The sequence below is a fragment of the Allobosea sp. 10L422 genome (genome assembly GCF_056395345.1).
In genome coordinates, this window is record NZ_JBFTJI010000003.1 from 223202 (window position 1) to 278858 (window position 55657).

The following is a 55657-nucleotide window of genomic DNA, read 5'->3' on the forward strand; positions in this document are numbered from 1 at the left end:
CCTTCCTCGGCAGCGACTTCTTCATCGCCTCGGTGATGATCCCCTTCCTCGTCCTCTCCCTTGCGGCGATCGGGCTCAACATCCTCACCGGCTATACCGGGCTGATCTCGCTCGGCACCGCCGCCTTCATGGGTGTCGGCGCCTATGCCTGCTACAAGCTGACCACCTTCTTCCCGAACGTGAACATCATCGTCCTGATCCTGCTGTCAGGGCTGTTCTCGGCCGGCATCGGCGTGCTCTTCGGCCTGCCCTCGCTGCGCATCAAGGGCTTCTATTTGGCCGTGGCCACGCTCGCCGCGCAGTTCTTCCTGCAATGGGCTTTCGTCCGTGTTCCCTGGCTGTTCAACTACAATGCCTCGGGTGCGATCGAGGTGCCGCAGCGCACCCTCTTCGGCCTGCCGCTCACCGGCGCGGCCGCCACACCCGAGACGCGCTATTTCGTCTGCCTCGGCCTCGTCGTCGTGCTGACCTGGTTCGCCTCGAACATCGTTCATGGCAAGCTGGGACGCTCCTGGATGGCCGTGCGCGACATGGACATCGCCGCCGAGCTCATGGGCATCAAGCTGCTCAACGCCAAGCTGATGGCCTTTGCCGTCTCCTCATATTTCTGCGGCGTCGCCGGGGCGATGATGATCTTCCTCTGGTACGGCGGCGGCGAGGCGGCGGACGTCTTCTCGATCCGCCTCTCGTTCAACATCCTGTTCATGGTCATCATCGGCGGCCTCGGCTCGCTGATCGGCTCCTTCTTCGGTGCGGCCTTCCTTTCCATCCTGCCGACCGCGCTGAAATTCGGCCTGCCGGCGCTCGGCGTCCCGATCGGCGGTGCGGCGGCCGAGCACGTCACCTTCATGCTCGTCGGCGCGCTGATCATCATCTTCCTGATCGTCGAGCCGCATGGCCTCGCCCGGCTCTGGCAGATCGGGAAACAGAAATTGCGGACGTGGCCTTTCCCCTACTGAGGCTCGGGGACGGACCCAAGAAACGACCGGCGACGCTGAAGCGCCGGCGCTTAAAGACCGATCCGGCATCAGTCTGGTCGGGAGGAAACGAACGGAGGAAGTCCATGAAGACCAGCATTCTGATGAAGGGGGCGGCTCTGGGCGCCCTACTCTCCGCTGCCGGGGCAATCGTTCCGGCCGCGGCGCAGGACAGCGTCTAYTTCGCCAACAAYGCCTATCGCACCGGCCCGTTCTCCGGATCGGGCATCCCGATCGGCGACGGCATGCGCGACTACATCACGATGATCAACGAGCGTGACGGCGGCGTGAACGGCGTCAAGGTCATCTACGAGGAGTGCGAGACCGGCTACGACACCAAGAAGTCGATCGAGTGCTACGAGCAGGCGAAAGCGAAGAACACCATCGTCTATTCGCCCTGGTCGACCGGCGCGACGCTGGCCGCGATCCCGCGCGCCCATGTCGACAAGATCCCGATCCTGTCGATGGCCTATGGCCTGTCCGCCTCGGCCGATGGCACGAACTTCCCCTGGGTCTTCATTCCGCCCTTCACCTATTGGGACGGCGCCTCCGTCATGGTGAAGCACATGGCGGCCGAGCTCGGCGGCCTCGACAAGCTCAAGGGCAAGAAGCTCGGCCTCATCCATCTCGATGCGCCCTTCGGCAAGGAGCCGATCCCGGTCCTCGAAAACCTCGCCAAGAAATACGGCTTCGAGGTCAAGCTCTATCCGGTGGCGGCGGCCGACATGCAGAACCAGGGCTCGCTCTGGCTCTCGATCCGCCGTGACCGGCCGGACTTCCTCTACAACCAGGGTTGGGGCGCGATGAACCCCACCGCGGTCAAGGAAGCGGCCAAGAACAACTTCCCGATGAACAAGATGGTCGGCGTCTGGTGGGCCGGCGGCGACGACGACGCGCGTGCCGGCGGCGAGCAGGCCAAGGGCTACAAGTCGCTGAGCTGGACGCTGAGCGGCACCGAAGCACCCGCGATGCAGGACATCCTTAAACTCGTGGTCGACAAGGGCAAGAGCACGACGCCGAAGGAGAAGGTCGGCGAGGCCCTCTACAACCGCGGCGTCTACAACGCGATGCTCGTGGTCGAGGGCATCCGCAACGCGCAGAAGCTCACCGGCAAGAAGGTGATCGACGCGCAGGACATGCGCCGCGGTCTCGAATCCCTCAACCTCACCGACGCCCGCCTGAAGGAGATCGGTCTCGGCGGCTTCGTCACGCCGACCACCATCTCCTGCACCGACCACTCCGGCCACAGCAAGATGTTCGTCTCGCAGTGGGACGGCACCAAGTGGGTCAAGGGCGGCGACTGGGTCGAGCCGATGAAGGACGAGGTCCGACCGCTGATCGAGACCAACGCCAAGGACTATGTCGAGAAGGCCGGCAACTGGCCGAAGCGTTCCGAGTCCTGCGAGAAGTCGTCCTGATCTGACGACGGCCGGCGGCGGGCTCCCGCCGCCGGCACCCCTTTTTGCCGATTGCCGGGAGAGGCCGATGTCGACCGCCACCCTCGAGAAACCAGCCGCAGCGACCGCGAGCGACACGATCCTGTCGCTCAACAATATCGAGGTCGTCTACGACCATGTCGTGCTGGTGCTGAAGGGCGTCTCGCTCACCGTTCCGCGCGCCGGCATCGTCGCGATCCTCGGCGCGAACGGCGCCGGCAAGACCACGACGCTGAAGGCGATCTCGAACCTGCTGAAGGCCGAGCGCGGCGAGGTCACCAAGGGCTCGATCGTCTTCGACGGCGAGCGCGTCGACAAGCTCTCCCCCAATGAGCTCGTCAAACGGGGCTGTATCCAGGTGATGGAAGGCCGGCACTGCTTCGGCCATCTCTCGATCGAGGAGAACCTGCTGACCGGCGCCTTCACCCGCCGCGACGGCAACGCCGCGATCAAGCGCGACCTCGAGAAGATCTACACGCTGTTCCCACGCCTCAAGCAGCGCCGGACCTCGCAGGCCGGCTACACCTCCGGCGGTGAGCAGCAGATGTGCGCCATCGGCCGGGCGATGATGTCGAACCCCAAGATGATCCTGCTCGATGAGCCCTCGATGGGCCTCGCCCCGCAGATCGTCGAGGAGATCTTCGAGATTGTTCGCCGGCTCAATGCCGATGAAGGAGTTTCCTTCCTCGTCGCCGAGCAGAACACCAACATGGCGCTGCGCTACGCCACCTATGGCTACATCATGGAGACCGGCCGCGTCGTCATGGACGGCGAAGCCCGGATGTTGCGCGAGAATGAGGATGTGAAGGAGTTCTACCTGGGCGTCGCCGAGGGCAACAAGAAGTCCTTCCGCGAGGTGAAGAGCTACAAGCGTCGCAAGCGCTGGCTGTCGTGAAAGCTTATCCCGCAAGCCCTCATCCTGAAGAGCCGCGAAGCGGCGTCTCGAAGGATGCTCCAGGAAGCTCCGGAACCATCTGGAGCGTCCTTCAAGACGCAAGCTTCGCTTGCTCCTCAGGATGAGGGCTGTTCCCCTTATGAACGAGACATCGCCATGACCGAGCATTACGACGCGCTCGAAACCCGCTCGCCCGGGGAGCGCGAGGCCGATCTCTTCGCGCGGCTGCCGAAGCTGATCGCCGCCGCCATCGAAGCCCCCGCCTATGCCGAGCGGCTGCACGGCATCGACCCCGCCTCCGTAACGAGCCGCTCGGCACTGGTGCGCCTGCCGGTTTTGCGCAAGGCCGACCTGCCGGCGCTCCAGAAGCAGGCGCTGCCCTTCGGAGGCTTCGTCCCGGCCCCGACAGGCTCCTTCGGCCGTCTCTTCACCTCGCCCGGCCCCATCTTCGAGCCGGAGGGGACCGACCGCGACGCCTGGAACGCCGCGCGCGGCCTCCATGCCGCCGGCTTCCGGCCGGGCGAGATCGTCCTGAACACGCTGAGCTATCACCTGACGCCCGGCGGCTTCATCATGGACTCGGCCGCCCGCGCCATCGGCTGCGCCGTGATCCCGGCGGGGCCCGGCAATACCGAGCAGCAGATGGAGGTGATCTCCGCCTATCGGCCAAGCGCCTATCTGGGTACGCCGGACTTCCTCAAGATCCTGATCGAGGCGGCGGATACGCGCGGCGTCGACATCTCCTCGATCAAGCGCGCCGTCGTCTCCGGTGCAGCCTTCCCGCCCTCGCTGCAGGCATGGGTGAAAGCGCGCGGCATCGACGCCTATCAGCTCTATGCCACCGCCGATGTCGGTGTCATCGCTTATGAGACATCGGCCCGCGAGGGCATGGTGCTGAACGAGAACCTGATCGTCGAGATCGTCCGCCCCGGCACAGGCGATCCCGTCCCCGAGGGGGAGGTCGGAGAGGTCGTCATCACCAATCTCGACCCGCATCACCCGCAGATCAGGCTCGCCGTCGGCGATCTCACCGCCGTCCTGCCGGGCCGGAGCGCCTGCGGGCGCAGCAACACCCGCATCAGGGGCTGGATGGGCCGCGCCGACCAAACCGCCAAGATCAAGGGCATGTTCGTGCGCCCCGAGCAGGTCGCCGAAATCGCCAAGCGCCATGCCGAGATCGCCAAGCTCAGGCTCGTCGTCGGCCGCGCCAACGAAACCGATACCATGACCCTCAAGGCCGAGATCTACGCCGAGCCGGCCGGTTTCGTCGACGCGGTCTCTTCAACCTTGCAGCAGGTGACGAAGCTGAAGGGTGCGGTCGAAATCCTGCCGCTCGGCGCGCTGCCCAATGACGGCAAAGTCATCGCTGACGAACGGCCGGTGGGGTGAACTCCCCGTCATTCTCGGGCGAAGCAAAGCTTCGACCCGAGAATCTCTTACAGGATAAGGCGCCCCTCCGTCCTGAGATGCTCGGGTCAAGCTCGAGCATGACGCTGGAGTCCCTTACCAATCGATCGGCCTCTCTCCCTGCCCCTCCAGCCAGGCATTGGACCGGCTGAATGGCTTGGAGCCGAAGAAGCCGCGCCGCGCCGACAGCGGCGAAGGGTGAGCGCTGGCGATGACGAGATGCCGGCTCTCGTCGATCAACGGCCGCTTCAACTGCGCCGGCGCGCCCCAGAGCAGGAAGACGGCATGGGGCCGCTCCCGCGAGACGGCCGCAATCACCGCATCCGTGATCTTCGCCCAGCCGAGCGAAAGGTGCGAACCAGCCTTGCTGGCCCCTTCCCGCACCGTCAGCGCCGTGTTGAGCAGCAGCACGCCCTGCTTGGCCCAGCGCGTCAGATCGCCATCCGCAGGCGGGGGCTCGCCCAGATCCTCGGCCCGCTCCTTGTAGATATTGACCAGCGAGCGCGGCAGCGGCGGCGGGCCGACATAGGAGAAGGCGAGCCCGTTGGCATGGCCCGGCGTCGGATAGGGGTCCTGCCCGAGAATGACGGCGCGGACCGCGTCGAGCGGCGTCAGCGCCAGCGCGGCGAAGACCCGCTCCGGCGCCGGCGCGACGACATGCCCGGCCGCCCGTTCGGCATCGACGGCCGCGCAGGCGCGCGTCGCATCGCCGCCAGCAGCGAAGACCGCCAGGTCACGCCAGCCCCTCGACGCTCCGCTCGCCAGGAAGGTCGCGAGCGCCTCGGTGCAGCTCACTTCAGGACGGCCCGGCCCTCGACCTTGGCATCGACAGTGCCGAGCCGGCGCACATAGACCATCACCTCATTGGCCATCAGCTTGCCGTCGGTAAGACCGAGCAGCGTCCGGCCGCGACCGAGCGCCGTGTAGCCGTCGCCGCCCTCCAGCATGAAGTTGTTCGAAGCGACCGTATATTTGGCGGCGGGATCAATCGGCTTGCCGTCGACCATGACCGTGGTGACGCGCGCGCCCTGCGGCTGCTTCAGGTCGGCCTCGAATGTGAGGCCGGACACCACCGGGAAGCGTCCGGCGCCCTGCGGGGCGTCGCGCAAGCCGTTCTCGATCGCGTCCTTTACGTCCTTGCCGGTGATCTCGACCATCACCGTGGCATTGCCGAAGGGCAGTTCGCTCAGCACGTCGCGGCGGGTCAGCTTCTGCCCGGCGGCATATTGCTTGTTGGCCCGGATGCCACCGGCGTTGGTGATGGCGAGCTGGGCGCCGGTCGCGGCGCGGATGGCGTCGGCGATCAGGTTGCCGATCGCGGTCTCCTGCGTGCGGATGACGCCGGTGCGGGAATCCAGCGGGACGGCCAGCGTGGCGATGTCGACGTCGAGCTCCTTCGAGAGCTCGCCCTCATAGCCCTTCACGATGGCGGCGACGTCAGGATCAGGCGTCGCCGAGCGGGAATCGTTAACGCGGAAGGTCGGCGTCCACGACACCTGCCGCGCCGCGCCTTCGCCCTTGACGCTGACGGCGATGTCGATGGCGGTGACGTAATTGCCCTCCTCATTCGACTCAACCATCACCACCTTGCCGTCATAGGCGATCGCGAGGTCGTGGTCGTGGCCGGTCAGCACGATGTCGACGACGCGCGAGCGAACGATCTCGTAATCCATCGCCCGGTCGGCATGGACGACGGCGACGAGGATATCGGCGCCTTGCCCCTTCAGCGCTTTGGCCTCGCGGCGCAGCGCCTCCATCGTCGAGGAAAATTTCAGGTCGCCGGGGTTGGAGAGCTGCGGCGTCGGATCGAAGGTCGTGCCGATCACGCCGACCTTGATGCCGCCGAGCTCGAAGATCTGCGAATCCTTGTGGTGGGGCAGCACGTTGCCGCCGGCATCGCGCAGATTGGCGGCGAAGGTCGGATAGGTCTGGGCTGCCGTCAGCTTGAGATAGTTCTCCTTGCCGAAGTCGAATTCATGATTGCCGGGCACGAAGACGTCGATGCCCATCTTGTTCTGCATCGCGACGATATGCGCGCCCTGGTCGAAGCCCGACATCAGCGAGGGCGAGTAGCAATCGCCGGCATGGCAGAAAAGCACCGGCACGCCTTTGGCCCGCTCGGCCTTGGCGATACCGGAGGCGCGCGCGAAGCCGCCGCGCCCCTTGTCGTCGCTCATCTTGTAGATGTCGTTGACGAGCAGCAGCGTGAAGCTCGGCGCCGGTTGCTGCGCCATCGCCACAGGGGCGGTCGCGGCGAGCGTCGCTGGCGCCGCCAGGACGCCGAGAGCCTTGCGGCGGGTGAGCTTTGTCATGGCGGGCGCCCCTCAGGTCTTAAGAACGGCTCCAGACTAGCAAGAGTTCAGCCGCAGTGACCAGAGGGCAGACCGGCCCGAACAGCGGTTGTCGGTAGTGTCGCACCTTGCTCTTCGACAGGCTTCCAGGCTGGACGAAAGCGCGAACTCGTCTAAATCACGAGGCTAAGGAGAGCATGCGCTCATGACTGCTGACATCGCCGCGGCGCCCGGCCGCGAGGCCGCTTCCCTGCCGCCCGACCATCCCAAGGTGCGCTACGGCCGCATCGGCGTGCTGCTGATGAATCTCGGCACGCCCGAAGGCACCGGCTACTGGCCGATGCGCGCCTATCTCAAGGAGTTTCTGTCTGACCGGCGTGTCATCGAGGAGCCGCGCTGGAAATGGTGGCCGATCCTCAACCTGATCATCCTGTCGACGCGCCCGGGCCGCAAGGGCAAGGATTACGCCTCGATCTGGAACAACGAGCGCAACGAAGGCCCGCTCAAGACCATCACCCGCTCGCAGACCGAGCAGCTCGCGGAGCGCCTGAAGCCGCTGGCCGGCGACCGCGTCGTCTTCGACTGGGCGATGCGCTACGGCTTTCCCGACGTGAAGAGCCGGCTGAAGGCTCTGCTCGACCAGGGCTGCGACCGCATCCTGCTGGTGCCGCTCTATCCGCAATACGCCGCGCCGACCTCGGCCACGGCCTGCGACCAGGCTTTTCGCGCGCTGATGCAGATGCGCTGGCAGCCCTCGGTGCGCGTCTCGCCGCCCTACCATGACGACCCCGTCTATATCGGCGCGCTCGCCCGCTCGATGCGCGCCTCGCTCGCCAAGCTCGATTTCGAGCCGGAGGTCATCCTCTGCTCCTTCCACGGCATGCCGAAGGAATACCTGCTGAAGGGCGACCCCTACTACTGCCAGTGCGTCAAGACCTGGCGTCTGCTGCGCGCCGAGCTAGGTCTCTCCGAGGAACAATTCCCGCTGACCTTCCAATCGCGCTTCGGCCCCGACGAATGGCTGCAGCCCTATACCGACGAGACGGTGAAGGCGCTGGCCCAGGCCGGGAAGAAATCGATGGCGATCGTCGCGCCCGGCTTCTCGGCCGACTGCCTGGAGACGCTCGAAGAACTCGACGGCGAGAACCGCGAGATCTTCCTGCACAATGGTGGCGAGAAATTCGCCTATCTCCCCTGCCTCAACGACTCCCGCGAGGGTGTCGACGTCATCGCCGAGGTCGTCCAGCGCGAACTGATGGGCTGGCTCTGAGCGAGAGCGTTTTCAAGCGAAGTGGGCACCGGTTCGCGTGAAGAAAATGCGATAGAACAAGGATCTAGCGCATTTCTGCCATTCGCAGGAATGCGCTAGCCCCCTGCTCCGACGAAGCGCGCAACGCTTTCAACCACCGGCCGCGCCTTCAGGATGCGGCGATGACCGAGCCCATCCGTCGCTTCCAGCGTGACGAAAGCTCCGGCTCCCGCCAGCGCCTGCGCATGATGGAAGCCGAGTTCGCGATCCTGCCGGTCGTGGATCACCAGGGTCGGCAGCCCGATCGCCTCCAGTTGCAGCGCCCCCTCGAAAACCTCGACCGGATTGCCGGCGACGACATGGATGCGCCGCTCCAGCGCCGCCTGCCCGCGCTTGCCGAGACCGATCGCGGCGCCGAATTGCCGGGTGATCTCGGTGATCGATGACGGCGCGGCGATCAGCACGAGCCGCCCGGTGCTGACCGCGGGCTGCCCCCTCACGGAGCCTGCCAATGCCGCAAGCGCGATCGCCCCGCCGAAGGAATGCGTCACGATTGCGTGCAGCGGCCCGAACACCCGTGCCACGGCCGCAAGGCTCGCGACACCGAGCGGAATGTTGAGCTCGCGCCCGGTCGAGGCGCCATGGCCGGGCAGGTCGAAGGCGACGACGCGGAAGCCCGCCGCCAGCAGCGGTTCGACAAAAGCGGTCATCGAGGCCGCCTCTCCCGTCCAGCCATGGACCAGCAGCACGGTGCCCGCCGGCACGACCGCCTCGGGCTCGAAGACATAGGCCTGAACGCTCCCGCAGGGGAACGGAATGGCGCGTCGGCTCGCTTGCCCGAGCCTCGTCGCGGTGGCCTGTACGCCCGATTTTCTGTTTCGCTTCGACGGCTTCGCCGGGGTACAGAACAAGCGGAAAGCCAGCCGGCCGGTCGCAGAAGGAGCCACGAAGCTCGCGGCCCGGACCAGCGGGCGCATGTAACGGAGGGCGGAAGCGGTCATGGCACGGACCCTATCTTGTTCAGCGCTGAACGAATATGTTCAGCCATGAACAAAAAGCAAGTGCTTTCTGATTTGCCGGAGTCGCAGATCCTGCCCTGGGATCTCCCGCGCTTCCGCAACTGGGTCTCCGTCGCCCGTGCGCACAGCTTGTGGGAGAAGGTTTTCACCGAGGCGCTTGCGCCGCTCGACATCCAGCTCGCGCATTACGACGTGCTCGCCAACATCTTCCACGCGCCCGGCCTCTCGCAGCAGGCGCTGGCCGAGAAGCTGCTGGTCGGGCGCAGTGCGATGAGCATGTTGCTGCCCGTGCTGGAGCGTCGCGGACTGATCGAACGCCGCAACGATGACGCCGACAAGCGCCTGCGCCGGCTCTGGCTGACGGCCGCCGGCGAGGCGCTGACCCGCAAGGCGATGGCGATTCATGTCGCCGAAATCGAGGCTATGATGACCGTACTCAGCGACGAGGAATGCAATGCTGCCGGCGAGGCGATGCGCCGCGTCGCCAAGGCGCTCGAAGCCCGCAGCGGCGCCGCAGCGGGCCGGCCCGACAGGCCGTGAACGGACGGCGTTCAGACTGCCAGGATCACCCGCGCGACAGCGTCTAGCGCCGCCGCCGCATCGGCACAGGCGAGCGCCCCGTCGACGGTCGGCGCGCCTTCCAGCAGGAAGACCGGCCGCTTGAATTGCAGGGCGAAGGCGATCTCCGATAGCGTTCCGTAACCGCCCCCGATCGCAACCAGACAACACGCCGCCCGGGCGATCAGCGCATTGCGCGCCACGCCGATGCCGGTGGCAAGCGGGACCGTGACGTAAGGATTGGCCGCCTCCGGCTCGTCATCGGGCAAAAGGCCAATCGAGAGGCCGCCGGCCTGCGCGACGCCACGGCAGACCTCCTCCATCACACCTGAGCGGCCTCCGCACAGCACGGTGACGCCGTGCTCGCCGAGAAGCCGACCCAAGGTTTCGGCGGCAACCGCCTGCGAAGTGGTGGGCGTGCGCGTCCCGATCACGGCGACGGGCGTGCGCAGAGCCATCCCGCTCTCACGCTGAAGCCAGCGCAAGGCATTGGCGGCCGACACCGGCTCGCCCAGTGCAGCCAGCGGGGCTTCGCACCAGCGCCGCGCCGCCGGATCGAACACCCGGCCGCCCCCGTCCTGCAGCTGTCCGTTCTCGACATCCAGACGCAGCTGCGGGTCCTGAAGCATCGGCTCAGGCCGGCTTCTTTTCTTCGCCGAAGGCGGAGATCCCGCCATGCTTGGACGACCAGCTCGCCGGATCGTTGAGGAAGCTCTCGACCTCGGCAAGGATCTTCGGCTCGAAATGGCCGCTGTCCTTCGCGACGGCCAGCACATCCCACCAGGTGGTGAGGTAGTGCAGGTTCACGCCGATCTCCGCCATCAGCTCGCGGCTCTTCGGGAAGATGTCGTAGTAGAACAGCACGAAGCAATGCTGCACATCGGCGCCCGCATTGCGCAGCGCTTCGGCGAAATTGACCTTGCTGCGCCCGTCCGTAGCGAGATCCTCGACCAGCAGCGTGCGCGCACCCTCGACGACCGAGCCCTCGATCTGGGCATTGCGGCCGAAGCCCTTCGGCTTCTTGCGGACATACTGCATCGGCAGCGCCAGGCGGTCGGAGATCCAGGCAGCGAAGGGGATGCCCGCGGTTTCGCCCCCGGCGATGGTGTCGAGCGACTCGTAGCCGATGTCGCGCACGATCGTGGTGGCGGCGAAATCGATCAGCGTCGAGCGCAGACGGGGGTAGGAGATGATCTTGCGGCAGTCGATATAGACCGGGCTCGCCCAGCCGGAAGTGAAGAAGAAGGGCTTGTCGCTGTAGAAGTGCACAGCCTTGATCTCGAGCAGCATCTTGGCCGCTTCGCGCGCGATCACGGCCCGGTCGGTGGGGGTGAACAGATTGGGCATGGCGCGGTTTCCTTGGGCTGAGCGACGCCGCTCGCCGGGGACGGCAAGGGCGCAGGGGCTGGTCGAATTGGCAAACGGCCCCTTCTGATCGCCCCCGCCCGGCAGGTCAATCCCCGCCCCGCGATTTCCACCATGGCGCCAGGGCCAGCGCCGCGCTGTCGATAAAGCCACACACGCAAATGTTTCCCGGCACATCCACAGGCTGATTCGGGGCGAATTATTGCGCCGGCTCCGGCAGCGTGACATGTCGAGCCGACATCACGCATGTGAGCGCGCCTCGATCTGGCTTGCAGCTCAGCATCCTTTCGGCCGGGCGAAAACGAGGGGCCTTGAACCATGAGCGATCGGACAGCATCGGCCGCCGCGCTGTCGGCACCGACGACGGTGGACGACAAGGCGCGCAAGGCGTTGTGGGGCGCCGCCATCGGCTATGCGATGGATGGCTTCGACCTCCTGATCCTCGGCTTCATGCTTAGGGCGATCTCGGCCGATCTGCAATTGAGCCAAGCCCAGGCCGCCTCTCTGGTGACGGCGACGCTCGTCGGCGCCGTCCTTGGCGGCATCGGTTTCGGCATGCTCTCGGACCGGATCGGCCGCGTCCGTGTCCTGACCTGGACCATCGTCCTCTTCGCCGTCTTCACCGGCCTGTGCGCCTTCGCCCAGGGCTACTGGGACCTGCTGGTCTACCGCACCATCGCCGGCCTCGGGCTCGGCGGCGAATTCGGCATCGGCATGGCGCTCGTCGCCGAAGCCTGGCCGGCCTCGAAGCGGGCGCGCGCCTCCTCCTATGTCGGCCTCGGCTGGCAGGTCGGCGTCCTCGCGGCCGCCCTCGTCACCCCGCTGCTGCTGCCCACGATCGGCTGGCGCGGCATGTTCGCCATCGGCGTCCTGCCGGCGATCGCGGCCTATTTCATCCGGCATTCGCTGCACGAGCCCGACGTCTTCGTCGCCCGCTCCAAGGACCGTCCGAAGGAATCCGCGCTGCGCCTGCTGGTCAAGGACTGGGAGACCACCAAGCTCAGCATCGGCATGGTGATCCTCTGCTCGGTCCAAAACTTCGGCTATTACGGCGTGATGATCTGGCTGCCGAACTATCTCGCGACGCGGTTCGGCTTCGCCCTCACCCAATCGGCGCTGTGGACGGCGGTGACCATCGCCGGCATGGCGCTCGGCATCTTCGCCTTCGGCCATATCGCCGACCGGGTCGGCCGGCGCCCGGCCTTCTTCGGCTACATGCTGGGCGCTGCGGTGATGGTCATCGTCTATTCCCGGCTGACCGACCCGATGCAGCTCCTCGTCGCGGGCGCAGTGATGGGCTTCTTCGTTAACGGCATGCTCGGCGGCTACGGCGCGCTGATGAGCGAGCTGTTCCCGACGGCGGCCCGCGCCACCGCCCAGAACGTGCTGTTCAACATCGGTCGCGGCGTCGGCGGCTTCGGCCCCGTCATCGTGGGCGCGATCGCGGCTGCCTATGGCTTCCAGACCGCCATCGCGCTGCTCGCGACCCTCTATGTCCTCGATATCCTCGCGATGTGGCTCCTCATCCCCGAGAGACGCGGCGAAGAGCTGCTGTAGGCCTGACCGCCGCAACACGACACAGTCTGCGAACTGCCGGCGCGGCCTCCGCGCCAGCGGCTTCACGACATATGGGCACCCAGGGCGGGCGAGCCGGCATCGCGCCAAGATACCGAGCTCCGCCTTCTCGCGCTGCTGGAGCGCGGCGCGGAGCATAACGCGCGATTATGGCTGATCGCGAACAAAGCATATGAAGAATGGAAGCCAACGATCTAAGGCTTTGACACGGCCCAGCAACCCCGAAGGGGCAGGCTCGTGGAAAGCATGCTCGGACGCAGCACGCTGATTTCGAAAGAGATCGTGATCGGGCGGCCCCGAAGCACCATCTGATCAGGAAGAACCGTGTCACGCATCGTCACAGTCGCCGCCGCCCAGCTGGGCCCGATCCAGCGGGCCGAGAGCCGCAAGCAGGTCGTCGACCGCATGATCGCTCTCATGGAGACGGCCAGGGCCCAGGGCGCGAACTTCATCGTCTACCCCGAGCTGGCGCTGACCACCTTCTTTCCGCGCTGGTATCATGAGGATCGCGCCGAGGCCGACCACTGGTTCGAGCGCAGCATGCCCGGCCCGGAGACGCAGCCGCTCTTCGACAAGGCGAAAGCGCTCGGCATGGCCATGAGCTTCGGTTATGCCGAGCTCACCCCCGACGGGCGCCATTTCAACAGCTCGATCCTCGTCGACCGCGCTGGCCGGATCGTGGGCAAATACCGGAAGATCCATCTTCCCGGCCATGTCGAGTTCGACACGGAGCGGGCACACCAGCATCTCGAGAAGCGCTATTTCGAGCCCGGCGATCTGGGCTTCCCGGTCTGGGAGTTCGAGGGCGGGCTCGTCGGAATGGCGATCTGCAACGACCGGCGCTGGCCCGAGACCTATCGCGTCATGGGTCTGCAAGGCGTCGAGATGGTCGTTCTCGGCTACAACACCCCCTCCGCCAACTCGCAATCGCCCCATGAGACGACGGCCGACCGCCTGTTCCATCACCGCCTCTCGGTGCAGGCCGGCGCCTACCAGAACTCCACCTGGGTGGTGGCCGTCGCCAAGGCCGGCAACGAGGATGGGCACCGTCTTTTCGGCGGCACGCTGATCGCGGCGCCGGACGGCAAGATCGTCGGCGAGATCCAGCATGAGGAGGACGGCGTGCTCGTCCACCCTTGCGACCTCGACGACACCCGTTTCGGCAAGGCGACGATCTTCGACTTCGCCCGCCATCGCCGCGTCGAGCATTACGGCCTGCTCACCGAGCGCACCGGCGTCGGCGCTCCGCTCGGAAAGCCGGAGAGCGCCTGAGCGCTCTCCTTGCTTCCCTCACCGGAACGGATCGAACGGAGTCGGAAAGTGGCCGGTCGGCGCGATCTCGGCATAAGGGCCGCGCGCCAGCAACTGCCCCTGCCCCAGCTGCGCCAGCACCCGCTCGCCATCGAACACCAGCCGGCCGCGTTGATAGGTGGCGGTCGGATAGCCCTGCACCTCCATGCCTTCGTAAGGCGTGTAGTCGCTGCCATGGTGCTGCATGGGGTTGGTCAGGGTGACGCGCCGGTTGGGATCGAACAGAACGATATCGGCGTCGGCACCAATGACGAGTGCGCCCTTGCGCGGCGCCAGGCCGAAGCGGCGGGCCGGGTTGGTCGCGACGAGATCGACGAAACGACGCAGGTCGATGCGGCCTTTGGCGACGCCTTCCGAGTAGAGAATGGGCAGCCGTGCCGCGAGGCCGGGCACCCCGTTCGGGATCTTGTTGAAGGGCGCGTTCTCGCCATGCTGCTTCTTGCCGCGCGGATCGTCATAGCGCAGCGGCGAATGGTCGGACGAGACGATGTCGATCACCCCGTCGCGCAGGAACTGCCAGAGCGCCTCGCGATCGGCGCCCGAGCGCAGCGCCGGCGAGATCATGAACTTCGCGCCCTCGAAGCCCGGCCGGTCCATGTCGGCCTCGTCGAGCACGAGATATTGCGTGCAGGTTTCGGCCCAGGCTTTCTGGCCGCGCGCCTGCGCCCGCTGAACCTCCTCGCCGGATTGCGCGCCGGAGACGTGGAAGATCTGGATCGGCGTATCCAGCGCCTCGGCCAGGGCCAGGATGCGGTGCGTCGCCTCGCGCTCGACCACCATCGGCTTGGCCCAGGCGAGATGGCGCGGCGCGGTCTGCCCGGCCGCCAGCAGCGCCTGCGTCAGCCAGCCGATCAGCTCGTGATGCTCGGCATGCACACAGACAAGCGCGCCGGCGCGCCGGGCCGCTGCGAGCGTCTGCAGGATCTGCGCATCGCCGAGACGGTTGCTGTCATAGGTCATGAAAATCTTGACGGAGCGATGCCCGGCCTCGACCAGCGCCGGCAGCTCGCGCTCCAGCACCTCCGGGGTCGGATCGTTGACCAGGAGATGGAAGGCGTGGTCGATCCGAGCCTGCTTCGCTTTCTCGGCATAGGCTGCGACCGCACCTGCCAACGAACCGCCGCGGATCTGCGGGGCATGGCAGACGACTGTCGTCGTTCCGCCGGCGGCGGCAGAGGCCGTGCCGCTGTCGAAACCATCCGCGATCTCTGCTCCCGAGGAAAAAGGCTGGTCGAGATGAACGTGGGCATCGACGCCGCCGGGCAGGACGAGCAGTCCCCGCGCATCGACCTCCTCCTTGCCGCGCGGCAGCCCTTCTCCGATCGCGGCGATGACGCCGCCGGCGATGCCGATATCGAAGGAGCCGATGTCGGAGCCGGTCACGGCGGTGCCGCCGCGAATGACGAGATCGAAATCGCTCATGGTCTTTCTCCCCATGCGGCCGGGGCCCTGAAACGATGGCCACCCACAGCGCGCGAAACGGCGACGAGGTCAGGATGAAAACGGAATTGCGCGTTGCGCTCGGCGAAAGGCTCTACGGCGTCGAGCGTCCCTGGGGCACCCTGCCCGCGACGCCGGGTCGGATCACCGATCTGGCGGTCGACAAGGATGGGTTCGTCCATGTCCTGCTGCGCCGCGACAGCGCCGTCGATCCTGACGGACCTTGCGTGGTCACGCTCGCAGCCGACGGCAGGTTCCTGCGGAGCTGGGGCGAGGCGCTCTGCCTCGATGCCCACAAGATCGCGGCGATGCCCGATGGCGGCCTCGCCATCGTGGACCGCGACGCTCACCGCATCTTCTTCTGCGATGCCGAGGGCCAGGTGCGGCAGCAGATCGGCGAGAGCCATCGGCCCGGCCATCCCTTCAATCATCCCAGCGACATCGCCTTCGCGCCCGGTGGGGGCTTCTACGTCGCGGATGGCTATGGCAACGGCCGCATTCACCGCTTCGACGCTGGCGGCAGCCTGATCGCGAGCTGGGGTTCGGTCGGAACTGCACCCGGCGCCTTCCTGACGCCGCACGGCATCTGCGTGCTCAGCGACGGGCGCGTCATTGTCGCCGATCGCGAGAACAGCCGCGTGCAGAGCTTCACCGCCGATGGCGAGCTTCTGGCGGTGTGGGACGCGTTCCTGCGCCCCCAGGATGTCGTCGCCGATGCGGAGGACCGGATTCATGTCTGCGATTCCATCCCGACGCTGAGCCTGCTCTCGCCGGACGGCGCTCTGCTCGGCCGCTGCCGGCCGGTCCTCAATGGCGCCCATGGGCTCTGGCTCGGGCCGTCCGGCGACATTTTTCTCGCCGAGACCAACCCAAACCGCATCACCCGCCTCTACCCCGCCGCGATCTGACGCGACGGGTCACAATCGCCTCACGCAGCCGACATGGCCGTGCGGTTCTGCAGGCGCGAGACCAACCGCACGAAGGGCCAGAACATCAGGAAGTAGACGATCGCCACCGCGATCAGCGGCGTCGGGTTGTAGAGCAGGCCCTGGGCGAGCTGGGCCGAGCGCAGCAGCTCCTGCAAAGCGACGGCCGAGGCGATCGAGGTCTGCTTCACCAGCTCGACCGTATTGCTGATCAGGTCCGGCAGCACGTTGCGCGTGCCCTGCGGCACCACGACATGGATCATGCTCTTGTACCAGCTGAGGCCCGTCGAGCGGGCCGCCTCGCGCTGCCCCTTCGGCACGGATTCCATGCCCGCGCGGAAGATCTCGGCGAAATAGCTCGAACCGTTCAGCGTGAGCGCCAGCACGGCCGCCGTGAACTCGTTGAGCTTCAAGCCCAGGAAGGGCAGGCCGAAGAAGATGAAGATCAGCAGCACCAGCGGCGGGATGGCGCGCATCACATCGACATAGGCGACCAGCACGAAGCGCAGCAGTTTGTTCGGCACGTCCTGTGCCATGGCGATGGCGATGCCGGTGAGCACCGAAAGCGGCACGGCGACCGCGGCCAGCGCCAGCGTCATCCAGAAGCCCTGCAGCAGCAGCGGCCAGACCTGCTTGAGGACGTCGAAATTGAAGAAGGTCGTGACGAGCTCGTCCATCATGACCTCGGATGCGCGTAGACATGTTCCAGCCAGCGCGTGAAGCGCACGAAGGGCAGGAAGAGGAGCAGGAAGAGCAGCGCACCGACGGTCAGCGCGGTCGGATTGGCGACGTTGGACTGGATGCTCGAGGTCACGTTGAGCAGCTCGGGCACGGCCACCACGGAGCCCAGCGTCGTGCCCTTGCTGATGCCGATGGCGCGGTTGGTCAGCGGCGGGATCGACATGCGCACAACCTGCGGCAGGATGATGTAGGCCAGCGTCTGGGTGAAGCCTAGGCCCGTCGAGCGCCCCGCCTCCCACTGCCCCTTCGCCACGGCGTTGATGCCGGCCCAGAAGATCTCCTCGGCGAAGGCCGAGAGCACGATCGCGAGTGCCAGCACGGTCGCGGTGATGGGCTCCAGCACCAGCCCGAAATAGGGCAGCGCGAAATAGGCCAGCACGATCAGCACCAGCTGCGGGATCGAGCGGAAGAAGTCGATGTAGAAGATGATCAGCCAGTTCAGCGGCCGGATGCCGTAGAGGCGCAACACCGCGAGGACGAGGCCGAGCGGGATGCCGATCACGACCGTCAGAATCGACATCTCGACGGTGATGAGGAAGCCGCGCAGGATGTCGGGCCAATAGGCCGACAACAGCCCGAAATCGAAGAAATAGCGGACGATCTGGTCCATGGGTGCCCGTCAGCCGTGCGAGCGCATCACGAAGTCGCGGATGCGCTGGTGCTGCGGGTTGACGAGGATCTCCTGCGGCGTGCCCTCGGCCAGGATCGCGCCATGGTCCATGAAGACGACGCGGTCGGCGACATCGCGCGCGAACTTCATCTCATGCGTCACTACGATCATGGTCATGCCCATCTCCTTGGTGCGGACCATGACGTTGAGCACTTCGCCGACAAGCTCGGGATCGAGCGCCGAGGTCGGCTCGTCGAAGAGCATGACCTGCGGCTCCAGCGCCATGGCGCGGGCGATGCCGACGCGCTGCTGCTGCCCGCCGGACAATTCGGCCGGATAGGAATCGGCCTTGTGGGCGAGGCCGACGACCTCGAGATGGTGCCGCGCCTTGCGCTCGGCCTCCTCCTTGCCAAGGCCGACGACCTTGCGCAGCGCCAGCATCACGTTCCCCAGCGCCGTCTTGTGCGGATAGAGATGGATGCCCTGGAAGACCATGCCGATCCGGCGGCGCAGGAGATTGAGGTCCACCTTCGGACCGGTGATCTCCTGCCCACCGACGCGGATTGCGCCCGCCGTCGGTTCCTCCAGCCGGTTGATGCAGCGCAGGCAAGTGCTCTTGCCCGAACCGGAGGAGCCAACGATCACGACGGCCTCGCCCTTGCCGACCCTGAGATCGACACCGCGCAGGACCTCGACATTGCCGAAGCTCTTGCGCAGCCCCTCGATCGAAACGATCGTCTCAGGGAGCGTGGCCGTCATGGCGGGCTGCGACGTCACTTGCACGCGGCCTTGTGCTCGGTCGCGTCATAGCCCTCGAAGCCCGGCGCGCCAGTACCCGGATAGACCGTCGCGGTAGATGAGGCGGCCTCCGGCTTCACGCCGAACCACTTCTCGTGGATCTTGGCCAGCGTGCCGTCGGTCTTCATGCACTCCAGCGCGACTTCGACCTGGGCGCGGAAGGCGGCGTCCTCCTTGCGGAAGGCGATGCCGAAATTGCGGCCGCCGTCGAGAACGAAGGGCACTTCGGCCATCGGCGTCTGGGTCGCGACATAGCGCGAGACCGGCGCATCGGCGACATTGGCGAAGGCACGGCCGATCATGACGGCCTGCACGGCGTCGGCGTTCTTGTTGTAGCGCTGGATGGTGTAGCCGTATTTGGCCTCGTTATCGGTCAGCCACTTGTCCGAGATCGAGCCGTTATTGACGGAAAGGGCCTTGCCCTTCAGGTCCTCGAGACCGGCGATCTTGCCGCCCTTCTTGACGAGGAAGCCAAGGCCGGTCGGCATATAGGGCTCGCTGAACAGCATCTGCGCCGCGCGCTCGGTCGTGATGTTGGTCGGCGCCGGGATCATCTCGTAGCGCTTGGAGAACAGACCGGCGAAGATCGCCGAGAAGTTCGAATCCGTCACATCGACGCCCGGGCGGCCGAGCTTCTGGGCGATCGCGGCGGACATGTCATAGGTGAAGCCCGTGGTCTCGCCGGCGGGCGTCTTGAAGCAGAAGGGCGCGAAGCCGAGATCGCAGGCCACCTTCAGTTTTTCGTTCTGCGGATGGTCGGCATCCTCGGCCATGGCCGGCATGGCGATGAGCGCGGCCAACGCCACGCCCCTGACGGCGGCGCGCGCCATCCCGATCGAATTCAGTTTCATGCTTCCCGCTCCCGTTATGCGACGGCCATGCCGTGATCGTTGCGCCCCTGTTCCTGCAACAATCCGGCCACGTCTGGAGCGAGAAACCTAACAGGGCGAAATCATGCCCTGCCAATTATTTGTTGTCGGGTTTCCATAACATGATGTTAAGCGCCCTCGGCCGGCTCGGCGTCCTTGCCTTTGGGCATAGGCGGCACCAGACCGCGCAAAATGTCGACGAAAGCGTTCGCCGTGCGCGAAAGCGGCTCGAAACGCGGCGTCAGCAGATGCGCGCGCACCCGCGTCTTGGGCGCCAGCGGGCGCGACACCAGCTCCGGCCATGTCCGCCCGCGCAGCACGAACTCGTCGACGACGGCGATGCCGGCGCCCGCCCGCACCATCGCACAGGCGACCGGCGTGAAGCGGACGACGGTGCTGATCCTGAGAGGCGCCGCTTTCAGCGCGAGCGCGCGCCCGACGACGTCGCCATAAGGCGTCTGCGGCCCGAAGCCGATCAGTGGATAGGGCACGAGATCGGCCGGGCGGATGACGCGCAGCCGCGCCAGCGCATGATCGCGCGGCATGATCACCATCAGGCGACCTTCGGTCAGAATTTCCATATCGAGCGTCGGCTCGTCGATCGGCAGGATCGAGACGCCGAGATCGGCGCGGCCGCTGACGATCTTGGCGACGATTTCCAGCAACGTCAGCACCTCGAACTCGACGCGCAGATCCGGGAAACGCTCGCGCAGGCGGGCGATGGCATCGGGCACCAGCGCTTGGCCGACGCTCGGGCTCGCGACGATCCGCACCGAGCCGGTGCCGCGCTCGCGCAGTTCGTCGGCCAACTCGTTGACCCGAACCACGCCCTGATGGACCTGGTCGACCTCCTGGAACAGCCGGCGCGCCTCCGGCGTCGGCTGCACGCGCCCTCGCACGCGCTCGAACAGGCGCAGCGCCAGCCGGTCCTCGGTATAGGCCAGCAGGCGGCTGATCGCCGGCTGGGAGACCGAGAGCAGCCGGGCGGCGCCGCTGATCGAGCCGGTGATCATGATGGCCCGGAAGACTTCGATCTGCCGGAGATTAAGACGCATGGCGATAACATCCGTTTATGGTCGGCCGCATAATAAGCATGATTCATTTCGCGCATAGCGCTCTAAGCTCGATCTCGTGCCGGCAACGACCGGTTCGCGACAGAGCATCGCGCGAAAAAGTGGGAACCGGTTTTTCGCTTAAGCAATGCTCTCGACTTGTGCGGGACGGGGCCGGCCGATGAAGCGCTTTCTGACGATGAGGGATGTCGAGGCCGCGGTTGCCGGCGGGTCGGTCTTCGCGGCAGGCGGAGGCGGCTGGGCCGATCACGGCCGCATGCTCGGCACCGCAGCGGTCAATACCGGCAAGCCCGAACTCGTCACCATGGACGAGATTCCCGACGACGCGATCATCGCCACCGCCGCCGCCATCGGCGCCCCCGCCGGAACGACCGAGTGGGAGATGTGGGGCATCGACTACGTCAAGGCGGTGCAGCTCCTGCAGGAGGCGTTGGGCAAGCCGATCTACGGCCTCATCATCGGCCAGAACGGCATGTCGAGCACGCTGAATGCCTGGCTCCCCAGCGCGATCCTCGGCGTGAAGGTGGTCGATGCGGTCGGGGACATCCGCGCCCATCCCACCGGCGACATGGGCTCGATCGGCCTCGCCAACAGCCCGGAGGCGACGATCCAGGTCGCGGTCGGCGGCAATCGCGCGAAGAACCAGTACATCGAGCTGGTGACGCGCGGCGCCACCGCCAAGGTCTCGCCGATCCTGCGCACGGCGTCCGACATGTCCGGCGGCTTCATCGCCTCCTGCCGCAATCCTGTCTCGGCTGCCTATGTGCGCAAGAACGCCGCGCTCGGCGGCATCTCGATGGCGCTGGCGCTGGGCGAACGCATCCTCGACGCGAAGCCGAAGGGCGGCAGCGCCGTGATCGACGCGATCTGCGACCAGACCGGCGGCTCGATCATCGCGCGCGGCCCGGTTGCCAAGAAAGATGTGCGCTACACCAACGAGGCCTTCGACATCGGCACGATCCAGGTCGGCACCGGCGCGGCCGCACGCGTCATCCATGTCATGAACGAGTACATGGCCGTCACCGATCTCGACGGCGCCCGCCATGCCTGCTTCCCGGACGTGATCACCACGCTCGACAACGACGGCCAACCGGTCAGCGCTGGCCATGTCCGCGAGGGCATGGAGCTTTCGGTGCTGCGCGTGTCCAAAAGCAAGATCCCGCTGAGCTCCAGCGTGACCGACCCAAGCGTCTATCCGATCGTAGAGAAGGCGCTGGGCATGAATTTCACCGACTACGCGCTCGGCCGCGCAGACTAGTCGGCGCTCGCCCTTCCGCACACCCCGCAGGATCAACCGGATACCCCGACCATGAGCGATTTCGATCTCGTCCTCCGCGGCAACATCGTGCTGTCCGACCGGATCATCGAGGACGGCTATGTTGCCGTCACCGGCGGTAAGATTGGCAAGGTCGGGTCCGGCGCGCCGCCCTCTGCACGCGAGACCCAGGATTTCCGGGGCCAGTGGATCATGCCGGGCGTCATCGACGGGCAGGTCCATTCCGGCAGCCAGGCCAATCACGAGGGCATCGGCATGTGCTCGCGCGCTGCCGCTGCCGGCGGCGTCACCGTCATGATCGACATGCCCTATGACGAGCCCGAACCCGTCACCAGCGCCAAGCTCTTCAACGAGAAGGTCGCGGTCGTCGAGCGCGACGCCCATGTCGATGTCGCGCTCTATGCCACGATCACCATCGAAAACGGGCTCCATGCCATTCCCGGGCTGGTCGAGGCCGGCGCCTGCGCCTTCAAGTTCTCGACCTTCGAGGCCAATCCGACGCGCTTTCCGCGTATCGGCGACGACACGCTCTACGAAGCCTTCAAGTTGATCGAGCCGACCGGCCTGCTCTGCGGCGTCCACAACCAGGACCAGGAGATGACCCGGCGCAATATCGCGAGGCTGATCGAAGCCGGCGATACCGGCCCCGACGCTTTCCTACGCGCCCATACCCCGCTGATCGAGAACCTCGCCACCGCCCGCATCTACGAGATCGGTGCCGAGACGGGCGCGCGCGCCCACGCCGTCCACGTATCGACCTCGCGCGGTTTCGAGATCTGCAACATGTACAAGCGCGCCGGCACCAAGGCGACGGTCGAGAGCTGCGTGCAGTACTTCATGCTCAATGCCGAGGAGCACGGCCCGCGCTTCGGCGCCAAGATCAAGCACTATCCGCCGATCCGCCCGAAGGCCGAGAGCGACCTGCTCTGGAGCCACCTCGCCGCCGGCCATTGCGACTTCATCTCGTCCGACCACGTCTCCTGGGGGCTGGAGAAGAAGGGCGATCCGATGATCTTCAAGAACACCTCGGGCGGTCCGGGCATCGAGACGCTGCTGCCGGCGCTTTGGACCGGCTGCGAGGAACACGGGCTTTCGCCGACCATCGTGGTGAAGCAGCTCTGCGAGGGGCCGGCCAAGGCCTTCCTGCTCGCCGACAAGGGCCGGCTCGAAGCCGGCGCCGATGCCGACATCACCGTGCTGGAGCCCGGCCGCTTCATCCACGACCCGAGCAAGAGCCTCGCAGCGGTGAAGTGGAGCTCCATGGAGGGCCGCGAGTTCCGCGTCCGCGTCGCCGCAACTTACGTGCGCGGTCAGCTCGCCTGGGACGGCAAGGAAATCCGCAACAAGGCCGGCGACGGCCGCTTCCTGCGACCGGCGGCGTGACCGCCATGGCGATCGATCAGGACCGGCTCTGGCGGCGCATCGAGGCGCTCTCTGGGATTACCGACCCGGAGCGTCCGTGGACGCGCCGCTCCTTCACCTCGCGCTTCCTCGAAGGACGGGAATGGCTGGCAGCGGAGTTTCGCGATGCCGGGCTGGAAACGGAGCTCGACGCCGCCGGCAACCTGATCGGCCGGCTCGCGGGCGCCGATCCCACACTGAAGCCGATCCTGATCGGGTCGCATTCCGACACTGTGCCCTCCGGCGGCCGTTATGACGGCATCCTCGGCGTGCTCGCCGCGCTGGAAGTCGCCCAGAGCTTCAGCGAGCGCGGCGACAGGCTGCGCCACACGCTGGAGGTCGTCGATTTCCTCGCGGAGGAGCCGAGCGAATTCGGCCTCTCCTGTATCGGCAGCCGCGCGCTCGCAGGCGCCCTGAACGAGCAGCATCTCGCCCTCGCCCGCCCGGACGGCATGACATTGCGCGAAGGCATCGCCTTCGTCGGCGGGCGGCCCGAGGAGTTGGCCTCCGTCAAGCGCACTGCCGGCGACGTCGCGGCCTATGTCGAAGTCCATATCGAGCAGGGCCGCGTGCTCGAAAATGAGCGCATCCCGATCGGCATCGTCACCGACATCGTCGGCATCCGCCGCGAGCGCATCACTGTGACCGGCCGGGCCGACCATGCCGGCGCGACGCCGATGCCGCTGCGCGCCGACGCTCTGGTCGGGGCGGCGAAGCTGGTCGAGGCTGCCTATAAGCGGGCGCTGGCGACGGCGCGCGACAACCAGCCACTCGTCGCCACCTTCGGGCGCATCGAAGTCAGCCCCAATGCAGCCAATGCCGTGCCCGGCGAGGCCGTGCTGACGCTGGAAGTCCGCTCCGGCAACGAAGCGGCGGTGAAGACCTTTGGCGAGGCGCTGGTGCGCGACCTCCGCCCTGCCCTTGAGGAGCTGCGCCTCACCATCGCGGTCGAGCCGATCAGCCATGTCGCGCCAACGGCCTGTGCGCCTGAAATCCGTTCGGCCATCGCCAATGCCGCGACCTCGCTCGGGCTCGCCACGCGCGACCTGCCGAGCGGCGCCGGGCATGACGGCGTTCAAATCGCCCATATCGGTCCGGTCGGCATGATCTTCGTGCCCTGCCTCGACGGGCGCAGCCATGCGCCCGAGGAATCGATCACGCCCGAGCAGGCCGGCGACGGCGCCCGCGTGCTGGCCGAGACCGTCCGCTTGCTCGATGTGAGCCTGGGCTGAGCCGATGGACTGGGCTGCGGGCGACCTCAAGGAACGCGATCTCTACAAGCTGCTCGTCAACACGGTGCTGCCGCGCCCGATCGCGCTCGTCACCACCGTCGATGCGCAAGGGCGCGCCAACGCCGCGCCCTTCAGCTTCTTCAACGTCTTCAGCCACGCGCCACCGCTGGTCGTGCTCGGCATCGAGGGGCGTGATGGCGCGGTTTCGCCGCTGAAGGATACGATGCGGAACATCCGCGACACCGGCAGCTTCGTCGTCAATCTCGTCGATCGTGCCATGGTCGAGGCGATGCAGGTCTGCGCGATCGACTTTCCCGGCGAGGTCGACGAGATCGAGGCCGCTGGGCTCACGACCGCGCCGAGCGCCGCGATTGCGGCGCCGCGGCTCGCCGCTTCCCCCGTCCAGCTCGAATGCCGCGAGACGGTCTCGCTCTCGCTCGGCACGCGGCATCGCAATCTCGTCGTCGGCGAGATCGTCCATCTCCACATCCGCGACGGCATCGTCGACGAGCGCCTGCATGTCGATGTCGACAAGCTCGACCTCGTCGGCCGCCTGCATGGCGCCGACTGGTATGTCGGGCTGCGCGATCGTTTCCAGGCTCCGCGCCAAACGCTCGCAGGCTGGCGCGAACGGACGCGGTCCACCCCGCAAGGAGAGGCGTCGTGAGCGGCACGATCTACGTCATCAATCCCAATTCGACCGAACGCGTGACGCGGGAGATCGACGTCGCCGTCGCGCCGCTGCGCATGGCCGGCGGACCCGCCATCGAATGCCTGACTCTGGCCGAGGGACCGCCCGGCATCCAGTCCCAGCGCGATATCGACGGGCTGATCCCGGCCCTGCTGAAGCGCGCCGCCGGGCTGGAGAACGAGGCGGCGGCTTTCGTCGTCGCCTGCTTCTCCGATCCCGGCATGCATGCGCTGCGCGAGCAAAGCGAGAAGCCAGTGCTCGGCATCGCCGAATCCGGCGTGCTGACGGCGCTGACGCTGGGCCAGCGCTTCGGCATCGTCGCCATGCTCCAGAACTCGATCCCGCGCCATCTGCGCTATCTCGGCGCGATGGGGATGATGGACCGCTTCGCCGGCGACCTGCCGGTAAACCTCACCATCGCCGAGATGGCCGACGACGAACTCACGCTTGGCCGCATGATCGGGGTCGGCCGCAGCCTGCGCGATACGCATCATGCGGATGTGCTGGTCATGGGCTGCGCGGGCATGGCGCGCTTCCGCGAGCCGCTGGAGCAGGAACTGGGCATTCCCGTCGTCGAGCCGACGCAAGCCGCGGTGACGATGGCGATCGGGCGCGCGCGTCTGGGCTGGGGCGGGCGCCCCCTCCGCAAAGGCTGAATCATGGACGATCTGATTGCCGAACTCGCCGGGGTTCTCGGCGAGGCGAATGTCTTCGTCACCCCAGAGGACCAAGCTCCCTTCCTCACCGACTGGCTCGGCAAATATCATGGCGCCGCGCGAGCCGTCATTCGGCCGGGCTCGACCGCGGAGGTCGCCACCGCAATGCGCATCTGCGCCCGCTACGCCGCGCCCGTCGTTCCGCAGGGCGGCAACACCAGCATGTCGGGCGGTGCGACGCCGGATGAAACCGGCAAGGCCGTCGTCCTGTCGCTCGCACGGCTGAACAGCATTCGCGACATCGACGCTGTCGGCAACACGATCACCGTCGATGCCGGCGTGATTCTGGCGAAGGTGCAGCAGGCGGCCGACGCAGCCGGGCGCTTCTTCCCGCTCAGCCTCGGCGCCGAGGGCAGCTGCACCATCGGCGGCAACCTCGCCAGCAATGCCGGCGGCGTCGCCGTGCTGCGCTACGGCACCATGCGCGAACTCACGCTGGGCCTGGAGGTCGTCCTCGCCGATGGCCGCGTCTGGGACGGGCTGACGGCGCTGCGCAAGGACAATACCGGTTACGCCCTGCGCGATCTCTTCATCGGCTCGGAAGGCACGCTCGGCGTCATCACCGGAGCGGTACTCAAGCTCTTCGCCCGACCGCATGCCCGCGCCAGCGCCTTCGTTGCCGTCGCGGACGCTGCCGCCGCTCTCTCGCTCCTTGGCGCGGTGCGAGACCGCTGCGGCGACCGGCTGACGGCCTTCGAGTTCATGACCGGCGATTGCCTGTCGCTGATCCTGCGCCATATCGGCGACGCGCGCCTGCCGCTCGGAGCGATGCCGCAGGCCGCGGTGCTGATCGAACTTTCCGACCAGGACGATGAAGCCGGACTGCGCGACCGTCTCGAAGCGGCGCTCGCCGACGGCATTGAGGCGGGTCTCGTGCTCGACGCCGCCATCGCGCAGGACGGCGCGCAGGCCAGGGCCTTCTGGCGCATCCGCGAGGGCGTGTCGGAAGCGCTGGTGCGCGAAGGCAAGGCCGCCAAGCACGACGTCTCGATGCCGGTCTCCGCCATGGCCGATTTCGTCGCCGCGGCCGACGCAGCCGTCCGCGCGGCGGCGCCCGGCGTGCGTCCCATCGTCTTCGGCCATCTCGGCGACGGCAACCTGCACTACAACCTCTTGCCGGCCGAAGGACAGGATTCAGCAACCTTCGCGGCACTTGCGCCCGAACTCACCCGCATCGTCCACGACGAGATCGGCCGGCGTCGCGGCTCGATCAGCGCCGAGCACGGCATCGGCCAATTGCGCGTCTCCGAGATGAAGCTGCGCAAGGCGCCGCTCGAACTTGAGCTGATGCACCAGCTCAAGCACCTGCTCGATCCGGCAGGCCTGCTCAATCCCGGCAAACTCCTGCCCGGCAAACTCCCGCCCGCTTCCACCAGTAACTGAGGACGACCATGGCTCTGCTCGATGAAACCGCTGGGGGTGTCCACGTCATCGCGGTGACGCCCTTCACCGAAACCGGTGCGCTCGATCTCGACAGTACCGACCGCATGGTCGATTTCTATCTGGAGAAGGGCGCGACCGGCCTCACCGTGCTCGGCATGATGGGCGAAGCACCCAAGCTGACCGCCGACGAATCCCGCATCTTCGTGCGCCGCGTGCTGGCGCGGGTGCAGGGCCGCGTCCCGGTCGTCGCCGGCGTCTCCGCGCCCGGCTTCGCAGCGATGCGCGAGCTCAGCGACAGGGTGATGGATGACGGCGCCGCCGGCGTCATGGTCGCACCGCCCTCCAACCTGCGCACCGACGACCAGATCGCCTCCTACTACGCCATGGTAGCCGAGACGCTGGGGCCGAAGACGCCCTTCGTCCTGCAGGATTTCCCGCTGGTCACCCAGGTTCAGATCACCCCGGCGGTGATCCTCAAGATCGTCGCTGCCCATCCCAGCTGCGTCATGCTCAAGCATGAGGACTGGCCGGGCCTGGCCAAGATTTCTGCCCTGCGCGCGGCCAGCGACCAGGGCGGCCGGCGCATCTCGATCCTCGTCGGCAATGGCGGGATGTTCCTGCCGGAAGAGCTCTCGCGCGGCGCCGACGGCGCCATGACCGGCTTCGCCTATCCCGAGATGATGGTCGATGTCTGGAAGGCGCATGCCGCCGGCAACGTCGAGCGGGCGCATGACCTCTTCGACGCCTATCTGCCCCTCGCCCGCTACGAGCAGCAGCCCGGCCTCGGCCTCGCCATCCGCAAGCACATCCTGGCGAAGCGCGGCGCGATCGCCTCCGGCGCGCTCCGCAAGCCCGGCGGAGCATTGTCGAAGGCCGATATCGCCGATATCGAGCGGCTCATCGCGCGGCAGGAGCGGCGCCTCAAGGAGATCGGCTGATGGATCTGGGACTTTTCGGAAAGCGCGCGCTCGTACTGGGCGCCAGCCGCGGCCTCGGCGCGGCGATCGCACGGACGCTCGCCGCGGAAGGCGCGACCGTGATCGCCGCAGCCCGCAGCGCCGATGTGACGGAAAGCTGGATCGCCGGCCTGCCGCCGGACCAGCGCGGCCGCGTCAGCGCCGTCAAGCTCGATCTCGCCGATCTTGCTTCGGTCGACGCACTCTCCGACCGCCTCGTCGCGGAAGGCGGGGTCGACATCCTGATCGGCAATTCCGGCGGCCCGCCGCCCGGCGAGGCGCGGGACGCCAAACGCGACGACTGGCTGAAGCATTTCGAGGGCATGGCCGCGAATCTCTTCCATCTGACGCAGCGCCTTTTGCCCGGCATGGCAGAGCGCGGCTGGGGTCGCATCGTCACCATCGCTTCCTCCGGCGTCGAACAGCCGATCCCGCGCCTCGCTCTCTCCAACGGCATCCGCGCCGCCGTGATCGGCTGGTCGAAGACCCTCGCCTCGGAGGTCGCCGGTAGCGGCGTCACGGTCAACGTCGTCCTGCCCGGCCGCATCCACACCGAGCGCGTCGACCAGCTCGACGATGCCGCGGCCACACGCAGCGGCGGGACACGCGATTCCGTCGCGCAGGCGTCGATGGCGACGATCCCGGCCGGGCGCTACGGCAAGCCGCAGGAATTCGCCGATGTCGTCACCTTCCTCGCCAGCGAGCGGGCAAGCTACGTGACCGGCGCGAAGATCCGCATCGATGGCGGCCTGATCAGAGGCATCTGAGCGCGCGCCCGTCTGCGTCAGCGACAAGAGCGCTGGCGCAGATTCAGGGACATGACGCCCCCATATCGGTCTGTGGGATGGAATATCGGTGGCTCGTCGCCGGCACAGGCGCGAATGGCCTCACCCGCCCCGATACGGCGCCCAAAAAGCAAAAAGCGCCGGGAAACCCGACGCTTGCATGCTTCTCAAGTCTTGAGATTGTCTGGAGCGGGCGAAGGGATTCGAACCCTCGACCCCAACCTTGGCAAGGTTGTGCTCTACCCCTGAGCTACACCCGCATCCGAGACAGTCGCGCCGTGGCGGCGCGGTCGGGTTATTGCCCCAAAGCGCGGCGGAGCGCAAGCACCTGGCGAAAGTTTTTTGCCGGCCGTTGATAACTGCCCCGCCGACAGGGCAGCTTGCCGTCGGCCAGAGGCGAGGCTAGGCATCCCAAATAGCGCCGCCTCCCGCTCCAGCGGCGGATAAGCGCCATGCCCGACCTGTTTCCGACGCTTGCGACCACCGGCTTGCCATGATGAACACGCCCATCACGCCCGCTCAGCTCTGCCAACATCTGTCCGAGCGCGGCATCGCCTTCCACCGCACCGATCATCCAGCCGTGTTCACCGTGGCCGAAACGGCGCCGCACCGCGACGAGATGATCGGCCACCACACCAAGAACCTGTTCCTCAAGGACAAGAAGGGGCGGCTGTTCCTGGTCTCGGCCGAGGCTCACGCGCGCATCGATCTCAAGCGGCTGCACGAGACGATCGGCGCCAGCGGCCGGCTCTCCTTCGGCTCCGCCGAGCTCTTGATGGAGAAGCTCGGCGTCACGCCGGGCTCGGTCACCGCCTTCGCCGTGGTCAACGACCGTGCCTGCGACGTCACGATGGTGCTGGACGCCAATCTGATGACCGGCGAGGACGTCAACTTCCACCCGCTGATCAATACGGCGACGCTCAGGGTCGGCCGCGACGATTTCCTCGCTTTCCTCAGGCAGACCGGCCATGACCCGCTGATCGTCGATTTGCCCGTCCCGCCCGATGGACAGAACGGCTGAAGCATCCCATCTATGGGGCAACTGCGCAGGCGCCCGTTCCGGCGCGCCGGCGCCTCTACGAAGCATCACGAAGGGCGACCCATGCTGGTCAATGGCGAGGCGGCCGAGCAACCCGGCCTGATCAAGGACACCACGACGCAGGGCTTCCGCGAGGACGTCATCGCCGAATCGATGAAGCAGCCGGTGCTGATCGATTTCTGGGCGCCCTGGTGCGGCCCCTGCAAGCAGCTCACCCCCGTCATCGAGAAGGTGGTCAAGGCTGCCGGCGGCAAGGTCAAGCTCGTCAAGATGAATATCGACGATCACCCGCAGATTCCCGGCCAGCTCGGCATCCAGTCGATTCCGGCCGTCATCGCCTTCAAGCAGGGCCAGCCTATCGACGGCTTCATGGGCGCCCAGCCGGAAAGCCAGGTGAAGGCCTTCATCGAGCGCCTCGTCGGCCCGATGGGCCCCGGCGCGACGGAGGAACTGATCACGGCTGCGCAGGCCGCCATCGAGGCCGGCGACCCGGCCGGCGCCAGCGAGCTCTATGCCGGCGTGCTGCAGGTGGAGCCTGATAATCTCGCCGCCATCGCCGGGCTGTCGCGGCTGCATCTCGACAACGGAGATATCGAAGGCGCCAAGGGCATCCTCGCCATGGCACCGCAGGACAAGGCTGCGGACTCGGCCATCACGGCCTTGCGCGCCGCGATCGAACTCGCCGAGCAGGCTGCCTCGCTCGGCGACACCGCCGAGCTCGAGGCGAAGGTCGCGGCCAATACGAAGGATCATCAGGCCCGCTTTGATCTGGCGCTGGCGTTGAATGCCCGCGACAGGCGCGACGAGGCGGTCGACCATCTGATCGCCATCATCGGGGCCGACAGGAAGTGGAACGATGATGGCGCGCGCAAGCAGCTCCTGCAGTTCTTCGAGGCCTGGGGGCCGATGGACGACGCGAGCGTCGCCGGCCGCCGCAAGCTGTCGACCTTGTTGTTCTCCTGACCGCCGAGAGGACGGAACCGCACATGGGCATAAACGCCGTCTATGAGGGGGCCGGGGATTGCCCTGAGGTGATCCCGCTCTTCCCCTTGAGCGGCGCGCTGCTCCTGCCGCGCGGCCAGATGCCTCTCAACGTCTTCGAACCGCGCTATCTTGCCATGATCGACGACGCGCTGAAGAGCGAGCGGGTCATCGGCATGATTCAGCCCGAGCCAGAGGTTGGCCGCCAGCCGGAAATCCCTCCGCTGCTCAAGATCGGCTGCCTCGGCCGGATCACTCAGCTCGCGGAAACCGGCGACGGACGCTACATCATCACCCTGACCGGGATCAGCCGGTTCCGGCTGCTGGATGAATTGTCGGTCACAACCCCCTACCGGCAGGCACGCGTCGATTACGAGCCCTTCGCCGCGGATTTCGTTGCCCGCACCGGCGAGGAGGTGGTCGATCGCAAGGGCCTGCTCAAGGCGCTCAAAGACTTCGCCAAGGCGAACGACCTCAAGATCGACTGGAAGGGCGTCAACGAGGCTCCCAATGAGGCTCTCGTCAACGCGCTCTCGATGATGTGCCCGTTCGGGCCGCGCGAGAAACAGGCCCTTCTCGAGGCGCGGACGCTGAAGGATCGGGCGGAGGTGCTGGTCGCGATCACCGAGATCGAGCTGGCCCGCGGCGGCAGCGACCCGGACACCACCCTGCAGTGACCGTCGCCACGCCACCTGCCGAAGCTCCGCCGACAGTCTGGCCGCCGCGCCGCGCGGTCGTGGCGTGGATCTTCTTCGACTGGTCAGCGCAACCTTTCTTCACGCTGATCACCACCTTCGTCTTCGCGCCGTTCTTCGCCTCGGTGCTGACGAGCGATCCGGCGGAGGGGCAGGCGCTGTGGGGCTATGCGACCGGGCTAGCGGGCCTTTGCATCGCTCTGCTCTCGCCCCTGCTCGGCGGCATCGCCGACAGGACAGGGCCGCGCAAGCCCTGGATCGCGGCTTTCGGGGCGCTGTTGGTGATCGGCTCGGCGATGCTCTGGTTCGCGGTGCCGGGCACGGCCTTCGCGGTGACGATCGCACTCGCCGGTTTCGTCATCGCGACGATCGGCGCCGAGTTCGCGACGACCTTCAACAACGCGATGATGACGCGGCTCGTGCCGCCCGAGCGGCTGGGCTGGCTCTCCGGCACAGGCTGGGCCGTCGGCTATCTCGGCGGGCTCTTGTCGCTCGCGATCACGCTCGGGCTGTTTGCGGCGGATCCGCATACCGGCAAGACGCTGGCAGGCATCGCGCCGATCTTCGGGCTGGACGCGGCCGCGCGGGAGGGCGACCGCTTCTCCGGCCCGCTCACTGCGCTATGGTTCGTCATCTTCGTCACACCGATGTTCCTGCTCACCCCGGATTCGCGCAAGACGGGCCTGAGCCTCGCCGAGGCGGCCAGCGGTGGCGTCGGGCGGCTGAAGGCCACACTGGCCGAGCTGCCGAAGCTGCCCTCGCTCGGCCGCTTCCTGCTCGCCAACATGATCTACCAGGATGCGCTGGTCGCGCTCTTCGCCTTCGGCGGAATCTATGCGGCCGGCGTCTTCGGCTGGCAGACCATCGAGCTCGGCATCTTCGGCATCCTGCTCACCCTCACCGGCACGCTCGGCGCCTGGCTCGGCGGCAAGCTCGACGACGCCATCGGAGGCAAGCCGGTCATTTTAGGGGCGATCGCCTGCCTGCTCTTTGCCTGCCTGGGCATCCTCTCGCTGAGTGCCGACCATATCCTGTTCGTGATCCCGGCCACCCCGCACGCTCCCGGCGACGGGCTCTACGCTTCGCTGCCGGAGCGGGTCTATCTCGGTCTCGGCCTGCTGATCGGCCTCGTCGCCGGCCCGTTGCAGGCGGCTTCCCGCAGCCTGATGGCGCGGCTCGCGCCGCCCGGCCGCATCGGCGAGTTCTTCGGGCTCTTCGCCCTGTCGGGCAAGGTCACGTCCTTCATGGGCCCGACGCTGGTCGCGCTGGCGACAAGCGTCTTCGCCAGTCAGCGGGCGGGGCTTGCCGTCCTGATCGTCTTCTTCCTGGCAGGCGCGGCGTTGCTCGCCGGCGTCACAGTGAAACGGGCGCCGTAGCGCCCGTTCTGATCGTCAGCGAACCAGGATGTTCCTGAACTGCCAGGGATCGCTCTCGTCGATATCCTCCGGGAACAGCCCCGGACGGCCATCGAGCGGCGTCCAGTCGGTGTAATAGCCGTTCACCGGCCCGAGATAGGGTCGTTGGATCTCGAGGCAGCGGTTGAAGTCGAGCTCTTCGACCTCGACGATCCCGGCGCGCGGATTCTCCAGCGCCCAGACCATGCCGGCGAGCACTGAAGAGGTCACCTGCAGACCGGTCGCGGTCTGGTAGGGCGCGAGCGAACGCGCCTCCTCGGTCGAGAGCTGCGAGCCGAACCAGTAGGCGCCCTTCTCATGGCCGTAGAGCAGCACGCCGAGCTCGTCGATGCCGTCGACAACCTCGTTCTCCTCGAGGATGTGCTGCTCCTCCTGCGGGCGGCCGGCATTGCCGAACATCTCGTGCAGCGAGAGCACGGCATCGTTCGCGGGGTGGTAGGCGTAATGGCAGGTCGGCCGGAAGATGGCCTTGCCGGTCTCGTCGCGCACCGTGAAATAGTCCGCGATCGAAATCGACTCGTTATGCGTCACGAGGAACCCGTACTGGGGGCCGGGCGTCGGGCACCAGCTCCGGACCTTGGTCTCGGCGCCGGCCTGCATCAGATAGATCGCCGCCTGCGAGCCTGTCTCGTGGCCATGGGCATTCGGCGGCATCCACTTCTCGTGGGTGCCCCAGCCGAGCTCGGCGGGTTGCACGGCTTCCGCGATGAAACCCTCGACCGACCAGGTGTTGACGAAGACGCCCGGCGGCTTGGGGTTCTTCGAACGCTGTGTATCGCGCTCGGCGATATGGATGCCCTTGACGCCGACGCGCTGCATCAGCGCCGCCCATTCCTCACGGGTGTTCGGCTGCGTCGCATTGAGACGCATATCGGCGGCAAGGTTCGTCAGTGCCCGCTTCACCAGCGAGGAGACCATGCCGGGATTGGCGCCGCAGCAGGAGACGGCCGTCGGGCTGCCCGCCGAGCGCGCCCGCTTGGCGGCGAGCGTCATCTCGCGCAGCGCATAGTTCGAGCGCTCGGCCGGCCCCTTGCTCTCGTCGAAATAGAAGCCGAGCCAGGGCTCGTTGACCGTATCGATATAGAGCGCACCGAGGCTGGAGGCGAGTTCCATCAGATCGCGCGAGCCGGTATCGCAGGACAGGTTCACGCAGAAGCCCTGCCCGCCGCCGGCGGTCAGCAGCGGCTCCAGGATCTCCTTGTAATTAGCCGGCGTCAGCGCTTCCTGGATGAAGCGGATGCCGCGCTCGTCGAGCAGGTGGCGATTGGAATCATCGGGAGCAATGACGACGAAGCGGCTCTTGTCGAACTTGAAGTGCCGTTCGAGCAGCGGCAGCGTACCGCGGCCGATCGAGCCGAAGCCGATCATCACGATCGGGCCGGTGATCTCGCCGTAGACGGGCCAATTCGTCATTCTCTGTAACTCCTGGGTTCTGGGGGTAAAAAAGGTCGAAAGGGTCGTATGGGCGCAAAATCGCGCCGTCAATCGCCGGAACGCCTTCCATGCGGGTGAGCGCATGGAAAGCGCCGGGCGATGACGGCGCGATGACGATGGATGTGAAGCGTCAGGCGGCCTGCGCCACCTCGTCCGCTTCCACGGCCGCTGGGATCATGGCACCGCCGGCTACGAGCACGCCGCTTGCACCGTCGAGAGCGCCCTCGCGCAATTCGATGGCGAGGAAGCGCTCGCGCTCGACCGGGCCGGGCATGGCGAGGTCGCGGGTCAACGCCGCATCGAAGCCGAACCGTGCGTAATAGGGCGCGTCGCCGACGAGGATGACCGCGCCATGCCCGCGGCAGGCCGCACGCCAGAGCGCCTCGCGCATCATCGCCTTGCCGAGCCCCTCGCCTTGGAGTTCCGGCTTGACCGCGAGCGGGCCGAGCAGCAGCGCCGGCACACCATCGGCCTCCACATGCCAGAGGCGGACCGTCGCCAGCAGCTCGCCGTCGCGCTCCGCGGTCAGGGCAAGCCCCTGCGCCGGCAGGCGGCCCTCGCGCAGGCGCTCGCTGGACTTGGCGGTGCGGCGCTCGCCCAGGCACCGGTCGAGCAGCGCCTCGCGGGCGGGAATGTCGTTGGCGATCTCGTCGCGGATCGTGATCATGACGCACCTCCTGCCGGAGCGCCTGCACTCACGCAGACCTTCCCGGCGCCGCGCGAGCGCGGCCACAAGCGGATGAGTTGTGTGGAAGGGGGTCCGGCGGGAGCCACGCCCGCATCTCCGTTCTGGAGATACGAACGCTCCACCCGACAGGCGTCGGACAGCCTGCCATGCGGCAGGGCGCTTCGCCGGACCCGATTGGCATGGGGGCGGCGAAAGCCGCCCCGTACTTTCCGTCAGATGACGTACTGCTTCAGCGGCGGGAAGCCGTTGAAGGCGACGGACGCATAGGTCGTCGTATAGGCGCCCGTGCCTTCGATCAGCACCTTGTCGCCGATCTCCAGCGAGAAGGGCAGCATGTACGGGGTCTTCTCGTACATGACGTCGACAGAGTCGCAGGTCGGGCCGGCGAGCACGCACGGGACGGTCGCATCGCCATCGCGCGTCGTGCGGATGGGGTAGCGGATCGCCTCGTCCATGGTCTCGGCGAGACCGTTGAACTTGCCGATGTCGAGATAGACCCAGCGGACCTCGTCCGACTCGGCCTTCTTCGAGATCAGCACGACCTCGGCCTCGATCAGGCCGGCTTCGCCGACCATGCCGCGGCCCGGCTCGATGATCGTCTCGGGCAGCTGGTTGCCGAAATGCTTCGACAGCGCCCGGAAGATCGCGTCGCCATAGGACGGCACGCCCGGAATCGGCTTCAGGTAGCGCGCCGGGAAGCCGCCGCCCAGATTGACCATCGACAGCGAGATGCCGCGGGTGGCGCACTCCTTGAAGATCGCCGAGGCCGAGGCCAGGGCGGAATCCCAGGCGTTCACATTCGCCTGCTGTGAGCCGACATGGAACGAGATGCCATAGGCCAGCAGGCCGAGGCGATGGCCGTGCTCGAGCACGTCCGCGGCCATTTCGGGCACGCAGCCGAACTTGCGCGAGAGCGGCCAGTCGGCGCCAGCGCCGTCGCAGAGGATACGGCAGAAGATGCGCGCGTCCGTCGTGCCGGTCTTTTCGGCAGAACGAGCGACCTTCTCGACCTCGGCCGTGCAGTCGACGGCGAACAGACGCACGCCGAGCTCCATGGCGCGCACGACGTCGCGCTCCTTCTTGATGGTGTTGCCGAAGGAGATGCGATCTGCGGTGGCGCCAGCAGCGAGCGCGAGCTCGATCTCGACGACCGAGGCGCAGTCGAAGCAGGAGCCGAGCTTGGCCAGCAGGGCGAGCACTTCCGCCGCCGGATTAGCCTTCACCGCGTAGAAGACGCGGGTGTCGGGCAGCGCGTGGGCGAAGGCATGATAATTTTCACGCACGACATCGGTGTCGATGACGACACAGGGCCCGTCCTCACGTCGGGTGCGAAGAAACTCACGGATGCGGTCGGTCATGAGACGCGACTCCCCTACGACGCAAGCGGCGTCGATGCGATGTATCGCCGAATGAATCGCTGTCATCGCAAGGCGCTGTGGAGACGCCTTCGACAACGGACGAAACGTCCGGACCCGAAACACCGTTCGATTGGGGAAGACCCCGCACGGCCGGCAATGAAGGACAAGCCTCTTCGGTGCCGGCCTGTGGAAAGCCAGCGAGACCAAAAAAGCCCGCTCCGTCGTTGCTTTAAGCTGCGTCCCCCGTGGAGATTCGGGGTTCGCCGGTTTTGCCTCCGGCTGCTGGTCTGTGTCGGGGAACGCCTCTCTTGCGAGAAACGGGAAGCGTGATTTGAGGGATGTCCATCCCCTCCATCCGTCTTCCAACCCCTGGCGGCTGTCCGGCCTCTTGTCCGGATGCCCACCGACCAGCACGCGGCCACAGGCACGTGCGAATTGGGTGAACGCGATATACGGATGCCGGCCCCGGACCACAAGTGTTTTGTGCACCCGGAGCCGCATTTTTTTGCAGGGTCGATCCGAGCCCATTCGGGAACGGATTAACGGCAAAAAGCTCTTCGCCGGCTATGGGTTAGCATGTGCCATGTCAATGCGGAATTCATGCCGTGCGCTCCGGGCTTCGCGCAGAGAAAGCACCGAGCCTATGAACGCGCCCTCCCGTCATGGTCGGGCTTGTCCCGACCATCCACGGCTTCGCTGGTCGAACACCGTGTTCAAGACGTGGATGCTCGCCACAAGGGCGAGCATGACGGTGCGGTGCACGCTTCGGCAGCGATCACAGGTCGAACGCGTCAGCCACGCCTTTCGCAGAAGCGGATTCGATTGCCGAAGGGGTCCGGCACCTGCAGGGTGCGCCCGCCCGGCCCATCCTCCTCGATGCCCGGCTTCGAATAAGTATAGCGCTTGCCGATCAGCTCCGTATGGAGAGCATCGATCCCCACCATCCAGACGAAGACGGTCGATCCGGGGCTGGCATCGCCGTGATGCTCGGAGAGATGGAGCTGCAAGCCGGAGCGCGACACCTGCATATAGAGCGGCATGTTCGGCCCGAAGCGATGGTCCCAGTCCATCGTGAAGCCGAGGAAGTCGAGGTAGAACTCCTTCGCCTTGGCCTCGTCGAAGATCCTGAGGACCGGAATCCCCGTCTGCAGGCGTACGGCCCCGTCGGTCGCCGCAGCCGGCGCATCGGGCGCGGTTTGGCCGATCTTCGCCGCCAGCACGTTCCAGTCGTCATAGCCGAACTGGCGCGCCACGATTTCGAGGGTTTCGGAATGGGAGAGCGTCACCTGCCTCGCGGCCATGGTCTCGCGCAGGCTCTTCGCCATCTGCTTCGCATCGCGGAAGCTACGCATCGTCGTGATCCTTCTCGCTGCGGACGGGAGTGATCGGGGCTCGCCTTGCCGATATCCGTCCACGAGTCGATCGGGATCAGGACAGGGACTTCATCTGGACACCTTGCCCTTCGGGCGCGAGCGGCTGGCCGCATCCGGCCGGTCGCGAAGGTTGCGATATCTTCATCTCCTGTCAATGGCGGATGCCCTAGACCGGCCCCATTTGATGGCCTTAAGTCTCGGCTGCTGCTCAATTTCGCGGACAGCCGCGACGGGAATACGGACCACGCATGACCATGACAGATCGCCGCCGGGTTTTGGGGGGACTCTCAGCCGCGCTCTGCCTTTCGGCAGCGCCCTCCGTCCTTCTGGCCCAGCAGCCGCGGCCTCAGACACCGCCGCAAGGCCAGCCCCAGCCGCCGCCGCCTCAGAGCGCGGCGCCGCAGCCGCGCTTCAGCTTCGAGGACGTGCAGCGCCGGGCGCGCGAGATCGCCGCCGTCGCCTATGAGCCGAGCGCGAGCCTGCCCGAGGCGCTGGCGAAGCTCGACTACGATGCCTGGCGCGACGTCCGCTTCCGGCCCGAGCGGGCATTGCTCGCTCAGAACGGCTCGCCCTTCCGCATGCAGATGTTCCATCCGGGCTTCCTGTTCACCCGGCCGGTCACGGTGAACGTAGTCCGCGACGGCGTGCCGACCCCTGTGCCCTATGCCGCCAACCTGTTCGATTACGGCAAGGTCAAGTTCGACAAGCCGCTGCCGGTCAATCTCGGCTTCGCCGGCTTCCGGCTGCACTATCCTCTCAACGACCCCCGCGTCTTCGACGAGCTGATCTCCTTCATCGGCGCCAGCTATTTTCGCGTGCTCGGCCGCGGCCAGCGCTACGGCCTCTCGGCACGCGGGCTCTCGATCGGGGCTGGAACGGCAAATGAGGAATTCCCGGTCTTCCGCGAGTTCTGGATCGAGCAGCCCACGGCCGATGCCGAGCGCGTCATCATCCACACGCTGCTCGACTCCCCCTCGGTGACCGGCGCCTTCCGCTTCACCATCTATCCCGATCTCGACACGGTGATCGATGTCGCGGCGACACTCTATCCGCGCGTCCCGATCGAGAAGCTCGGCCTCGCGCCGCTGACCTCGATGTTCTTCACGGGGGAGAACGACCGCCGCTTCTTCGACGATTTCCGCAGCGAGCTGCACGATTCGGACGGGCTGATGATCCATTCCGGCAGCGGCGAATGGATCTGGCGCCCGCTGCGCAATCCCAAGCAGCAGGCCGTCTCCTCCTTCGTCGAGCGCAATGTCCGCGGCTTCGGCCTGATGCAGCGCGACCGCACCTTCGAGCACTATCAGGATCTCGATCTCGCCTATGAGCTGCGCCCGTCCTACTGGATCGAGCCGCAGGGCGACTGGGGCGAGGGCGTCGTCGAGCTGATCGAGATGGCGACCTCGGACGAGACCAACGACAATGTCGTTGCGCTCTGGGCGCCGAAGACGCCGCTCGAACCCGGCAAGGAATTCTCTTTCGCCTACAAGCTCACCGCCATGCTTGACTCCAGCGACCTGCACCCGGGCGGGCGGGTGATCAACACTTACCAGGCCAAACCGAAGGCGCTGGGTTCGGGCGAGCCGGTGACGGAGGGCGCCCGCCGCTTCATCGTCGACTTCGCCGGCGGCGACCTCGACTACCACGTCAAGCAGCCGGAAAAGGTCGAGATCGTGCCCTCGATCGCCTATGGCCGCATCGATCGCGCCTTCATCGTGCCGAACCAGAAGACCAAGGGCTTCCGCGCCTTCATCGATGTCGTGGTCGAGCCCGGTCAGCTCGCCGAGATGCGCGCCTTCCTCAAGAGCGGCGGCAAGGCCCTGACCGAAACCTGGAGCTACCCTTGGCGTTCGGACGCGCAAGGCTGATCTGAAGGAGCGGACCATGGACGTCGTCGAGAGACCCGAACAGAACCGATTCGAACTGGCGCTCGATGGCGGCACGGCCCTCGTTGCCTACAGGCTGGACGGCGATCGGGTGGTGCTTGTTCATACCGAGGTGCCCGAGCAGTTCGCCGGGCAGGGCGTCGGCTCGCGTCTGGCGAAGGGCGTCTTCGAGCTGCTCCGCGCGAGCGGACGCAAGGCCGTTGTCCGCTGCGAGTTCCTCAAGGGCTGGATCGCGAAGCATCGCGAATACGACGACGTCATCGACGGCTGAAGCATCGGCCCAGGCCCGAGCGCGTCAGCTCTGCTTGCGGCTCTTGCGCTGCGCCGGCGCCTTGGCCGGCGGCATCTTGCGACCATAGAGCTCCAGCCGATGCCGGACGAGCTCATAGCCGAGCTCGGCGGCGATACGCCGCTGCAGCTCTTCGATCGCGTCCGAGGAGAATTCGATCACCTCGCCGGAATCGATGTCGATCAGATGGTCGTGATGTTCCTGGCCGGCATGCTCATAGCGCGAGACGCCGTCCTCGAAGGCGTGGCGTTCGATCGCCCCTTGCGCCTCCAGCACCTTCATCGTGCGATAGACTGTCGAGAGCGAGAGTGTCGGATCGAGGGCGAAGGCGCGCGTGAAGATGCCTTTCGCATCGGGGTGATCATCAGCTTCCGCCAACACGCGCAGGATCAACCGCCGCTGCTGCGTCATGCGCAGCCCGGCCCCCTTGAGCTGGTTTTCGAAAACGGCGACGCGCCGGTCCACTTCGATCATGTCACGGAGATACCGCGAACGGGTGATTTTGCAAATTCACCTATATGATAATCACTCTCATTTGCATTATTATTGCAAATGATTTTCTATCGCAATGGCCGCTGCGTCCGTCATGTTGCGCAACATGACGGACCATCCGGCAGATTTGCCGCTCTCAGGCTGCGCTCCGCGCCGCGCCGAGGTCAGCCGCGATTCCGGCCACCAGCTCGAACGAGCGCTTGCGCTTCTCATGGTCGAAGATCGGCGCGGTGATCATGATCTCGTCGGCGCCGGTCTCGCGGATGAAGGCGCCGAGCGAACGCTTCAGCGTCTCCGGCGAGCCGATGAAGGCATAACGCAGCATCTGCGAGACATGCGCCTTCTCCGCCGGTGACCAGTACTGCTCGATATCGTCGATCGGCGGCTGAAGCTTGCCACGCGCGCCGCGGACCATTCCGACGAAACGCTGCTGCAGGGAGGTCGCGAGATGGCGCGCCTCCTCGTCGGTCTCGGCGGCGACGACATTGATGCCCGGCATCGCATAGGACGTTGCAAGCTGCTCGGAAGGCTTGAAGCGTTCGCGATAGACCGCGAGCGCCTGCAACAGCGCATCGGGCGCGAAATGCGAGGCGAAGCTGTAGGGCAGGCCGAGCTCCGCCGCGAGCTGCGCGCCGAAGAGGCTGGAACCGAGGATCCACAGCGGCACGTTCAGCCCCTCCCCCGGCACGGCGCGGATCGCCTGGTTGGGCCCGGCCGGCGCGAACAGCGCCTGCAGTTCCAGTACGTCCTGAGGGAAGCTGTCCGATGACATCGGGCTGCGGCGCAGCGCCCTGAGCGTCAGCTGGTCGGTGCCGGGCGCCCGGCCGAGACCGAGATCGATGCGCCCGGGGAAGAGCGCTTCCAGCGTGCCGAACTGCTCGGCGATCACGAGCGGAGCGTGGTTCGGCAGCATGATGCCGCCGGCGCCGATGCGCATCGTGCTGGTCGCCGCCGCGAGCTGGCCGATCACGACCGAGGTCGCCGCGCTGGCGATGCCGACCATGTTGTGGTGCTCCGCCACCCAGTAGCGGGTATAGCCGAGCTTCTCGGCATGGCGCGCCAGATCGATCGACTTGAGCAGCGCCTGGCGCGGCCCCTCCCCTTCGACGACGGGAACGAGATCGAGGACGGAGATCGCGACCATGACGGCCCCTGCTGGCTGGCGCCGGACGAAGTGCCGGCGGGAAGGCTGAGCTTCACCAGATGGGAAGGCTGCGCGCCCTGGTCCAGAGGCAGGCGCGGCTCGTCATGGCGCGCCTGCGCTGACGTTATGGCGGAACGCCCCTCGCCCTGCGGAGTTGATTTGCAAAGCCACCCACGCCGAAGGAGCGACCATGACCACGACCGCCAATCCGGCCAAGGAAAGCCTGCGCAAGGAGCAGAAGGAACAGCGCAAGGCTGAGCGCAAGCACGGCAAGGACGCCGATCTCAACCAGGCGTTGAAGGACACCTTCCCCGCCAGTGACCCTGTCGCCTTGGAAACGCCGACCAAGCCGGGCGGCCGCGACTGAAATGCCTTCCCGGCGTGTCAGTCGCGCTGATAGAGCAGCCGGGCGCGGATCGTGCCGTCGAGAGCACGAATCTCGCGCAGGATGTCGCGCGCCTCGGTGATCGAGACCTTGTCGGCCTCAATGACGACATAACCGACCTCGCCGTCGGTATGGTAATTCTGCGCGGCGATGTTGACCTGCCGGTTCGCGAAGACGTCGTTGAGGCGCCGCAGCATGCCCGGTACGTTTCTCTGGACATGGATGAAGCGCGTGCCCACAGCGCGCACCGGGATCTGCACCTGCGGAAAATTCACCGCGCCGACGGTCGAGCCGACATCGGAATAGTCGACAAGTTTGCGTGCGACCTCTGCGCCGATACGCTCCTGCGCCTCCTCGGTCGAGCCGCCGATATGCGGCGTCAGGATCACGTTGGCGCAGCCTTGCAGCGGCGAGACGAAGCGTTCCGCGTTGGAGGCTGGTTCGACCGGGAAGACATCGACCGCGGCTCCCGCGAGATGACCGCTCTTCAGCGCCGCCGCGACCGCGTCGAGATCAACGACGGTGCCACGCGAGTTGTTGATGAGGTAAGCGCCCTGCTTCATCTTGGCGACCTGGGCGGCGCCCATCATGCCGGCGGTCTGCGGCGTCTCCGGCACATGCAGCGAAACGATGTCGGCGGCGCCGAGCAGGGCGTTCAGGCTCTTCGTCGGCTCGGTGTTGCCATGGCGCAGCCGGTCGGTGTGATCGTAGTAGATCACGCGCATTCCCATCGCCTCGGCCAGCGTCGAGAGCTGGCTGCCGATATTGCCGTAGCCGATGATTCCGAGCGTCTTGCCGCGCACCTCGAACGAGCCGTTGGCCGACTTGTCCCAGCCGCCATCATGCGCCGAACGCGAGCGGTCCGGAATGCGCCGGAGCAGCATCACGATCTCGCCGATGGTGAGTTCCGCGACGCTGCGGGTGTTGGAGAACGGCGCATTGAAGACGGGCACGCCTTGCTGGCGCGCCGCCTCGAGATCGACCTGATTGGTGCCGACCGAGAAGCAACCGACGGCGAAGAGCCGGTCGGCAGCGGCGAAGACCTCCGGAGTCAGTTGCGTGCGCGAGCGGATGCCGAGCACATGCACGCCCTTGATCGCCTTGAGCAGCGCCTCGCGGTCGAGCGCCTTGGGCAGCCGCTCCAGATTGGAGTAGCCGGCCTGCTGCAGCAGTTCGACGGCGGAATCGTTGATGCTTTCCAGCAGCAGGACCTTGATGCGGTCCTTCGGAAGGGAAAGGCGTTCGCTGAGGCTGGTCATGGCTGCTGCGCTCGTGAGGGAGCGGTTGCTATAGTCCTCGTGGCGCGCGAGGCCAACGCCTTAGACGCAACGCCGACGCGAAAAACCCCGCATCGGATGCAAAAACCTCATGCCTTCTCCACGACCAGCGTCGAGCCCTCAACGCGTACGACCTTGATCTCCGTCCCTGCCAGCAGCTCCGGCCCGATGATCCGCCAGGACGAATCGCCGACGCGGATACGGCCCTCGCCGCCGGTCATCGTCGCCTCCAGCCGGAACACCTTGCCGATCAGCTGGCGGCCACGGTCGTTGAGGCCGGTCGCGGCATCCGGCTCCTCGCTCCGGCGGCGGGTCAGCAGACGTCCGGCGAGGACGCAGATGACGGCGAGCACAGCGAAGACCAGCATCGCCGCCTGCCAGCCCATGCCGGTGAGGCCGGCGAGCGCGCCGGTGACGAGCGCGGCAAGGCCGAGCCAGATCAGGAAGACGCCGGGTGCCAGCACCTCGCCGCCGATCAGCAGCAGGCCGAGGATCGCCCAAAGCCAGCCGCTATGGTTCATCAGCCACTCCGGCATGGCCGCCTCAGCCGCCCGTCCGGCTCGCGGCCGGCACCGAACCCGAGCCGCGGCGCTGCGCCACCGCCTCCTCGCCGAACACGGCCTTGGTGAGCTGGGCGATGCCACCGACCGTGCCGGCGAGCGCTGCGGCCTCGATCGGCACGATCACCACCTTGCTGTTGTTGCTGCTGGCGATCGCCTTCAGCGCATCGGTATAGCGCTCGGCGATGAGGAAATTGGCGGCCTGGATGTCGCCGCGGCTGATCGCCTCCGAAACCATGGCGGTCGCGGTCGCCTCCGCCTGGGCCAGCCTTTCGCGGGCCTCGGCATCGCGCAGCGCCGCTTCCTTGCGGCCCTCGGCGGCGAGGATCTGCGCCTGCTTCTGGCCCTCGGCCTTGAGGATCTCGGATTGCCTCTGCCCCTCGGCCTCCAGCACGGTGGCGCGCTTCTCGCGCTCGGCCTTCATTTGCCGGTTCATGGCGCCGGCGATGTCGGCCGGCGGCAGGATGTCGCGGATCTCGATGCGCGTGACCTTGACGCCCCAGGGCGAGGCGGCGGCGTCCATGACGCGCAGCAGCCGCTCATTGATCTCGTCGCGGTGGGAGAGGAGCTGGTCGAGGTCCATCGAGCCGACGACGGTGCGGATATTGGTCATGGTCAGGAGCATCAGCGCATCGTGGAGCGCGGCGACCTCGTAGCTGGCCTTTGCCGCGTCGAGCACCTGGAAGAAGGCGACGGCGTCGATACGCACGCCGGCATTGTCCTTGGTGATCGCCTCCTGCGAGGGAATATCGAGCACCTGCTCCATCACATTCACCTTGTGGCCGATGCGGTCGATATAGGGCACGATCAGGCCCAGCCCCGCGCTCAGCGTGCGCGAATAGCGGCCGAAGCGCTCGACGGTGTAATTGTAGCCCTGCGGAACGGTGCGGACGCCGCGCGCGATCGTCAGGATGACCAGCGCCACGACGACGACGACAGCGATATTGTAGCCCGACAGATCCATCCCACACCCCTCGCGGCGCTGTCGGCGCCGCCCCTGCCCGTGACAGCGCCCAAACTGGCGGTTGACGCGAGCGGATGCAAGGAGGGCTGGCGGCCAAACGCTGCCTTCCGCTGGCCGGCCTGCGCCATCGAACGGAACACCACCGTCATGCTCGTCCTTGCGGCGAGCAGCCACGTCTTGCGCGCGTCGAGCGGCAGTCCGGTTCTAAGACGTGGATGGTCGGGACAGGCCCCACCATGACGGCAACGCCTCCCGCCCATAGTTCTTCACCCGCCCGTGCTCGCGCGCGGTCGTTTCAATCTGAGGGGCAGCGGAGCGCCGCGAGGCGCGTGGGTATCGGGCCGCTTCCATTGAGCCAGGATGCGGCGCGGAAGGATTGAGCCACCTTCCGCACGCCCCGTGGCGCTCCGCTCCTCGGCGATTTCGGACTCCGGGCCGCGCTACACGGCTGGGGCACTCGTGCCCGGCGCCTCGCGGATCAGTTCGGCTCATCGCCTTGTCATCCGTTCCGCGCCAGACCCTGGTTGCCCCAACCTTCCAGCGAGCTCCTCGCACAGGGGCCGTAGTACCCCCAGGGCGGTGCCCCGCAGCCTCCCGGGAGTGGATCGTAACTCCACCCGCAGGCGCCGAACCTCCTCCCGCCCCTGGCATACCTCCGGATGGCCGCCCCTCGGGGATGAGGTGGGCCGAGCATAGGCATGGATTGCAAGGACGGGGACAAGTGCGTGCGAAAACCACCGCCATGGTCGCACAGTGGGAGTCCGCTTTCGACCCTAAGCGGACAGCTGCCCCTTCCGCTTCGTCGCGACCGTGAGCGTCAACCCCGCGAGCACGAGGACGACGCCGACGATGAAGAGCGGTCCCAGCCGGTCCCCGAAGATCAGGGCGGCGGCAGCCACGCCGATGATCGGCTGGAGGTATTGGATGCTGGCGGCAATCCGGGCAGGAAGCGTGCGTAGCAGATGTAGCCAGAGGAAGAGCCCGGCAACCGTGACCATGACGCCGAGATAGAGAGCGGACGACACTCCGACGACCGTCAACTGGAACGGCACTTCTATCAATTCCCAGATCGTCCAAGGCGAGAGTGCGAGGAAGCCGAACAGCGTGCTCCACGCAGCGACGACAACTGTGCCGTGCCGCTCCGACAGTTCGACACTCCAGACATAGTAGAAGGCGATCGTCAGCGCTGAAAGCAGTACGAGCGCGGCACCGGACAGGCTCGTTTGCGTCGCGGCCGAGGAAGCCTCACCGCGCCCCCAAGCGACAAAACCGATGCCGATGAAGGCCGCGGCAATGCCGAGCGCCTGCACGATGGTCACCGGTTGCCGCAACCGCAGGGCCGCGAAGATGACGACGAAAGCCGGGATAGCCGCCGAGATCGTCGTGCCCACCGAAGCAGATGTACCAGCTACGCCGAATGTTTGTGCGACTTGGCCGATGCCAATGCCAAGAATTCCCAGCGCCGCTACGCGAGGTAAAGCCTTCAAAGGCAATCGCTGCTTCCCGACTACGAGAAGAAACATCAGCGGTATCGCAATCAGGAACCGCAGCCCGGTAAGAACGAGCGGCGGCAACGTCAACAGGCCCAACTTCGTGATCGGGATCGACAAGCCCCACATGACCGCGAGCAAAAGCGCGGCCCCAAGGCTCCGTGCGGAGACGACGGAGGCAGATACAGAGGCATCGTTCATGAGGGGCAGTCGCCGGTGGCAGGATGTCCGAGCGTTATCGCAGGCCAGTCGCTACGCCAACAGCATGGCAGCTCCCGACCCAAGCCGGACCTCGGTCATGTCTGCTCTCGATTGTCACCGTTACGCGCCTGCCGTCATGCGACAGCGAAATTCGATCTCCTGTCGCAGATCGTCCCAAGGGACAGCTTTCCAGCTTCAAGGCGTACGAATAATAGGAGAAATGCGGAGCGCTGCGAAGAAGGCGCCTAGCGCTGGTTCCGAAATCTAACGATGGAGTTCGCCGTGCTGAAACTTTGTGTCGCCGTGGTGCTCATCCTTCTCGGGCCAGTCGGTTGCGTCACGCAAGATACCGTTCCCAGCAAAAGGGCGGACGGGCCGGCCTATATGCAGCCGGGCATTGGTGCGCCGGCTCGTCAGACAGATATGTTCGGGAATGCCTTTCGTTAATTCAGGAGCGCAATCTGCCCGCCCCGGACGGTGAAAGGCCAGTCGCGGGACAATTCTGACAACGATGAAGCCAGCCTCGGCCGGCAGGCGCTGTTCGCCCCTCTATCATTCAGGTAGCATCGATCAGCCGCAGCATAACGGTCGCCCGGCGACGAAGCGACAGCCGGGCTGCATCCCGCGCGGGAGGGCGCCATGCGATTCATCGCCGGTTTCATCTCAGCCTTCATCCTCCTGGCCATCGCAGGCCTCGCCGTCGTCTTCGGCGGCTTCGTCAATATCGCGGCCCGCGAGCCACACAGCGCTCCGGTTTTCTTCCTGCTGCAGACCGCCATGCGCCAATCGGTAGCTCGCCAGGCGGCCAGCGTGCCCGCGCCGGCACCCTCCACCGACATTGCCCGCGGGTTCCGCCTCTACAACGAGACTTGCGTTTATTGCCATGGCGGCCCGGGGAAGGACCCGGTCGATATCGGCAAGGGCCTCAATCCAGAGCCACCATTCCTGCCTGACACGATCCAGCGCTGGAGCTCTGCCGAGATCTTCTGGATCGTCAAGAACGGTGTTCGGATGACGGGGATGCCGGCCTTCGCCGAGTCCCATAGCGACGAGGACCTGCGGGCCGTCGTCGCCTTCGTGCAGAAGCTTCCGGGCATGTCGGCCGAGCAATATGCCGCCTATGAGAAGGAGCAGTGAGCACAATCCCGACCGGATTGCCGGCTCCAAGCGGCCGGGCCATCCAAGCCGTGTCTGCCCCTCACAAGGTTGCTCGCCACCCTTGCTGGAAGCTTAACGGCATCCGATCCTGCCCGGCAGCGATCCTAACCACCTGCTAAGCCGGCCGTGCCAAGCTCCGCTTGGAGGAACCGGCATCATGGCTGAAACGACTGCAACGCCCCATCGCCCGGCCAGCCGCATCGGCTGGGTCGATACGGGCAAGGGCATCTGCATCATCCTGGTCGTGCTGATGCATGTGGCCGGCGGGCTCGAAGGCGCCACGGGGCAGGAGAGCTGGATCGACCCGCTGATCGCCTGGGCGAAGCAGTTCCGCATGCCCGGCCTGTTCCTGCTCTCGGGCCTGTTCGTGCCACGTCTCGTCGGGCTCGGCTGGAACGCCTTCCTCGACCGGAAGATCGTGCCGCTGAGTTATTTCTACCTGCTCTGGTTCTCCATCAACGCGCTCATGCGCTTTCCGCCCTGGGGCGAGGCAGGCTTCTCCGGGTTCGCGCAGGACTATGCGCTCGGTCTCGTCGATCCCTTCGGCGTGCTCTGGTTCATCTATCTGCTCACCGTGTTTTTCGCCATTGCCAAGGCCGTCTGGCGCTGGCGCCATGCGGCGCTGATCGCGGCCGCGCTGCTGGCGCTCGCCCCGCTGAGCACCGGCTGGATGGTGCCCGACCAGTTCACCGCCTATTTCGTCTTCTTCCTCGCCGGAGCCGTGTTCTCGGCGCAAATCCGCGCCGCCGCAGACAGGGCCGCGGACCATCGCCGCAAGACCTTCGCGATCTGGGCCGGCTGGTTCGCGCTCAGCGCGCTCGCTACGCCCTTTCTCGGCCACGACGTCCAGAATGCGGCGCCGGGCGTGCACCTGCTGCTCGGCATCGCCGGAGTGGCCGGGATCCTGCTCAGCGCGGTGCTGCTGGCCGGGCACCTGCCCTGGCTCGACTATTGCGGACGCAACTCCTTGCCGATCTATCTCGCCTTCTTCCTGCCGATGGTGATCGGGCGGGCCGTGCTGCTGCGCTCCGGCATCCCGCTCGACCCCGGCGTCGCCGCGCTGCTGCTGACCGCGATCTCAGTCGCCGTGCCGCTGCTGCTGCACCGGCTGGTCAGGGGCACGCCGCTGGCTTTTCTTTTCGCACGCCCGGCATGGCTCAGCACGCGGCCCCGCTCGGCGAGACAGCAGGAGATCGGCTCCTCGCTCTGATCGGCGGAAAATGTCGCCACGAAACGTCGCAAGCGGCCCTGAAACGCATTGCGCCCGGCACAGGGCCGGGCGCGGGGATCGGCAGCGGGAAAAGCTGCCTCAGACGAACTGGCCGTGGCAGTGCTTGAACTTCTTGCCGGAACCGCAGGGGCAGGGCTCATTGCGGCCGACCTTGCCCCAGGTCGCCGGATCGGCCGGGTTGCGGTCCAGAACCTCCGTATCGGCATCGACCGCGGCGAACTGCACGCCACCGCCCCCGTAGTCGCCGCCGCCGAAGCCTGAGCCGGCACCGTCCTGCGCGAATTGCTGAGCCTGCTGATCTTCCGGCTGCTCGAAGCGGACCTCGACGCGCGAGAGATGGCCGGTGACCTGCTGGCGCAGCTGGCCGATCAGCCCGTCGAACAGTTCGAATGCTTCCTGCTTGTATTCCTGCAGCGGGTCGCGCTGGGCGAGGCCGCGCCAGCCGATGACCTGTCTGAGATGGTCGAGCGTGACCAGATGCTCGCGCCAGAGATGGTCGAGCGACTGCAGCAGCACCTGCTTCTCGACATAGGTCATGACCTCGTCGGTGTTGCGCTCGATGCGGCCGGCATAATCCTCGTCGGCGAGCTTGCGGATGCGCTCGCGGATCTCGCTGTCGGCGATGCCCTCTTCCTTGGCCCAGTCCTCGACCGGCAGGTCGAGGTTGAGGGACTGGATCACCTCCTGCTTGAGGCCGGCAGTGTCCCACTGCTCGGGATAGGCGTCTTCCGGGATGTGACGGGCGACGACATCCTCGACCACCCCGTGGCGCATGTCGTCGATCGTCTCGCGCACGCTGGCCTGGCGCATGAAGTCCCGGCGCTGCTCGAAGACCACCTTGCGCTGGTCGTTCATGACGTCGTCGTACTTCAGGATGTTCTTGCGGATGTCGAAGTTGCGCGCCTCGACCTTGCCCTGCGCCTTCTCGACCGCCTTGTTGATCCAGGGATGGACGATCGCCTCGTCCTCCTTGAGGCCGAGCTTCGTCAGCATGCCGTCCATCCGGTCGGAGCCGAAGATGCGCATCAGATCGTCCTGCAGCGACAGGAAGAACTTCGAGCGGCCGGGGTCGCCCTGGCGCCCGGCGCGGCCGCGCAGCTGGTTGTCGATGCGCCGGCTCTCATGGCGCTCGGTGCCGACGATGTAGAGGCCGCCGGACTTCAGGACGCGCTGCTTGAAATCGGCCACCTCGGCGCGGATCGCTGCCGCCTTGGCGTCGCGCTCCGGGCCCGGCTCGATGCCGGCAAGGTCGTGATTGATCCGCATATCGGCATTGCCGCCGAGCTGGATGTCGGTGCCGCGGCCGGCCATGTTGGTGGCGATGGTGATCGCGCCAGGCACGCCGGCCTGCGCGACGATATAGGCCTCCTGCTCGTGGAAGCGGGCGTTCAGAACGGCGAAGGCTTTTGTCGTCTTGCCCTCGCGCGCCGCCTGGTAGACCGGCTCCAGCGCCGTCGGGTCGGTGAAGTCGAGCAGCTTGTAGCCCGCCTTCTCCAGCATGCCGGCGACGAGCTCGGAGCGCTCGATCGAGGTGGTGCCGACCAGGATCGGCTGGCCGTTGGCCTGCGCCGCCTGGATCTCGCGGATGATGGCGCGGACCTTCTCCTCGAAGGTGCGGTAGACCTCGTCATCCTCGTCCTTGCGGGCGATCGGGACGTTGGTCGGAATCTCGACGACCTCGAGCTTGTAGATCTGGAAGAACTCGTCGGCCTCGGTCGCCGCCGTGCCGGTCATGCCCGCGAGCTTGCCGTAGAGCCGGAAATAGTTCTGGAAGGTGATCGAGGCCAGCGTCGCGTTCTCGGGCTGGACGGTGACCTGTTCCTTGGCTTCAAGCGCCTGGTGCAGCCCTTCCGAATAGCGCCGCCCCGGCATCATGCGGCCGGTGAACTCGTCGATGATGACGACCTCGTCATTGCGGACGATGTAGTCCTTGTCCCGGGTGAACAGCGAATGCGCGCGCAACGCCTGGTTGACGTGGTGAACCAGCGTGACGTTATGGGCGTCGTAGAGATCGCCCTCCTTCAATATCTCGGCCTCGCGCAGCAGCTCCTCGATATGATCGTTGCCGGCCTCGGTCAGTGCCACCGTCCGCTGCTTCTCGTCGACCTCGTAATCGCCGGCGACGAGGCCCGGCAGCACCTTGTCGATCGCGACATAGAGATCGGACTTGTCGTCGAGCGGGCCGGAAATGATCAGCGGCGTGCGCGCTTCGTCGACCAGGATCGAGTCGACCTCGTCGACGATGGCGAAGTGGTGGCCGCGCTGGCTCATCTGCGCGACGTCGTACTTCATGTTGTCGCGGAGATAATCGAAGCCGAATTCGTTGTTCGTGCCGTAGGTGATGTCGCAGGCATAGGCCCGCTGGCGCTCCTCGTCGTCGAGGCCGTGCACGATGATGCCGACCGTGAGGCCGAGGAAGTTGTAGAGCTTCGCCATCCACTCGGCGTCACGCCGGGCGAGGTAGTCATTGACGGTGACGACGTGGACGCCCTTGCCTTCGAGCGCATTGAGATAGGTCGGCAGGGTCGCGACCAGCGTCTTGCCTTCGCCGGTCTTCATCTCGGCGATGGCGCCCTCGTGCAGCACCATGCCGCCGACGAGCTGGACGTCGTAGGGGCGCTGGCCGAGCACGCGCTTGGCCGCCTCGCGAACGGTGGCGAAAGCCGGCACGAGCAGGTCGTCAAGCTTGGCGCCATTGGCAAGCTGCTGCCTGAACTCGTCGGTGCGCGCCTTCAGCGCCTCGTCGCTCAGCGCGGCGATCTCGTTCTCGAGGGCGTTGATCGCGGCGACGCGGGGCTGGTAGCCCTTGACGCGGCGGTCATTCGACGAGCCGAAGAGTTTCTTTGCGAGCGCGCCAAGCATGTTGGGCCTTTCAGGTGATGCTTGAGCCCCCGGCCGGCGCGGACCTCTTTCGCGCCTGGGTCGGAAGCCCGGTATTCTCGAAATGCGACCGCGTGTTTAGACGCGTGCGCGGGCAGGGTCCAGCGTGCGTTTCGTCCAATCGGCAGCGAAACGGCAAGTGAATTCGGCTCTGGATGTGGGTGTTTTCCCGGCTGCTTCCAAGGGCGGAAGCTTGAGATCGCACGACGTTGCGGCATCGCACGCCCCTCCGGGCGGTGCAAAGCTGCGTGATCGGTCGCCGCAATCGCTTGAACCGCCTTGCCTTTGCCGCGTTCAGCTGGCAGTGCAGCCGCCAAAGCGTCTCGGGTTTTCCGACGAAAGGCCGTCACTCATGAACTCAGCCCGTCTCATTGCCTTCCTCGGCTTCGCGCTGCTGACTGGACCGGCCTTCGCCCAGGCCGACAAGGTCGTCGCCAAGGTCGACGGCATCGCGATCACCGAGAAGGACATCCAGCTTGCCAGCGAGGATCTCGGCGAGCGCCTCGCCCAGCTCCCCGATGACCGCAAGCGCGACGAGGTCATCAACTATCTCGTCGACCTCAAGCTCGGGGCCAGGGCCGCGGCCGACGCCAAGATCACCGATACGCCCGATTTCGCCGCCCGCCTCGCCTATTACCGCGAGAAGGTGCTGCTCGACGAGTACCTGACACGCGAAGGCAAGAAGGCTGTCACCGCCGACGCCGCCAAGAAGCTCTTCGACGAGACCACCAAGGCGATGACGCCCGAGGAAGAGGTTCATGCTCGCCACATCCTCGTCGAGGACGAGGCCCAGGCCAAGGCCGTGGTCGAGCGGCTGAAGAAGGGCGAGGATTTCGCCAAGGTCGCCGCCGACGTTTCGAAGGATCCGGGCTCCGGCAAGGAGGGCGGGGATCTCGGCTGGTTCACCAAGGACCGCATGGTGCCGGAATTCGCCGAGGCCGCTTTCAAGCTGAAGAAGGGCGAGGTCTCCGAGCCGGTGAAGAGCCAGTTCGGCTGGCACGTCATCAGGCTCGAGGACAAGCGCTCCAAGCCGCTGCCCGACTTCGCCTCGGTGAAGCCGCAGATCGACCAGTATCTCGAGCGCAAGGCCCAGCAGGACCTCGTGCTTGCCATGCGCGAGAAGGCCAAGATCGAGCGCCTCGACAAGCCTGCGGTGCCCGCCGCTCCGGCCCCGGATGCCGCCAAGCCTGCCGAGCCGAAGAAGAACTGATCCGACGTCGTCATTCTCGGGCGAAGCAAAGCGCGGACCCGAGAATTTCCGGAAAGAGATGCGCGGGTCGAGCCCGAGTATGGCGCAGACCTTCAATTTTGCGGGCGGCCCTTGCGGCCGCCCTTCTTGTTTTCGTCATCGGCCTGCGGCAGACGGCTTCTGAACGAGACGCACTGCCCCGGTGAGCAAACGATTCGCCGGTCTTCGAGCAGTGCTCCGCAGGAGGAGCTCCGATGGCCGGCAAGGATGTCCCCGTTTCCCCGCTCGCGCCGAAGCGCCAGCCCAAGGTGCCGCCGGTTCCGGGCGTGCGCTTCGCCACCGCCGAGGCGGGCATCCGCTACAAGGGCCGCCAGGACGTCTGGTTCGCGCTGCTCGACGAAGGGACCCAGGTCGCCGGCGTCTTCACGCGCTCGAAATGCCCGTCGGCCCCGGTCGATTGGTGCCGCGAGAACCTCGCGCAAGGCTCTGCCCGCGCCATCGTCGTCAATTCCGGCAATGCCAACGCCTTCACGGGCCTGAAAGGCCGTGACGCGGTCAAGCTCACCGCCGAGATCGCCGCCAAGGCTGCGGCTTGCAAGCCGCAGGAGGTCTTCATCGCCTCGACCGGCGTGATCGGCGAACCGCTGGACGCGACCAAGTTCAAGGGCGTGCTCGACGATTGCGCCAGGCGCGCCACCGACGGCCCCTGGATCGACGCCGCCAAGGCGATCATGACCACCGACACCTTTCCGAAGGCCTTGACCCGCAAGGCCAAGATCGACGGCAAGGAAGTGGTCATCGCCGGCATCGCCAAGGGCGCCGGCATGATCGCGCCGGACATGGCGACGATGCTCTCCTTCGTCTTCACCGATGCCCCGATTGCCGCGCCCGTGCTCCAGGCCATGCTCTCCAAGGGCGTGAAGGGTTCGTTCAACGCGGTCACCGTCGACAGCGACACCTCGACCTCGGACACCCTGATGCTGTTCGCCACCGGCAAGGCGGCGGAGCGCGGCGTGCCCGCCATCACCGAAATCAACGATCCCCGGCTCTCCGGCTTCAAGCGGGCGCTGAATTCGATCCTGCTCGAACTCGCCCATCTCGTCTGCAAGGACGGCGAGGGCGCGCGGAAATTCGTCGAGGTGCGCGTCAGCGGCGCGGCCTCGGCCCGCTCGGCCAAGCGGGTCGCGCTCTCGATCGCCAATTCGCCGCTGGTCAAGACAGCCATCGCCGGCGAGGACGCCAATTGGGGCCGCGTCGTCATGGCCGTCGGCAAGGCCGGCGAGCCGGCCGATCGCGACAGGCTCGATATCGGCTTCGGCGACATCGTCGTAGCGAAGCAGGGCGCGCGGGCTCCGTCCTATGACGAGCAGGCGGTGTCGGACTACATGAAGGGCGACAGTATCGTCATCACAGCCGATCTCGGCATCGGACGCGGCAAGGCCACGGTCTGGACCTGCGACCTGACCAAGGCCTATGTCGAGATCAATGGCGACTATCGCTCCTGAGGCCGCGCCGCAGCAGGAACCCAGCCGCAGCTTCATCGCCGTCAACCTCGCGATCTGCTCCCTGCTCTGGGGGTCGAGCTACCTGTTCATCAAGCTGATGAGCGGCGAGGTTTCGGCGCTGGCGATCGCCGCCAGCCGCGGCCTGCTCGGCGCTGCCGTGCTGTCGCTCTGGAGCCTGGGGCGGGGGCGCAGCCCCTTGCCGCGGCGGGCCGAGATCCTGCCCTGGCTCGTGCTGGGCACCACCAATGGCTGGCTGCCGAACGTGCTCGTCGGCTACGCGCTGATCCAGCTCGCCAGCGGGCCGGCAGCGATGATCCAGTCGGCGGGGCCGCTCGTCACCGCGCTTGCCGCCCATCTCATCTTCTCCGAGGAGCGGCTGAGCCGGCGTCGCTTCGGCGGCATCCTGCTTGGAATGACCGGCGTCGCGCTGCTGATCGGCCCTCGGCTGTTCGAGGGCGGCGGCACCGCGCTGAGCGTCCTCGCCATGATCGGCGCAACGCTGAGCTACGCCGTCGCCAATCTCTATGTCCGCACCGTGCCGACCGCGACGGGCGATCCGGCCCGGCTCGCATTGGGCCAGCAGATGTTCTCCGGCACCATCGCGACCGCGCTGACGCTCGTCGTGCTCGGCCCCGCGGCCTTCGTCCCGCTTGGCGGCCATCTGCCGGCGATGCTGGCCCTCGGCATCGTCGCCACCGCGATCCCGGTGACCGTCTTCATGCGGCTGATCCGGGCGGCGGGGCCGACGCGGGCCGCGATGACCGGTTATCTCGTGCCAACGGTAGCGGTGATCCTCGGCGTCATCGTCCTGCATGAAAACCTGGGGTTGCGTCAAATCCTGGGCGGTTGCATCATCCTGGCCGGCGTCTTCCTCGTCACGACGGCGCCGCGCAAGGTGGGGGCCTCATGAGGATCGGGACTATCGCGGCGGCCATCTTGGCTGGAGCCGCCATGGCTGGCTGCGTCGAGCGCCAGGCGGCAACTGTGGCGTTCTCCACGGACGAAGCTGCCGTCATCAAGAAGCCGGGCAACGGCGTCATCGC

52 protein-coding genes and 1 tRNA gene (2 of these 53 cut by a window edge) are annotated in these 55657 nt (G+C 66.6%); 30 read left to right on the forward strand and 23 right to left on the reverse strand.

What is annotated here, in order from left to right; genetic code table 11:
* From AC1DEZ_RS09285 to AC1DEZ_RS09300, 4 genes are all read left to right on the forward strand, one after another.
* Window positions 1–959: the 3' portion of a branched-chain amino acid ABC transporter permease gene (locus tag AC1DEZ_RS09285; RefSeq protein WP_441511687.1), read on the forward strand. Its footprint begins 121 nt before the window's first position; only the last 959 of its 1080 coding nucleotides appear in the window; the start codon falls outside the window, past its left edge; its stop codon occupies window positions 957–959.
* Between the two features lie 104 nt (window positions 960–1063).
* Window positions 1064–2395: an ABC transporter substrate-binding protein gene (locus tag AC1DEZ_RS09290; protein ID WP_476779523.1), complete on the forward strand. Its 1332-nt coding sequence runs from the start codon at window positions 1064–1066 to the stop codon at window positions 2393–2395.
* A 67-nt stretch (window positions 2396–2462) separates the two neighbouring features.
* On the forward strand, window positions 2463–3308 hold the full coding sequence (locus AC1DEZ_RS09295) for an ABC transporter ATP-binding protein (RefSeq protein WP_476779524.1): 846 nt from the start codon (window positions 2463–2465) through the stop codon (window positions 3306–3308).
* Window positions 3309–3464: 156 nt separating this feature from the next.
* On the forward strand, window positions 3465–4697 hold the full coding sequence (locus AC1DEZ_RS09300; RefSeq protein WP_476779525.1) for a phenylacetate--CoA ligase family protein: 1233 nt from the start codon (window positions 3465–3467) through the stop codon (window positions 4695–4697).
* Between the two features lie 114 nt (window positions 4698–4811).
* Here the strand turns inward: AC1DEZ_RS09300 and ung are convergent, their stop codons facing one another.
* Both ung and AC1DEZ_RS09310 read right to left on the reverse strand, forming a co-directional pair.
* On the reverse strand, window positions 4812–5510 hold the full coding sequence (gene ung / locus AC1DEZ_RS09305; RefSeq protein ID WP_476779526.1) for a uracil-DNA glycosylase: 699 nt from the start codon (window positions 5508–5510) through the stop codon (window positions 4812–4814).
* Window positions 5507–7027: a bifunctional metallophosphatase/5'-nucleotidase gene (locus AC1DEZ_RS09310; protein ID WP_476779527.1), complete on the reverse strand. Its 1521-nt coding sequence runs from the start codon at window positions 7025–7027 to the stop codon at window positions 5507–5509. The genes ung and AC1DEZ_RS09310 overlap by 4 nt, the downstream gene beginning before the upstream one ends.
* 184 nt (window positions 7028–7211) lie before the next feature.
* Here AC1DEZ_RS09310 and hemH point away from each other — a divergent pair, with 184 nt between their 5' ends.
* On the forward strand, window positions 7212–8276 hold the full coding sequence (hemH, locus tag AC1DEZ_RS09315) for a ferrochelatase (RefSeq protein WP_441511681.1): 1065 nt from the start codon (window positions 7212–7214) through the stop codon (window positions 8274–8276).
* 95 nt (window positions 8277–8371) lie between these two features.
* On the opposite strand, the gene AC1DEZ_RS09320 is transcribed toward hemH, so the two are convergent.
* The gene (locus AC1DEZ_RS09320; RefSeq protein ID WP_476779528.1) at window positions 8372–9256 is read right to left on the reverse strand and encodes an alpha/beta hydrolase; all 885 of its coding nucleotides are present in this window, start codon (window positions 9254–9256) and stop codon (window positions 8372–8374) included.
* 45 nt (window positions 9257–9301) lie between these two features.
* Here AC1DEZ_RS09320 and AC1DEZ_RS09325 point away from each other — a divergent pair, with 45 nt between their 5' ends.
* A complete protein-coding gene (locus AC1DEZ_RS09325) occupies window positions 9302–9814 on the forward strand; it encodes a MarR family winged helix-turn-helix transcriptional regulator (protein WP_476779529.1) in 513 nt (170 codons plus the stop codon).
* A gap of 11 nt (window positions 9815–9825) precedes the next feature.
* Here AC1DEZ_RS09325 and AC1DEZ_RS09330 read toward each other — a convergent pair whose 3' ends face one another.
* Complete coding sequence (locus AC1DEZ_RS09330; protein WP_476779530.1) at window positions 9826–10461, reverse strand: TIGR00725 family protein; 636 nt, start codon at window positions 10459–10461, stop codon at window positions 9826–9828.
* Window positions 10462–10465: 4 nt separating this feature from the next.
* Entirely contained in the window at window positions 10466–11179 is a 714-nt protein-coding gene (locus tag AC1DEZ_RS09335) for an orotate phosphoribosyltransferase (RefSeq protein ID WP_441511677.1), read from the reverse strand.
* Between the two features lie 336 nt (window positions 11180–11515).
* Here AC1DEZ_RS09335 and AC1DEZ_RS09340 point away from each other — a divergent pair, with 336 nt between their 5' ends.
* Complete coding sequence (locus AC1DEZ_RS09340) at window positions 11516–12754, forward strand: MFS transporter (protein WP_441511676.1); 1239 nt, start codon at window positions 11516–11518, stop codon at window positions 12752–12754.
* 342 nt (window positions 12755–13096) lie between these two features.
* Window positions 13097–14044, forward strand: coding sequence for an N-carbamoyl-D-amino-acid hydrolase (locus AC1DEZ_RS09345; protein ID WP_476779531.1), 948 nt, complete (start codon window positions 13097–13099; stop codon window positions 14042–14044).
* 18 nt (window positions 14045–14062) lie between these two features.
* Here the strand turns inward: AC1DEZ_RS09345 and hydA are convergent, their stop codons facing one another.
* Complete coding sequence (gene hydA / locus AC1DEZ_RS09350) at window positions 14063–15505, reverse strand: dihydropyrimidinase (protein ID WP_476779532.1); 1443 nt, start codon at window positions 15503–15505, stop codon at window positions 14063–14065.
* Window positions 15506–15579: 74 nt separating this feature from the next.
* Between hydA and AC1DEZ_RS09355 the strand changes: the two genes are divergently transcribed.
* Window positions 15580–16431: an NHL repeat-containing protein gene (locus AC1DEZ_RS09355; protein WP_476779533.1), complete on the forward strand. Its 852-nt coding sequence runs from the start codon at window positions 15580–15582 to the stop codon at window positions 16429–16431.
* A gap of 20 nt (window positions 16432–16451) precedes the next feature.
* Here the strand turns inward: AC1DEZ_RS09355 and AC1DEZ_RS09360 are convergent, their stop codons facing one another.
* The 5 genes from AC1DEZ_RS09360 to AC1DEZ_RS09380 form a co-directional block, all read right to left on the reverse strand.
* Window positions 16452–17126, reverse strand: coding sequence for an amino acid ABC transporter permease (locus AC1DEZ_RS09360; protein WP_476779534.1), 675 nt, complete (start codon window positions 17124–17126; stop codon window positions 16452–16454).
* A complete protein-coding gene (locus tag AC1DEZ_RS09365; protein WP_441511671.1) occupies window positions 17126–17800 on the reverse strand; it encodes an amino acid ABC transporter permease in 675 nt (224 codons plus the stop codon). The genes AC1DEZ_RS09360 and AC1DEZ_RS09365 overlap by 1 nt, the downstream gene beginning before the upstream one ends.
* Window positions 17801–17809: 9 nt before the next feature.
* Entirely contained in the window at window positions 17810–18559 is a 750-nt protein-coding gene (locus AC1DEZ_RS09370; RefSeq protein WP_476779535.1) for an amino acid ABC transporter ATP-binding protein, read from the reverse strand.
* A gap of 14 nt (window positions 18560–18573) precedes the next feature.
* Window positions 18574–19449, reverse strand: a complete 876-nt coding sequence (locus AC1DEZ_RS09375; protein ID WP_441511669.1) for a substrate-binding periplasmic protein — start codon at window positions 19447–19449, stop codon at window positions 18574–18576.
* Window positions 19450–19595: 146 nt separating this feature from the next.
* Window positions 19596–20522 (reverse strand): LysR family transcriptional regulator, encoded by a 927-nt coding sequence (locus AC1DEZ_RS09380; RefSeq protein ID WP_476779536.1) that lies wholly within the window; start codon window positions 20520–20522, stop codon window positions 19596–19598.
* Between the two features lie 178 nt (window positions 20523–20700).
* Between AC1DEZ_RS09380 and AC1DEZ_RS09385 the strand changes: the two genes are divergently transcribed.
* Genes AC1DEZ_RS09385 through AC1DEZ_RS09420 form a run of 8 tightly spaced genes read left to right on the forward strand, consistent with a single transcriptional unit; the run spans window position 20701 to window position 28962 of the window.
* A complete protein-coding gene (locus AC1DEZ_RS09385; protein ID WP_476779537.1) occupies window positions 20701–21798 on the forward strand; it encodes a DUF917 domain-containing protein in 1098 nt (365 codons plus the stop codon).
* A 51-nt stretch (window positions 21799–21849) separates the two neighbouring features.
* The gene (locus tag AC1DEZ_RS09390) at window positions 21850–23199 is read left to right on the forward strand and encodes a dihydroorotase (protein WP_476779538.1); all 1350 of its coding nucleotides are present in this window, start codon (window positions 21850–21852) and stop codon (window positions 23197–23199) included.
* Between the two features lie 5 nt (window positions 23200–23204).
* Window positions 23205–24449, forward strand: coding sequence for a hydantoinase/carbamoylase family amidase (locus AC1DEZ_RS09395; protein ID WP_476779539.1), 1245 nt, complete (start codon window positions 23205–23207; stop codon window positions 24447–24449).
* A 4-nt stretch (window positions 24450–24453) separates the two neighbouring features.
* Window positions 24454–25116, forward strand: coding sequence for a flavin reductase family protein (locus AC1DEZ_RS09400; RefSeq protein WP_476779540.1), 663 nt, complete (start codon window positions 24454–24456; stop codon window positions 25114–25116).
* On the forward strand, window positions 25113–25796 hold the full coding sequence (locus AC1DEZ_RS09405) for an aspartate/glutamate racemase family protein (protein ID WP_476779541.1): 684 nt from the start codon (window positions 25113–25115) through the stop codon (window positions 25794–25796). The genes AC1DEZ_RS09400 and AC1DEZ_RS09405 overlap by 4 nt, the downstream gene beginning before the upstream one ends.
* A 3-nt stretch (window positions 25797–25799) precedes the next feature.
* On the forward strand, window positions 25800–27239 hold the full coding sequence (locus AC1DEZ_RS09410; RefSeq protein WP_476779542.1) for an FAD-binding oxidoreductase: 1440 nt from the start codon (window positions 25800–25802) through the stop codon (window positions 27237–27239).
* Window positions 27240–27247: 8 nt separating this feature from the next.
* Window positions 27248–28177, forward strand: a complete 930-nt coding sequence (locus AC1DEZ_RS09415) for a dihydrodipicolinate synthase family protein (protein WP_476779543.1) — start codon at window positions 27248–27250, stop codon at window positions 28175–28177.
* Window positions 28177–28962: an SDR family oxidoreductase gene (locus AC1DEZ_RS09420; protein WP_476779544.1), complete on the forward strand. Its 786-nt coding sequence runs from the start codon at window positions 28177–28179 to the stop codon at window positions 28960–28962. The genes AC1DEZ_RS09415 and AC1DEZ_RS09420 overlap by 1 nt, the downstream gene beginning before the upstream one ends.
* Before the next feature lie 203 nt (window positions 28963–29165).
* Here AC1DEZ_RS09420 and AC1DEZ_RS09425 read toward each other — a convergent pair.
* Window positions 29166–29240 (reverse strand) — tRNA-Gly (locus AC1DEZ_RS09425).
* A gap of 236 nt (window positions 29241–29476) precedes the next feature.
* Here AC1DEZ_RS09425 and AC1DEZ_RS09430 point away from each other — a divergent pair.
* The 4 genes from AC1DEZ_RS09430 to AC1DEZ_RS09445 all read left to right on the forward strand — a co-directional run bounded on the left by AC1DEZ_RS09430 (window position 29477) and on the right by AC1DEZ_RS09445 (window position 33071).
* Entirely contained in the window at window positions 29477–30001 is a 525-nt protein-coding gene (locus AC1DEZ_RS09430) for a prolyl-tRNA synthetase associated domain-containing protein (RefSeq protein WP_476779545.1), read from the forward strand.
* An 81-nt stretch (window positions 30002–30082) separates the two neighbouring features.
* The gene (gene trxA, locus AC1DEZ_RS09435; protein ID WP_476779546.1) at window positions 30083–30982 is read left to right on the forward strand and encodes a thioredoxin; all 900 of its coding nucleotides are present in this window, start codon (window positions 30083–30085) and stop codon (window positions 30980–30982) included.
* A gap of 23 nt (window positions 30983–31005) precedes the next feature.
* Window positions 31006–31677, forward strand: coding sequence for an LON peptidase substrate-binding domain-containing protein (locus AC1DEZ_RS09440; RefSeq protein WP_476779547.1), 672 nt, complete (start codon window positions 31006–31008; stop codon window positions 31675–31677).
* Window positions 31674–33071: an MFS transporter gene (locus AC1DEZ_RS09445; RefSeq protein ID WP_476779548.1), complete on the forward strand. Its 1398-nt coding sequence runs from the start codon at window positions 31674–31676 to the stop codon at window positions 33069–33071. The genes AC1DEZ_RS09440 and AC1DEZ_RS09445 overlap by 4 nt, the downstream gene beginning before the upstream one ends.
* Before the next feature lie 15 nt (window positions 33072–33086).
* On the opposite strand, the gene AC1DEZ_RS09450 is transcribed toward AC1DEZ_RS09445, so the two are convergent.
* From AC1DEZ_RS09450 to AC1DEZ_RS09465, 4 genes are all read right to left on the reverse strand, one after another.
* Window positions 33087–34523: a homospermidine synthase gene (locus AC1DEZ_RS09450; protein WP_476779549.1), complete on the reverse strand. Its 1437-nt coding sequence runs from the start codon at window positions 34521–34523 to the stop codon at window positions 33087–33089.
* Window positions 34524–34674: 151 nt separating this feature from the next.
* On the reverse strand, window positions 34675–35211 hold the full coding sequence (locus AC1DEZ_RS09455; RefSeq protein WP_441511654.1) for a GNAT family N-acetyltransferase: 537 nt from the start codon (window positions 35209–35211) through the stop codon (window positions 34675–34677).
* Between the two features lie 233 nt (window positions 35212–35444).
* Window positions 35445–36590, reverse strand: a complete 1146-nt coding sequence (locus tag AC1DEZ_RS09460) for a type III PLP-dependent enzyme (protein WP_476779550.1) — start codon at window positions 36588–36590, stop codon at window positions 35445–35447.
* Between the two features lie 791 nt (window positions 36591–37381).
* Window positions 37382–37942 carry a glyoxalase superfamily protein gene (locus AC1DEZ_RS09465; RefSeq protein WP_476779551.1) on the reverse strand — a complete coding sequence of 187 codons (561 nt, stop codon included), beginning with the start codon at window positions 37940–37942 and terminating at the stop codon, window positions 37382–37384.
* Between the two features lie 269 nt (window positions 37943–38211).
* On the opposite strand from AC1DEZ_RS09465, the gene AC1DEZ_RS09470 reads away from it, so the two are divergent.
* Both AC1DEZ_RS09470 and AC1DEZ_RS09475 read left to right on the forward strand, forming a co-directional pair.
* Complete coding sequence (locus AC1DEZ_RS09470) at window positions 38212–39831, forward strand: OpgD/OpgG family glucan biosynthesis protein (protein ID WP_476779552.1); 1620 nt, start codon at window positions 38212–38214, stop codon at window positions 39829–39831.
* A gap of 16 nt (window positions 39832–39847) precedes the next feature.
* The gene (locus AC1DEZ_RS09475; RefSeq protein ID WP_476779553.1) at window positions 39848–40120 is read left to right on the forward strand and encodes a GNAT family N-acetyltransferase; all 273 of its coding nucleotides are present in this window, start codon (window positions 39848–39850) and stop codon (window positions 40118–40120) included.
* Window positions 40121–40144: 24 nt separating this feature from the next.
* Here the strand turns inward: AC1DEZ_RS09475 and AC1DEZ_RS09480 are convergent, their stop codons facing one another.
* Together AC1DEZ_RS09480 and AC1DEZ_RS09485 are read right to left on the reverse strand one after the other, a co-directional pair.
* Window positions 40145–40612: a Fur family transcriptional regulator gene (locus AC1DEZ_RS09480; RefSeq protein ID WP_476779554.1), complete on the reverse strand. Its 468-nt coding sequence runs from the start codon at window positions 40610–40612 to the stop codon at window positions 40145–40147.
* Window positions 40613–40766: 154 nt separating this feature from the next.
* Entirely contained in the window at window positions 40767–41774 is a 1008-nt protein-coding gene (locus AC1DEZ_RS09485; protein ID WP_476779555.1) for an LLM class flavin-dependent oxidoreductase, read from the reverse strand.
* A gap of 190 nt (window positions 41775–41964) precedes the next feature.
* Between AC1DEZ_RS09485 and AC1DEZ_RS09490 the strand changes: the two genes are divergently transcribed.
* The gene (locus tag AC1DEZ_RS09490) at window positions 41965–42141 is read left to right on the forward strand and encodes a hypothetical protein (protein ID WP_476779556.1); all 177 of its coding nucleotides are present in this window, start codon (window positions 41965–41967) and stop codon (window positions 42139–42141) included.
* A 17-nt stretch (window positions 42142–42158) separates the two neighbouring features.
* Here the strand turns inward: AC1DEZ_RS09490 and serA are convergent, their stop codons facing one another.
* From serA to AC1DEZ_RS09510, 4 genes are all read right to left on the reverse strand, one after another.
* The gene (gene serA, locus AC1DEZ_RS09495) at window positions 42159–43418 is read right to left on the reverse strand and encodes a phosphoglycerate dehydrogenase (protein WP_476779557.1); all 1260 of its coding nucleotides are present in this window, start codon (window positions 43416–43418) and stop codon (window positions 42159–42161) included.
* 107 nt (window positions 43419–43525) lie between these two features.
* Entirely contained in the window at window positions 43526–43972 is a 447-nt protein-coding gene (locus AC1DEZ_RS09500; RefSeq protein WP_441511645.1) for an NfeD family protein, read from the reverse strand.
* A 7-nt stretch (window positions 43973–43979) separates the two neighbouring features.
* The gene (locus AC1DEZ_RS09505; protein ID WP_476779558.1) at window positions 43980–44960 is read right to left on the reverse strand and encodes an SPFH domain-containing protein; all 981 of its coding nucleotides are present in this window, start codon (window positions 44958–44960) and stop codon (window positions 43980–43982) included.
* 773 nt (window positions 44961–45733) lie between these two features.
* On the reverse strand, window positions 45734–46651 hold the full coding sequence (locus tag AC1DEZ_RS09510) for a DMT family transporter (RefSeq protein WP_476779559.1): 918 nt from the start codon (window positions 46649–46651) through the stop codon (window positions 45734–45736).
* A gap of 639 nt (window positions 46652–47290) precedes the next feature.
* Between AC1DEZ_RS09510 and AC1DEZ_RS09515 the strand changes: the two genes are divergently transcribed.
* Window positions 47291–47788, forward strand: coding sequence for a c-type cytochrome (locus tag AC1DEZ_RS09515; RefSeq protein WP_476779560.1), 498 nt, complete (start codon window positions 47291–47293; stop codon window positions 47786–47788).
* Window positions 47789–47966: 178 nt separating this feature from the next.
* Window positions 47967–49019, forward strand: a complete 1053-nt coding sequence (locus AC1DEZ_RS09520; RefSeq protein WP_476779561.1) for an acyltransferase family protein — start codon at window positions 47967–47969, stop codon at window positions 49017–49019.
* 99 nt (window positions 49020–49118) lie between these two features.
* Here AC1DEZ_RS09520 and secA read toward each other — a convergent pair whose 3' ends face one another.
* Window positions 49119–51902, reverse strand: a complete 2784-nt coding sequence (secA, locus tag AC1DEZ_RS09525; RefSeq protein ID WP_476779562.1) for a preprotein translocase subunit SecA — start codon at window positions 51900–51902, stop codon at window positions 49119–49121.
* 370 nt (window positions 51903–52272) lie between these two features.
* Between secA and AC1DEZ_RS09530 the strand changes: the two genes are divergently transcribed.
* The 4 genes from AC1DEZ_RS09530 to AC1DEZ_RS09545 form a co-directional block, all read left to right on the forward strand.
* A complete protein-coding gene (locus tag AC1DEZ_RS09530) occupies window positions 52273–53130 on the forward strand; it encodes a peptidylprolyl isomerase (protein WP_476779563.1) in 858 nt (285 codons plus the stop codon).
* Window positions 53131–53363: 233 nt separating this feature from the next.
* Window positions 53364–54614 (forward strand): bifunctional glutamate N-acetyltransferase/amino-acid acetyltransferase ArgJ, encoded by a 1251-nt coding sequence (gene argJ, locus AC1DEZ_RS09535; protein WP_476779564.1) that lies wholly within the window; start codon window positions 53364–53366, stop codon window positions 54612–54614.
* Complete coding sequence (locus tag AC1DEZ_RS09540; RefSeq protein WP_476779565.1) at window positions 54595–55524, forward strand: DMT family transporter; 930 nt, start codon at window positions 54595–54597, stop codon at window positions 55522–55524. Before argJ ends, AC1DEZ_RS09540 begins: the two co-directional genes overlap by 20 nt.
* A gap of 41 nt (window positions 55525–55565) precedes the next feature.
* Window positions 55566–55657, forward strand: the start of a protein-coding gene (locus AC1DEZ_RS09545) for a carboxypeptidase regulatory-like domain-containing protein (RefSeq protein WP_476779566.1). It continues 379 nt past the right edge of the window; 92 of the gene's 471 nt are visible here — the first part of the coding sequence; it begins with the start codon at window positions 55566–55568; its stop codon lies beyond the right edge, outside the window.

Excerpts from the sequence above, each read along its gene's own strand:
- AC1DEZ_RS09295 (WP_476779524.1), top strand. The coding sequence starts at position 2,463 with ATGTCGACCGCCACCCTCGAGAAACCAGCCGCAGCGACCGCGAGCGAC.
- AC1DEZ_RS09300 (WP_476779525.1), top strand. The coding sequence starts at position 3,465 with ATGACCGAGCATTACGACGCGCTCGAAACCCGCTCGCCCGGGGAGCGC.
- AC1DEZ_RS09310 (WP_476779527.1), bottom strand. The coding sequence starts at position 7,027 with ATGACAAAGCTCACCCGCCGCAAGGCTCTCGGCGTCCTGGCGGCGCCA.
- hemH (WP_441511681.1), top strand. The coding sequence starts at position 7,212 with ATGACTGCTGACATCGCCGCGGCGCCCGGCCGCGAGGCCGCTTCCCTG.
- AC1DEZ_RS09320 (WP_476779528.1), bottom strand. The coding sequence starts at position 9,256 with ATGACCGCTTCCGCCCTCCGTTACATGCGCCCGCTGGTCCGGGCCGCG.
- AC1DEZ_RS09325 (WP_476779529.1), top strand. The coding sequence starts at position 9,302 with ATGAACAAAAAGCAAGTGCTTTCTGATTTGCCGGAGTCGCAGATCCTG.
- AC1DEZ_RS09330 (WP_476779530.1), bottom strand. The coding sequence starts at position 10,461 with ATGCTTCAGGACCCGCAGCTGCGTCTGGATGTCGAGAACGGACAGCTG.
- AC1DEZ_RS09335 (WP_441511677.1), bottom strand. The coding sequence starts at position 11,179 with ATGCCCAATCTGTTCACCCCCACCGACCGGGCCGTGATCGCGCGCGAA.
- AC1DEZ_RS09340 (WP_441511676.1), top strand. The coding sequence starts at position 11,516 with ATGAGCGATCGGACAGCATCGGCCGCCGCGCTGTCGGCACCGACGACG.
- hydA (WP_476779532.1), bottom strand. The coding sequence starts at position 15,505 with ATGAGCGATTTCGATCTCGTCATTCGCGGCGGCACCGCCGTGACCGGC.
- AC1DEZ_RS09355 (WP_476779533.1), top strand. The coding sequence starts at position 15,580 with ATGAAAACGGAATTGCGCGTTGCGCTCGGCGAAAGGCTCTACGGCGTC.
- AC1DEZ_RS09360 (WP_476779534.1), bottom strand. The coding sequence starts at position 17,126 with ATGGACGAGCTCGTCACGACCTTCTTCAATTTCGACGTCCTCAAGCAG.
- AC1DEZ_RS09365 (WP_441511671.1), bottom strand. The coding sequence starts at position 17,800 with ATGGACCAGATCGTCCGCTATTTCTTCGATTTCGGGCTGTTGTCGGCC.
- AC1DEZ_RS09370 (WP_476779535.1), bottom strand. The coding sequence starts at position 18,559 with ATGACGGCCACGCTCCCTGAGACGATCGTTTCGATCGAGGGGCTGCGC.
- AC1DEZ_RS09375 (WP_441511669.1), bottom strand. The coding sequence starts at position 19,449 with ATGAAACTGAATTCGATCGGGATGGCGCGCGCCGCCGTCAGGGGCGTG.
- AC1DEZ_RS09380 (WP_476779536.1), bottom strand. The coding sequence starts at position 20,522 with ATGCGTCTTAATCTCCGGCAGATCGAAGTCTTCCGGGCCATCATGATC.
- AC1DEZ_RS09385 (WP_476779537.1), top strand. The coding sequence starts at position 20,701 with ATGAAGCGCTTTCTGACGATGAGGGATGTCGAGGCCGCGGTTGCCGGC.
- AC1DEZ_RS09390 (WP_476779538.1), top strand. The coding sequence starts at position 21,850 with ATGAGCGATTTCGATCTCGTCCTCCGCGGCAACATCGTGCTGTCCGAC.
- AC1DEZ_RS09395 (WP_476779539.1), top strand. The coding sequence starts at position 23,205 with ATGGCGATCGATCAGGACCGGCTCTGGCGGCGCATCGAGGCGCTCTCT.
- AC1DEZ_RS09400 (WP_476779540.1), top strand. The coding sequence starts at position 24,454 with ATGGACTGGGCTGCGGGCGACCTCAAGGAACGCGATCTCTACAAGCTG.
- AC1DEZ_RS09410 (WP_476779542.1), top strand. The coding sequence starts at position 25,800 with ATGGACGATCTGATTGCCGAACTCGCCGGGGTTCTCGGCGAGGCGAAT.
- AC1DEZ_RS09415 (WP_476779543.1), top strand. The coding sequence starts at position 27,248 with ATGGCTCTGCTCGATGAAACCGCTGGGGGTGTCCACGTCATCGCGGTG.
- AC1DEZ_RS09420 (WP_476779544.1), top strand. The coding sequence starts at position 28,177 with ATGGATCTGGGACTTTTCGGAAAGCGCGCGCTCGTACTGGGCGCCAGC.
- AC1DEZ_RS09430 (WP_476779545.1), top strand. The coding sequence starts at position 29,477 with ATGAACACGCCCATCACGCCCGCTCAGCTCTGCCAACATCTGTCCGAG.
- trxA (WP_476779546.1), top strand. The coding sequence starts at position 30,083 with ATGCTGGTCAATGGCGAGGCGGCCGAGCAACCCGGCCTGATCAAGGAC.
- AC1DEZ_RS09440 (WP_476779547.1), top strand. The coding sequence starts at position 31,006 with ATGGGCATAAACGCCGTCTATGAGGGGGCCGGGGATTGCCCTGAGGTG.
- AC1DEZ_RS09450 (WP_476779549.1), bottom strand. The coding sequence starts at position 34,523 with ATGACGAATTGGCCCGTCTACGGCGAGATCACCGGCCCGATCGTGATG.
- AC1DEZ_RS09455 (WP_441511654.1), bottom strand. The coding sequence starts at position 35,211 with ATGATCACGATCCGCGACGAGATCGCCAACGACATTCCCGCCCGCGAG.
- AC1DEZ_RS09460 (WP_476779550.1), bottom strand. The coding sequence starts at position 36,590 with ATGACCGACCGCATCCGTGAGTTTCTTCGCACCCGACGTGAGGACGGG.
- AC1DEZ_RS09465 (WP_476779551.1), bottom strand. The coding sequence starts at position 37,942 with ATGCGTAGCTTCCGCGATGCGAAGCAGATGGCGAAGAGCCTGCGCGAG.
- AC1DEZ_RS09470 (WP_476779552.1), top strand. The coding sequence starts at position 38,212 with ATGACCATGACAGATCGCCGCCGGGTTTTGGGGGGACTCTCAGCCGCG.
- AC1DEZ_RS09475 (WP_476779553.1), top strand. The coding sequence starts at position 39,848 with ATGGACGTCGTCGAGAGACCCGAACAGAACCGATTCGAACTGGCGCTC.
- AC1DEZ_RS09480 (WP_476779554.1), bottom strand. The coding sequence starts at position 40,612 with ATGATCGAAGTGGACCGGCGCGTCGCCGTTTTCGAAAACCAGCTCAAG.
- AC1DEZ_RS09485 (WP_476779555.1), bottom strand. The coding sequence starts at position 41,774 with ATGGTCGCGATCTCCGTCCTCGATCTCGTTCCCGTCGTCGAAGGGGAG.
- AC1DEZ_RS09490 (WP_476779556.1), top strand. The coding sequence starts at position 41,965 with ATGACCACGACCGCCAATCCGGCCAAGGAAAGCCTGCGCAAGGAGCAG.
- serA (WP_476779557.1), bottom strand. The coding sequence starts at position 43,418 with ATGACCAGCCTCAGCGAACGCCTTTCCCTTCCGAAGGACCGCATCAAG.
- AC1DEZ_RS09500 (WP_441511645.1), bottom strand. The coding sequence starts at position 43,972 with ATGCCGGAGTGGCTGATGAACCATAGCGGCTGGCTTTGGGCGATCCTC.
- AC1DEZ_RS09505 (WP_476779558.1), bottom strand. The coding sequence starts at position 44,960 with ATGGATCTGTCGGGCTACAATATCGCTGTCGTCGTCGTCGTGGCGCTG.
- AC1DEZ_RS09510 (WP_476779559.1), bottom strand. The coding sequence starts at position 46,651 with ATGAACGATGCCTCTGTATCTGCCTCCGTCGTCTCCGCACGGAGCCTT.
- AC1DEZ_RS09515 (WP_476779560.1), top strand. The coding sequence starts at position 47,291 with ATGCGATTCATCGCCGGTTTCATCTCAGCCTTCATCCTCCTGGCCATC.
- AC1DEZ_RS09520 (WP_476779561.1), top strand. The coding sequence starts at position 47,967 with ATGGCTGAAACGACTGCAACGCCCCATCGCCCGGCCAGCCGCATCGGC.
- secA (WP_476779562.1), bottom strand. The coding sequence starts at position 51,902 with ATGCTTGGCGCGCTCGCAAAGAAACTCTTCGGCTCGTCGAATGACCGC.
- AC1DEZ_RS09530 (WP_476779563.1), top strand. The coding sequence starts at position 52,273 with ATGAACTCAGCCCGTCTCATTGCCTTCCTCGGCTTCGCGCTGCTGACT.
- argJ (WP_476779564.1), top strand. The coding sequence starts at position 53,364 with ATGGCCGGCAAGGATGTCCCCGTTTCCCCGCTCGCGCCGAAGCGCCAG.
- AC1DEZ_RS09540 (WP_476779565.1), top strand. The coding sequence starts at position 54,595 with ATGGCGACTATCGCTCCTGAGGCCGCGCCGCAGCAGGAACCCAGCCGC.